General features: G+C 39.6%; 50 protein-coding genes (2 of these 50 running past the window's edge). 5 read left to right on the top strand and 45 right to left on the bottom strand.

Annotated elements, in window-relative coordinates; genetic code table 11:
- Together M028_RS30815 and M028_RS0122385 are read left to right on the top strand one after the other, a co-directional pair.
- Window positions 1-698 carry the 3' portion of a tetratricopeptide repeat-containing glycosyltransferase family 2 protein gene (locus M028_RS30815; RefSeq protein ID WP_197031456.1) on the top strand. The gene continues 415 nt to the left of window position 1, outside the view, so the window shows 698 of its 1,113 coding nt (coding positions 416-1,113); the start codon falls outside the window, past its left edge; it ends in the stop codon at window positions 696-698.
- Window positions 699-770: 72 nt separating this feature from the next.
- Complete coding sequence (locus M028_RS0122385; protein ID WP_026575834.1) at window positions 771-1,895, top strand: glycosyltransferase family 2 protein; 1,125 nt, start codon at window positions 771-773, stop codon at window positions 1,893-1,895.
- Between the two features lie 60 nt (window positions 1,896-1,955).
- On the opposite strand, the gene M028_RS0122380 is transcribed toward M028_RS0122385, so the two are convergent.
- Window positions 1,956-3,518 carry a glycosyltransferase gene (locus M028_RS0122380; RefSeq protein WP_442852801.1) on the bottom strand — a complete coding sequence of 521 codons (1,563 nt, stop codon included), beginning with the start codon at window positions 3,516-3,518 and terminating at the stop codon, window positions 1,956-1,958.
- Window positions 3,519-3,764: 246 nt separating this feature from the next.
- Here M028_RS0122380 and M028_RS0122375 point away from each other — a divergent pair, with 246 nt between their 5' ends.
- Window positions 3,765-4,334 (top strand): class I SAM-dependent methyltransferase, encoded by a 570-nt coding sequence (locus tag M028_RS0122375; RefSeq protein WP_026575832.1) that lies wholly within the window; start codon window positions 3,765-3,767, stop codon window positions 4,332-4,334.
- Between the two features lie 58 nt (window positions 4,335-4,392).
- On the opposite strand, the gene M028_RS0122370 is transcribed toward M028_RS0122375, so the two are convergent.
- The 16 genes from M028_RS0122370 to M028_RS0122290 form a co-directional block, all read right to left on the bottom strand.
- Window positions 4,393-5,106, bottom strand: a complete 714-nt coding sequence (locus tag M028_RS0122370; RefSeq protein WP_442852800.1) for a DUF421 domain-containing protein — start codon at window positions 5,104-5,106, stop codon at window positions 4,393-4,395.
- 285 nt (window positions 5,107-5,391) lie between these two features.
- A complete protein-coding gene (locus M028_RS0122365; RefSeq protein WP_026575830.1) occupies window positions 5,392-6,219 on the bottom strand; it encodes a sugar phosphate isomerase/epimerase family protein in 828 nt (275 codons plus the stop codon).
- A 19-nt stretch (window positions 6,220-6,238) separates the two neighbouring features.
- A complete protein-coding gene (locus tag M028_RS0122360) occupies window positions 6,239-7,210 on the bottom strand; it encodes a sugar ABC transporter substrate-binding protein (protein WP_026575829.1) in 972 nt (323 codons plus the stop codon).
- A 304-nt stretch (window positions 7,211-7,514) separates the two neighbouring features.
- On the bottom strand, window positions 7,515-8,528 hold the full coding sequence (locus M028_RS0122355) for a LacI family DNA-binding transcriptional regulator (RefSeq protein WP_026575828.1): 1,014 nt from the start codon (window positions 8,526-8,528) through the stop codon (window positions 7,515-7,517).
- A gap of 174 nt (window positions 8,529-8,702) precedes the next feature.
- Complete coding sequence (gene iolG / locus M028_RS0122350) at window positions 8,703-9,722, bottom strand: inositol 2-dehydrogenase (protein ID WP_026575827.1); 1,020 nt, start codon at window positions 9,720-9,722, stop codon at window positions 8,703-8,705.
- Window positions 9,723-9,864: 142 nt separating this feature from the next.
- The gene (locus M028_RS0122345; protein WP_026575826.1) at window positions 9,865-10,872 is read right to left on the bottom strand and encodes a LacI family DNA-binding transcriptional regulator; all 1,008 of its coding nucleotides are present in this window, start codon (window positions 10,870-10,872) and stop codon (window positions 9,865-9,867) included.
- Between the two features lie 74 nt (window positions 10,873-10,946).
- Window positions 10,947-11,906: a sugar ABC transporter substrate-binding protein gene (locus tag M028_RS0122340; RefSeq protein ID WP_026575825.1), complete on the bottom strand. Its 960-nt coding sequence runs from the start codon at window positions 11,904-11,906 to the stop codon at window positions 10,947-10,949.
- A 51-nt stretch (window positions 11,907-11,957) separates the two neighbouring features.
- Entirely contained in the window at window positions 11,958-12,953 is a 996-nt protein-coding gene (locus M028_RS0122335) for an ABC transporter permease (RefSeq protein ID WP_026575824.1), read from the bottom strand.
- A gap of 4 nt (window positions 12,954-12,957) precedes the next feature.
- Window positions 12,958-14,457 carry a sugar ABC transporter ATP-binding protein gene (locus M028_RS0122330; protein WP_026575823.1) on the bottom strand — a complete coding sequence of 500 codons (1,500 nt, stop codon included), beginning with the start codon at window positions 14,455-14,457 and terminating at the stop codon, window positions 12,958-12,960.
- A gap of 322 nt (window positions 14,458-14,779) precedes the next feature.
- Window positions 14,780-15,769 carry a Gfo/Idh/MocA family protein gene (locus M028_RS0122325; RefSeq protein ID WP_035424540.1) on the bottom strand — a complete coding sequence of 330 codons (990 nt, stop codon included), beginning with the start codon at window positions 15,767-15,769 and terminating at the stop codon, window positions 14,780-14,782.
- Between the two features lie 114 nt (window positions 15,770-15,883).
- Window positions 15,884-16,828, bottom strand: coding sequence for a LacI family DNA-binding transcriptional regulator (locus tag M028_RS30810; protein WP_051591197.1), 945 nt, complete (start codon window positions 16,826-16,828; stop codon window positions 15,884-15,886).
- A 1-nt stretch (window position 16,829) separates the two neighbouring features.
- Window positions 16,830-17,816, bottom strand: coding sequence for an ABC transporter permease (locus M028_RS0122315; RefSeq protein WP_035424538.1), 987 nt, complete (start codon window positions 17,814-17,816; stop codon window positions 16,830-16,832).
- Between the two features lies 1 nt (window position 17,817).
- Window positions 17,818-19,320, bottom strand: coding sequence for a sugar ABC transporter ATP-binding protein (locus M028_RS0122310; protein WP_026575820.1), 1,503 nt, complete (start codon window positions 19,318-19,320; stop codon window positions 17,818-17,820).
- A gap of 170 nt (window positions 19,321-19,490) precedes the next feature.
- A complete protein-coding gene (locus M028_RS0122305; protein WP_026575819.1) occupies window positions 19,491-20,483 on the bottom strand; it encodes a sugar ABC transporter substrate-binding protein in 993 nt (330 codons plus the stop codon).
- A 228-nt stretch (window positions 20,484-20,711) separates the two neighbouring features.
- The gene (locus M028_RS0122295; RefSeq protein WP_026575818.1) at window positions 20,712-21,593 is read right to left on the bottom strand and encodes a sugar phosphate isomerase/epimerase family protein; all 882 of its coding nucleotides are present in this window, start codon (window positions 21,591-21,593) and stop codon (window positions 20,712-20,714) included.
- 16 nt (window positions 21,594-21,609) lie between these two features.
- The gene (locus tag M028_RS0122290; RefSeq protein WP_026575817.1) at window positions 21,610-22,758 is read right to left on the bottom strand and encodes a Gfo/Idh/MocA family protein; all 1,149 of its coding nucleotides are present in this window, start codon (window positions 22,756-22,758) and stop codon (window positions 21,610-21,612) included.
- 203 nt (window positions 22,759-22,961) lie between these two features.
- Between M028_RS0122290 and M028_RS31615 the strand changes: the two genes are divergently transcribed.
- Entirely contained in the window at window positions 22,962-23,798 is an 837-nt protein-coding gene (locus M028_RS31615; protein WP_026575816.1) for an AraC family transcriptional regulator, read from the top strand.
- 109 nt (window positions 23,799-23,907) lie between these two features.
- On the opposite strand, the gene M028_RS30800 is transcribed toward M028_RS31615, so the two are convergent.
- The 28 genes from M028_RS30800 to M028_RS0122145 all read right to left on the bottom strand — a co-directional run bounded on the left by M028_RS30800 (window position 23,908) and on the right by M028_RS0122145 (window position 57,206).
- A complete protein-coding gene (locus tag M028_RS30800) occupies window positions 23,908-25,326 on the bottom strand; it encodes a sugar porter family MFS transporter (RefSeq protein ID WP_081810851.1) in 1,419 nt (472 codons plus the stop codon).
- A 597-nt stretch (window positions 25,327-25,923) separates the two neighbouring features.
- A complete protein-coding gene (locus M028_RS0122275; protein WP_026575815.1) occupies window positions 25,924-26,976 on the bottom strand; it encodes a Gfo/Idh/MocA family oxidoreductase in 1,053 nt (350 codons plus the stop codon).
- A 310-nt stretch (window positions 26,977-27,286) separates the two neighbouring features.
- A complete protein-coding gene (locus M028_RS0122270; protein ID WP_026575814.1) occupies window positions 27,287-28,483 on the bottom strand; it encodes an MFS transporter in 1,197 nt (398 codons plus the stop codon).
- A 188-nt stretch (window positions 28,484-28,671) separates the two neighbouring features.
- Complete coding sequence (locus M028_RS0122265) at window positions 28,672-29,436, bottom strand: DeoR/GlpR family DNA-binding transcription regulator (RefSeq protein ID WP_026575813.1); 765 nt, start codon at window positions 29,434-29,436, stop codon at window positions 28,672-28,674.
- A gap of 117 nt (window positions 29,437-29,553) precedes the next feature.
- Window positions 29,554-30,432 carry a class II fructose-1,6-bisphosphate aldolase gene (gene fba / locus M028_RS0122260; RefSeq protein ID WP_035424536.1) on the bottom strand — a complete coding sequence of 293 codons (879 nt, stop codon included), beginning with the start codon at window positions 30,430-30,432 and terminating at the stop codon, window positions 29,554-29,556.
- Window positions 30,433-30,664: 232 nt separating this feature from the next.
- Complete coding sequence (gene iolE / locus M028_RS0122255; protein WP_026575811.1) at window positions 30,665-31,570, bottom strand: myo-inosose-2 dehydratase; 906 nt, start codon at window positions 31,568-31,570, stop codon at window positions 30,665-30,667.
- A 15-nt stretch (window positions 31,571-31,585) separates the two neighbouring features.
- Window positions 31,586-33,496 (bottom strand): 3D-(3,5/4)-trihydroxycyclohexane-1,2-dione acylhydrolase (decyclizing), encoded by a 1,911-nt coding sequence (gene iolD, locus M028_RS0122250; RefSeq protein ID WP_026575810.1) that lies wholly within the window; start codon window positions 33,494-33,496, stop codon window positions 31,586-31,588.
- A gap of 3 nt (window positions 33,497-33,499) precedes the next feature.
- Window positions 33,500-34,495, bottom strand: a complete 996-nt coding sequence (gene iolC / locus M028_RS0122245) for a 5-dehydro-2-deoxygluconokinase (RefSeq protein ID WP_026575809.1) — start codon at window positions 34,493-34,495, stop codon at window positions 33,500-33,502.
- A 16-nt stretch (window positions 34,496-34,511) separates the two neighbouring features.
- Window positions 34,512-35,327, bottom strand: coding sequence for a 5-deoxy-glucuronate isomerase (gene iolB / locus M028_RS0122240; RefSeq protein ID WP_026575808.1), 816 nt, complete (start codon window positions 35,325-35,327; stop codon window positions 34,512-34,514).
- 116 nt (window positions 35,328-35,443) lie between these two features.
- A complete protein-coding gene (locus M028_RS0122235) occupies window positions 35,444-36,919 on the bottom strand; it encodes a CoA-acylating methylmalonate-semialdehyde dehydrogenase (RefSeq protein ID WP_026575807.1) in 1,476 nt (491 codons plus the stop codon).
- Between the two features lie 305 nt (window positions 36,920-37,224).
- A complete protein-coding gene (locus M028_RS0122230) occupies window positions 37,225-37,647 on the bottom strand; it encodes a MarR family winged helix-turn-helix transcriptional regulator (protein ID WP_026575806.1) in 423 nt (140 codons plus the stop codon).
- A 68-nt stretch (window positions 37,648-37,715) separates the two neighbouring features.
- Window positions 37,716-38,450 (bottom strand): SDR family NAD(P)-dependent oxidoreductase, encoded by a 735-nt coding sequence (locus tag M028_RS0122225; protein ID WP_026575805.1) that lies wholly within the window; start codon window positions 38,448-38,450, stop codon window positions 37,716-37,718.
- Between the two features lie 60 nt (window positions 38,451-38,510).
- Window positions 38,511-39,317, bottom strand: a complete 807-nt coding sequence (locus tag M028_RS0122220) for an SDR family NAD(P)-dependent oxidoreductase (protein ID WP_026575804.1) — start codon at window positions 39,315-39,317, stop codon at window positions 38,511-38,513.
- Window positions 39,318-39,341: 24 nt separating this feature from the next.
- Window positions 39,342-40,091 (bottom strand): SDR family NAD(P)-dependent oxidoreductase, encoded by a 750-nt coding sequence (locus tag M028_RS0122215; RefSeq protein WP_026575803.1) that lies wholly within the window; start codon window positions 40,089-40,091, stop codon window positions 39,342-39,344.
- Between the two features lie 111 nt (window positions 40,092-40,202).
- Entirely contained in the window at window positions 40,203-41,177 is a 975-nt protein-coding gene (locus M028_RS0122210) for an electron transfer flavoprotein subunit alpha/FixB family protein (protein WP_026575802.1), read from the bottom strand.
- A 60-nt stretch (window positions 41,178-41,237) separates the two neighbouring features.
- Window positions 41,238-42,008 carry an electron transfer flavoprotein subunit beta/FixA family protein gene (locus tag M028_RS0122205; RefSeq protein ID WP_026575801.1) on the bottom strand — a complete coding sequence of 257 codons (771 nt, stop codon included), beginning with the start codon at window positions 42,006-42,008 and terminating at the stop codon, window positions 41,238-41,240.
- A 75-nt stretch (window positions 42,009-42,083) separates the two neighbouring features.
- Window positions 42,084-43,505: an MFS transporter gene (locus M028_RS0122200; RefSeq protein WP_051591196.1), complete on the bottom strand. Its 1,422-nt coding sequence runs from the start codon at window positions 43,503-43,505 to the stop codon at window positions 42,084-42,086.
- A gap of 77 nt (window positions 43,506-43,582) precedes the next feature.
- A complete protein-coding gene (locus M028_RS0122195) occupies window positions 43,583-45,055 on the bottom strand; it encodes an aldehyde dehydrogenase family protein (protein ID WP_026575799.1) in 1,473 nt (490 codons plus the stop codon).
- Between the two features lie 6 nt (window positions 45,056-45,061).
- On the bottom strand, window positions 45,062-46,198 hold the full coding sequence (locus M028_RS0122190) for an acyl-CoA dehydrogenase family protein (RefSeq protein ID WP_026575798.1): 1,137 nt from the start codon (window positions 46,196-46,198) through the stop codon (window positions 45,062-45,064).
- 21 nt (window positions 46,199-46,219) lie between these two features.
- A complete protein-coding gene (locus M028_RS0122185; protein WP_026575797.1) occupies window positions 46,220-47,416 on the bottom strand; it encodes an acyl-CoA dehydrogenase family protein in 1,197 nt (398 codons plus the stop codon).
- A 37-nt stretch (window positions 47,417-47,453) separates the two neighbouring features.
- On the bottom strand, window positions 47,454-47,870 hold the full coding sequence (locus tag M028_RS0122180; RefSeq protein ID WP_026575796.1) for a Zn-ribbon domain-containing OB-fold protein: 417 nt from the start codon (window positions 47,868-47,870) through the stop codon (window positions 47,454-47,456).
- Between the two features lie 11 nt (window positions 47,871-47,881).
- Window positions 47,882-49,045, bottom strand: coding sequence for a thiolase C-terminal domain-containing protein (locus M028_RS0122175; RefSeq protein ID WP_026575795.1), 1,164 nt, complete (start codon window positions 49,043-49,045; stop codon window positions 47,882-47,884).
- Window positions 49,046-49,066: 21 nt separating this feature from the next.
- Window positions 49,067-49,483, bottom strand: coding sequence for a MaoC/PaaZ C-terminal domain-containing protein (locus tag M028_RS0122170; RefSeq protein WP_026575794.1), 417 nt, complete (start codon window positions 49,481-49,483; stop codon window positions 49,067-49,069).
- A gap of 52 nt (window positions 49,484-49,535) precedes the next feature.
- Window positions 49,536-49,976: a MaoC family dehydratase N-terminal domain-containing protein gene (locus M028_RS0122165; protein ID WP_026575793.1), complete on the bottom strand. Its 441-nt coding sequence runs from the start codon at window positions 49,974-49,976 to the stop codon at window positions 49,536-49,538.
- Window position 49,977: 1 nt separating this feature from the next.
- Window positions 49,978-52,167: an acetate--CoA ligase family protein gene (locus M028_RS0122160; protein WP_026575792.1), complete on the bottom strand. Its 2,190-nt coding sequence runs from the start codon at window positions 52,165-52,167 to the stop codon at window positions 49,978-49,980.
- A gap of 284 nt (window positions 52,168-52,451) precedes the next feature.
- Window positions 52,452-54,497, bottom strand: coding sequence for a helix-turn-helix domain-containing protein (locus tag M028_RS31610; protein ID WP_231510876.1), 2,046 nt, complete (start codon window positions 54,495-54,497; stop codon window positions 52,452-52,454).
- Between the two features lie 155 nt (window positions 54,498-54,652).
- A complete protein-coding gene (locus M028_RS0122150) occupies window positions 54,653-56,293 on the bottom strand; it encodes a M20/M25/M40 family metallo-hydrolase (protein WP_026575791.1) in 1,641 nt (546 codons plus the stop codon).
- A 151-nt stretch (window positions 56,294-56,444) separates the two neighbouring features.
- Window positions 56,445-57,206 (bottom strand): dimethylarginine dimethylaminohydrolase family protein, encoded by a 762-nt coding sequence (locus tag M028_RS0122145; RefSeq protein WP_026575790.1) that lies wholly within the window; start codon window positions 57,204-57,206, stop codon window positions 56,445-56,447.
- Window positions 57,207-57,320: 114 nt separating this feature from the next.
- Between M028_RS0122145 and M028_RS0122140 the strand changes: the two genes are divergently transcribed.
- Window positions 57,321-57,671, top strand: the start of a protein-coding gene (locus M028_RS0122140) for an IclR family transcriptional regulator (protein WP_331280331.1). The gene runs 456 nt beyond the window's last position; the window shows 351 of its 807 coding nt (coding positions 1-351); its start codon is at window positions 57,321-57,323; the stop codon falls past the right edge of the window.

Below are 57,671 nucleotides of genomic sequence, written 5' to 3'. Positions count from 1 at the left end.
ACTCTTGGGTAGAACCTGTCCATGAATATGTGGAATTTAACTATAGCCATAACATCCTTCAATCGGATATTTCCATTTCGCACCGGCAAAGAACTAACCGAATAACCGATCGAAATTTAAAAATTATTGAGAGTATCTTAGAAAAAAAAGGTGTTTTGAACTCCAGACAACTGTACTATTATGGCAGGGAGCTTACAGCAAATAAACGGTTTAAGGAAGCAACTATTGCATTTGATGAGTTCCTGCTAAAAGATAATAATCAATCCTCTTCCTTTTACTTAACAACATTTCAGGACCTATACCACTGCTACACCGAATTAAATGATAAAGACAAGGCAATTAAATCCCTTTTACGAAGCTTTGAATATATTCCCCCTCGAGCTGAAATTGTCAGCAAAATTGCCTATTTTTATAAGGAACAAGGAAAGATAACCAATGCCATATCTTGGTTTCAGATTGCCTTAAACCTTACGAAACCAACGGAAGACCTCGGCTATATTGCGAATGATCTATGGGGATTTATACCGGCAACAGAGCTGTCTACTTTGTACTTAACGCAAGGTAACATTAAAGAAGCTGTAGTTTATTTAAAAAAAGCAGCAGAATTTAACCCTTCCCACCCTATCCTTCAAAAATTATTACTTTATATAAAATATAAAATCGGCCAATTTCCAGAAACGAAGACACTTACGAGTTAATAAGATTGAATTATAAGGGGATTTTTGTTCAATTTCCATCCAAACACATTTTTTCAAAGGGGGCGGATAGAGTTGATAAGTGTCATAATGCCCGTATATAACGCTGAAAAATACTTGGCACAATCGATAGAGTCCATTCTCAATCAGTCTGTACAAGACTTTGAGTTCATTATCATCAATGATGGGTCAACAGATACAAGTGAGGATATCATCCGATCCTTTTCCAGCGAAAAAATTAAATACTTCTCCCAAGAAAATGCTGGTGCAGCCTCTGCAAGAAATAAAGGAATTGATTACGCATCCGGAAATTTTATTGTTTTTCAAGACGCGGATGATCTATCCTTACCAAATCGATTCGAGGTCTTACTAAGGCAATTTACCTCTCCCAATATTGGAATTGTTCATTCCGATATGCTAATTATGGATGAAAATAATTCTCCAGAAGCCTATTGGCAAGCGCGAAATATGGAAAAAAAGCGGATGTTAAGATTCTTTCTTAAAGTGGGCACTTATATTAATGGAGCTAGCATGATGCTTCGAAAAGAAGTTTTTAATAAGTTGAGATATGATACAACATTAAAAATTGGGGAAGATACAAATTTAATCTTACATGCACTTAGGACCTGGGATTCCCTACATGTTCCCGAACCATTATATTTCTATCGAAAACATTCTACAAATACCACACTGGAAACAGATGATGATACAGTAATTTTACACATTCAAAAAACAATTAATGAACACTCCATTGAAGATCTAATCCCAGAAATTGATTGGAAAAACCATCAAGTTGATGAAAATCTATCTATAGCCTTTGCGATTCTAGCATTATTGTTATATCGAAGGGAAATCGAAAAAGAAGGATTGAATTGGTACCAAAAATCATTACAACTTGCCAGAGGAACAGCAACTGAAAATTTTGTATGGGCAATCGGAGCGATCATAACAAGAAATCTACCGGTAGCATTACAACTATTAAATTCCTATGAAAAAAAGGATCACATTTTAGAAAATTACATTGGAGAAACACTCGCATTAATGGGGGAAAAGGATTTAGCTTTAATCCATTTTCAAAATTCTTTATTACAAAATCCTGATTATATCGAACCAATCGATAATATTAGGAGTCTAGGAGCTTTAAAATCATATAAATTACTTGACATCACCTGGATGAAATTATATTCAACTAAACAGTGAATATAAAAAAAGGGAATCTAAAGACCTCCAAAACGGTCTTGTAGATTCCCTTTTTATTATTCAGTTTAAATTTTCATCCCATTTGATTAAGTTTGGCTGTTCATCAAGTATGGATAATATTTGTTCCTTTGAACCATATTTAAATTCCGGATCCAACTCTAGATATCGTTCAAATTTAGATGCTCTTTTTGAATAATTTGCCCAGCCATAATGCTTTAATCTCATTGGAGATAAATCATAGGGCTGTAATAAAATATTATGTGGAAACCTGCCACAATGTTGGGCGGTTTCTTTCCATTGGTAAGGAAAATCTTTTTGGTATCTTAACAAAAAAGGACGAAAAGTTTTATGGGCGCACCACAACTCATCATCACGATAATGGTCCATATCCCAAAAATCATACAAACGGAAACAGCAAACATCCGTTTTATTTTGATTTATTAAAGATCTTACATTAAATCGGAACTTCTCCTCAAACATTTCATCTGCATCTAGATTTAGAATCCAGTCAGGATTGGTTTTTAACGTTTCTTCCCATTGCTGCTTCCTAAGCTCGATTTCATTTGAGAATTTTGAAGTAGGATTCCTTATTAGATGGATAGGAATTCCATCAAGAGCCTCCAGGCAGATATCTACAGTATCATCTGTACTGCCATCATCTATAATGACAGCTTCATCAATATATTGTTTATGTTCCGTTAGGACATTTTTCAGATAATTATTCGCTTCATTCTTAACAACCATTGAAAGTGTTAATTTATTATTAGAGCTTTTAAAATATCTTACATATTGATTTCTTCCTAATGGAGTTTCATTTTTACCAATAAAATTAGAAATTCGACCTAAGTCGGATTCTCTATAGATATGAAAGGCAGGATAATGAGTATCGACATAAAGGTTTAATCCTAAGGCAACAGCCCTTATACAAAAATGTCGATCCTCCCCCGCAAAGGAGACATTTTTTATTCTGCTGAAACTCACTCCTTTTTGAAGGGCATGCCTTGAAATCAATGTGCACGCACCTAAGCCTCCAACCTCATAAACACCCGGAGTCTTTAAACTGTTAAGGAATTCGAGCATGGATTTATGGATATCCTCAACTGATTGTTTCTCATTGCCCTTATAATAAAAATTGTATTCATCCTGTAACCACACTTGGGGTAATTCACTTCCATTACCTCCAAAATCTGTCCAAAATATTTCCGAAATAATATCTTTTTTGGTTCCTATTAAATGTTGAATCGTTTTTGGATGAAGTAAAATATCCGAATCAATTAAAAATAAATAATCATAATCATTTTTTAGAGCAAACTCGATTATTTGGTTTTTAAATTCTGCGACCTTCCAAACCAAGCTGCTATTCCATATATGTGTACCCTTTTCATTACTGGTAAACAAATCATTAGAATGAGAGGAAATGAGTGTGACTCCTTCATTTTCTTTAGAAAACTGATTCAATAAGTTTGTAGATTCCACATCGATGTTATCGTCTATAAAAAAGTAATCGATCTGTAAACCTGTTGAATCAATTTTGGGTAAATAAGCAAGAAATTCTTTTAAAATATTTGCTTTACGATGGATTGGACTCCCGATTAAAACACGGTAATCTTCCAAAGGATACACCCCCAGACTTTTTTCCTTTTCCATCTTATTCAATAATTTTTTTTTCGTTGATTGTCTTAGGACTATTTCAGATTAGCCCAACGTAAAATATTTTTCTTAATTATTGGAAATCTTTAATTTGGTATTTAAAACAAATTTAGCCGTTTCACTTTAGGGCTATTTTCAATATCTTATTACATAGAAATTTTTGGGTACTAAACGCATTTTTTTAAGATTCAAGGTATAAAAAAGATTAGGAGGGCTATTATGCCGGTTAGTTTAAATGAAGGTAAGGAATGGATTCAGAGCATTGTTAAAAAGCTGGTCACTCAATGTCAATTTAATTCGATTTTAGATGTAGGTGTTGGAGCAGGAACCTATTCTAACTTACTCAGATCTTCCTTACCGCAAATGGAGTTTATCGGTGTAGAAATTTGGGAGCCGTACATTTCACAATATGACTTAACCAATAAATACCATCATATTATTAAGGAAGATATCCGGAAGTATACTCCCGAAAAACAATACGCCTTTACTTTTTTAGGCGATGTTTTAGAACATATGACAAAGGAAGAAGCAATTGATGTTTATCAAAAATTATTACACAATAGTGAATTTGTAATCATTAGTATTCCAATTGTTCGCTGTCCTCAGGGTCCTTATGCAGGGAATCCTTATGAAACACATGTTAAAGAAGATTGGACCCACCAAGAAGTTCTGTCCACTTTTTCAAATCTATTATTCTCTTACACAGCACACCAAATCGGGGTGTACCTTGGAGTAAATCCTCATTATCATTCTGCTGAAGAAGTAAAAAATTTGCTCACGCAACAGTAAGATAAAAAAATCGGGTGGGTGCCTGTCACCACCCGATTTTTGTCGAACACACTCCACTTTATTCTTTGCCCACTGGTGACTTCAAATGATCCTGACAAAGGTCAATAAAAAAAGAACCATTGGTTCCGACGACCGCATAGTGGATGTCTTTTATTTCTAATCTTCTTGTTTTTAACTGTTGTTCAAGCCATGGTTTGGAATACGGATCATTGAGGTTTTTATCAATAACTACTCCGTCCATGATCAGTTCTACCGGAAGGCTGTTTTCTTGATGAGGCTGATCTAGATTAAGATCCTTTTTGGTGACAGGCTGAAAAGGTGATTTTTTTAATACCGATAAGTTGCCACTCACCTCAAGTAAGGCAAACTCCACCTCAACAATATCAAAGATTCCCTGCTCCCTTAGTTGCAGATTCAAATGATCGAGAGTGTATTTTATTTTCTTCATATTTGAATCCAAAAGCTTGCCATTTTCGATAATGATGGTTGGCTGTCCTGACAGCCAGATGCGAAGACGTCTGCTATTGGCAGAATAAGCAGACATGATTAAGTAGAGAAAAATAAGTGTAAGAAAGGCTGCCAACATCGGATAAAATTTGAGATTGGTATCAAAGCCCATGTTTGCAATAAATGAACCTAACGTTATAGACAATGCAAAATTATAATGGTTTTTATGAGCATTTACCTGTTTGCCAATACAGTAAGTGACCACCATTAGAATAATATAAGAAACAACTGTACGTAAAATTGCTAAAATCACAACATGCTCCAACTCATTCATCCTTTACAACGGTACTCATGAAGTCATTATTTGCTGTTGCTTACGTAATCATGCACAAAAAACACTATGTGGAAATTCCGCATAGTGCTTGTCACCTTTTGTTTTATTTCTTATTCCCCTTCGACTTGAAATGCTTAAATTAAAACCTATTTGAGGTAAACAAACCAAACTTAGGAATCCAAAATACGTACCGAGGTGAGGATTGTTGTCTATATAGAAATGAAACGTTCTCTGCCATCGTTAGTAAACTCCAAGGAAATACCGTAACAAAATTGGTTAGATTTCTATTTTTGGATACTCCAATTCCTTTAATTTGAATAAAGACTTTTTGTAATAATAAATAAGTACCTGGAGATAATTTTCTCCTTTAACTGCAGTAAAAGGATTTGGGCCTTCTGCTGTCATTTCCATAATTATGGGGCCGGTATAATTGATTTCCTGTAATGTTTTGATTTGACCTTTTATATTTGAATGGCCGTTTCCGATGGCCTGGCGATTTGAATCTGCTACATGATAGACACCTAATTTATTTCCAGCTTTTCTTAATGCCTCGCTTGGGTCAGCTTCTTCAATATTCATATGGTAAGCGTCTAATAAAACTAACAAATACGGACTATTTACAGCATCAATCAGTTTTAAAGCTTCATGGCCGGTGACAATTTGATGATTTTCATAACGATTTAATACCTCAAATACAACTTCAATATGTAAAGCTTCTGCTTTCTCTAGTATAGTTTTTGAGCTCTCGATGAGAAGTTTCCAATCCTTTGAAATATCTCCACATCCGGTTATTTTACCAACCTTTCCATGTAAACAAATCCTATTTGCCCCTAATTTTCTAGCCCAATCCAATAAATCTAAAAAGTATTGAACGGCCTTTTGGCGAATATCTCCATTTATACTAGAAATATCCACATTATCGGGTGTAACAGATAATACCTTTAGCCCATATTTAGATACTAAGCTTGCTAGTTCATCGGGATCTTGTGTGAGGTCTCCCTGAACTTCAACACCATCTACCCCAATTTCCTTCGCTACTTTGCACTTTTCTTCCAAAGGGATATCTCCAAAAGTCCATAAACATAAACCATACTCTCTATTCATTTTTTCTACCTCCCATTCATTATTTCTCTATTATTTTATTTATCTTAGAAAGTACCTCATCTGCATTTTCTTTCGTAATGACATTCGCACCGGAATCAATTCGTTTATCGACCGTTTTTCCGTTAAGTGCTTTAACGGCTGCATCTACGGCTAAATAACCAATCTTATAAGGATCTTGCGCAACCTCAGCTTTTAATCCGCCGGATTTAATCGATTTGAGACCTTCTGATGTTCCATCAAAACCAACCACCATTACCTGGCTGTTTTTCGCTTGAACGGCACGTAAAGCACCCAATGCCATGTCCTCACTCGTCACGAATACGGCTTTAATATCTGGATTGGATTGAAGGATATTTTCCATTACATTCATTGCTTTTGACCGGTCACTATCTGCTGGTTGAACGGTAACGACATCAATTCCAGCCGCTTTTATGGCTTTCTCTGCTCCATTGGTTCGGTCATCGTGGGTTTTATCCCCCAAAGCACCACGGATGATTGCAACCTTATCTCCTTTTTGAAGATTATTTGCTATAAAATTCCCGCCGTTTTGACCTGCTACAAAATTCCCTGTACCGACAAAACTAACCTTTTTCGGATAGGCCGCATCTGTATCAGCGAAAATAACAGGCATATCATTGGCTTGTTGAAGAGCGCTAAGCACGGTCGCAGGTTGGCTTGGTGCTATAACCAATGCGTCTGCCCCATTAGTAATTTGATCTTCAATTAACGAAACTTGTTTTTCTACCTCCGTTTCAGCGGCAGGGCCCATTACATCCACAGTAACTCCAGCTTTTTTACCTGCATCCATCGCTCCTTGTTGAACCAATTTCCAATACTCACTATTTAATGCTTTCAGAACAACAGAAACTGTCTTTTTACCACTTGAACCTGACTTAGTGGTAGATTTACTTGCCTCAGAATTACCGCAGCCACATAAAATTAATCCTGCCCCTAAAACACTTGTTAAAAAGACCCCGCTAAGTTTCTTCATCCTTCTCTGCCCCCTTAATTCGGTATGTTTAAGGGTAACCGGTTAACCTAAACAAACCCAAACAACAACTTGTTTTTATAAGATTAAAGCAATAAATACAATCATTAATTTAAGGTAACCGATTACCCTATTAAAAAGAAGTTTATACCATTTTTAAAACGTTTTCAATATTAAATTTGGAAAATATTAAAATTTCAATCTTATTAGTTTCCTATTATTCCTAGGTGATTGCTTATTTCAAAATAAAAAGAAGATGACTTAAATTAAACTTTTAAGTCATCTTCTTTTATACTCATTTTGCAATTCACTTATTTGGATTCCCGACCTGCACAGTTGATTCACGAATAACAAGCTCTGGCAGTAAAACTACCCGTTGTGTGGTTCTGCTGTTTCCTTCAATTTGCTGATTTAATAAATCTACAACGTGGTGACCAATATCTCTAAGGGGTTGCTTTACTGTGGTTAAGGAGGGATATACCACTTCTGATAGGTCGGTATTGTCAAAACCAATCACCGAAAGATCATGTGGAATTGTTAACCCTCGTTCACGTGCAGCTTGCATAACTCCGACTGCTAATAAATCATTACATCCAAAAATAGCGCTTAAATGTTTCTTTTTATCTAGTAATCTTCCAGCGTTCATCCTTGCCCATTCCCTTGTTGACTCATCACACACCACAATGAGATCTTCATCAGGTTTTAATCCTGCATCAATCAACGCTTGTCTGTAACCTTTTATCCGTTCTTTGCTGCTTCTATCTCCTTCAGCAATCACGCCAATTTTTCGATGCCCAAGCGATAGTAAGTAATCCGTTACCTGATAACCGCCTAAAAAGTCATCGACTGTCACACTGTCCATAGGAAGAGCCGGAAGATCTTGTGCAATAGTGGCAAGTGGAAATTTTTCTTTTATTAATTCTTTTAAAAGATCAATGTTTTTAAATCGGGCGGCTACAATAATTCCATCCACTTGCTTTTGTTTTAGAAGCGTAATATATTTTAGCTCCCGTTCCGGATTGGTATCTGTATTGCACATAATAACGCTAAATCCGAGTTCTTGCCCACGTTCCTCAATATACTTTGCATACTCTGCAAAAATGGGATTAGATAGGTCTGGAATCAATAATCCAATCGTTTGTGTACTTTTCCCTTTTAATGCAGATGCAATCATACTTGGCTGGTATTGTAACTCGTCCATTACTTTTTGAACTTTCTGTTTCGTTTTCTCACTTATGGAACCTGTATTATTAATGATTTTTGAAACTGTAGCCGTTGAAACACCAGCTTTTTTTGCAACATCATAAATAGTTACTTTCATTTTATATACACTCTCATTATCAATTTAATTTTTAACTAGCAGAATTTATAAGGTAACCGATTACCTTAATTATATCTATATTCTGAATATAAATAAAGTTTTTTCAATAAAAAAGCTCAAACCCCTGAAACTAAGGATTTGAGCCTGGCTTTAAAATACTTTTATATCTTATATTTATCCTGCGATTGAAGCAGTTTCCTGTAATAGCACAGGTGCCCCAGTTTCAAGTGACTTTTTAGCCGCTTTTGCAATTACTTGTGCCTGCAAACCATCAAAACCCGTGCAGCTTACCTCTTGATTTAATAGAATGGCATTCGCAAACTCTGTTACTTCATCAATGTACGCTTGGTTATAGCGCTCTAAGAAAAAGTACAATGGTTTATCTTTTGAAACATGCTCTGCAGTGGAAACCTCCACATTTGTCGCCCGATTATTATCGGCCTGTGCAGCCCCTTTTTCGCCAAAAATTTCAAGGCGCTGGTCATACCCGTAAACAGCTTGGCGGCTGTTATCAATTACACCAATTGCACCGTTTGCAAACTTCAAGGTAACAATGGCGGTATCAATATCGCCTGCTTCTCCAATTTCAGGTGACACCAGCACTGCGCCGCTGGCATATACTTCTGTCACTTCGCTGCCCATAACGTAACGAGCCATATCAAAGTCATGGATGGTCATATCCATGAACAGCCCGCCTGATGATTTGATGTACTCAACACCTGGCGGCTCAGGGTCTCGAGAAGTAATCCGTAAAATATGCGGCGTGCCAATTCCCCCATCTTGAACAATTTGACGAACTTTACGGAAGTTCGGATCAAAGCGGCGGTTAAAGCCCACTTGCAGTTTAACACCTGCTTTTTTGACAGCCTCAAGCGCTTCTTCCGTTTCTTCTACAGAGAAACTAACTGGTTTCTCACAGAAAATATGTTTTCCGGCAGCTGCAGCTTCTTTGATGATCGTTGCGTGTGTATTAGTCGGAGAACAGATAAATACCGCATCAATTACAGGGTCATTCAAGATATCATGATAATCAGTTGTCAAAACCTCGATTTGCTTTTCCTTAGCCCATGATTCAAGATGATCGATGACTACATCTGATACACTTTTAACTTGAATTTGAGAAATGCCCCTTAAATTATCCACATGTAATTTTCCAATTCTTCCTGCGCCGATAATTCCAATATTTAAAGTCATTGACTATTTCCTCCCCTTTTTTCGATTGAGATCATAAAGTATTTAGGGCAGACTCACCTTCTAATGATCCTTATGCTCAACCCTGAACATTTTTTTATGTAAGGCCGCCGCATCGAAAAATGGACAGCCCTTTTAATTATCATCATTTCTTATTTAAATCTCTTACTGACTCCCGTTCCACTAACGTTGGAGTCAGCATAATCCGACGCCCTTGCATTTCAGGATTTTCAATGGATTCCAGCAGCTGCCCAATGGCATAGTGTGCCAATTCATTGATAGGCTGGGCAATCGTTGTTAAACCAGGGTCAGCTATTTGTGCATGAACCGTGTTATCAAAGCCAATAACAGATATTTCATGCGGAACGGATATATTTGCTTTCCTAGCTTCCTTTAAAAAGACCGCTGCAATTAAGTCCGTAGAAGCAAAAATCGCGGTGGGCTTTTGTTTCATTTGTAAAATCTGTTTGGCCGCTGATTTTGCATCTTCTATTTTTGATTTAGCATGAATCACTAAATGATCGTCCAGTTCAATTCCTTCATCAGAAAGTGCCTGTTTAAAGCCCTCCAAACGCAGGCGACCGCTCGGCCGTTCTATTTCAGTAATCATTGCAATATTTCGATGCCCATGATCTAGTAAGTATCGACCGGCAAGGTATCCACCTCTTAAATCATCAGTAGTAACAACATGTGAAGATAAAGCAAGATGGGCAATGGAAAACATCAGGAGCGGAATATGCCGGTTACGGAGCTTTTGAAAGGCACTCACATCTTTTGGTTCTGTCGCTGTAATAATACCGTCCACTTGCTTTTTTAACAGAAGCTCCATATAATCTTGTTCTCGTTCCTTTTGATAATCCGTACTGCACAAAATAATCGTGTAATCCCTCTCCCGGGCATTATTTTCTAATGCCCGAGCAACCTCGGCAAAAAAGGGATTGGAAATATCAGGTACAAGCACTCCAATGGTAAACGTCTTCTTTCCGGTCAACGCAGCAGCCAAACTACTCGGCTGGTATTCGAGCTCCTCCATGATTTTCATGACCTTTTTTTTCGTTTTGTCACTAATATGTCCTGTATTATTGACCACTTTCGAAACAGTGGCAATGGAGACACCCGCCTTCTCGGCTACATCGTATATGGTAGGTTTCATGTATGTTCAATCTCCTCAAATGATCCTTTTCTACTATTTTAGCACGAAGAAATCAGCGGGTTTAGTTCTGCCCCTTATTTTGAAATCTTTTGTAAAAAGTCTAACTTCTCTTTTGCATTATCTTTTGTGATTACATCTATACCACTGTCAATTCGCACTTTAATCTTTTTCCCTTTAATTGCATTTACAGCATTTTTAACTCCTTCATAGCCCATATTATAAGGACTTTGTGCAACTGTTCCAGCGAGATGTCCATCTAAGATTGACTTAACCGCTTCTTCTGTTCCGTCAGTACCAATAATTTTAACATCAAGCCCTTTTGCCTCAGAAGCACGCACAGCTCCTAGAGCCATATCATCATTGGCAGAAAATACACCTTTAACATCGCCATTGTTCTCAAGAATATTTTCCATTACGGACATTGCCTTTGTCTTATCACTGTCAGCAGGTTGTTGAGCAACGATTTGAAGACCAGCCTTTTCTAGCGCTTCCTTTGCACCTTTGATCCGCTCATCCGTAGCAGGGTTACCGAGTGCTCCCTCAATAAGAGCTACTTTATCACCCTTTTTCAGCATCTTAGCCAGTAATTTCCCGCCTTCTTGACCTGCGGTATAGTTATCCGTTCCAATAAAAGTTGTTTTCCCATCAAACTTTGCATCGGAGTCCACTAATAGAACCGGCACCTTTTGTTTAACAGCATTCTTTAAGGATGGAATCACCGTATCAGGCTGAATCGGAGCAACCACTAGTGCACCTGGTGACTGACTTAATTGATCCTCAATCATATTTACTTCTTGCATAACTTCAGATTCTGAATTTGGTCCTACAACCGTTACGTTTACACCAAGCTCCTTACCAGCAGCCTTTGCTCCCGCTTCAACATACTTCCAATAAGGGCTTGATAATGTTTTTAATACAACCGATACGCTTTCATCCCCACCGCCAGAACTTTTACTCGTACTGCTTGAGCATCCGGCAACAAGTGCCATACAAGATACTGCTACTGCTGCGCTAAATAATTTCATTTTTTTCATTCTCGAATACCCCCATTGTATACTTTTGAATATTACACTTTGAGATCTGAATTATTTCTTTTTACTTTTACGTTGGCGAATGACGTCAACATATACAGCTGCGATAATGACAGCACCAATTACTGTCATTTGGAAATCAGAAGAAACGTTTAACAGGTTTAATCCATTACGGAGAACAGCAATAATCATAGCTCCGATTAAAGTGCCCCAGACAGTTCCTACACCGCCAAGGAAGCTCGCACCGCCAATAATAACTGCGGCAATCGCATCTAGTTCATAAGAAAGTCCTGCAAGAGGGAATGCAGAGTTAACACGTCCCACCATTACAAGCCCGGCAAGTCCTGCCATTAGGCCGCTGATGGTGTATACAATCACTAAAACACGGTCAACTTTAATACCGGATAAGCGGGCAGCTTCAGGATTGCCGCCGATTGCATATATGTAACGCCCTGTTTGTGTTCGAGTTAAGAAAATATGGAAAATGATATATACTGCAATGACAAGGGCAAAGCTAATTGGAATTGGTCCGACAAATTCCTGTCCTAAAAATTGAATCGCATACGGGAAGCCCGCAATTGGTGCAGCAGCGGTGATGATTAAGGCAATACCACGAGCAATATTCATAGTACCTAAAGTAGAAATAAAAGGATGTGGCAAGTGTAACTTGGTTAATAACAATCCGTTGATCCAACCGAATCCGGCTCCGACACCAAGACAGACGAGAATACCAATGACAGGATTCATACCCATATTAACGGTCACAACCCCCATCAGCATGATTGCGATGGCAAGAATCGAACCAACAGATAGGTCAATCCCGGCTGTAAGTATAGGGAGCAGCATCCCAATAGCCAAAAGTGAATTAATTGAAGATTGACGTGCAATATTCATTATATTATTGACTGTTAAAAACTTATCGGATAAAACAGTAAGGACAGCAACCAAAATAATAAGTCCAATGAGGGGACCAAACTTACTTAAGTAACGTTTTAACGAACTCTTTTCTTTGACTGTTTCTTTTTCTGTTTGCACTGCAACTTGACTCATTTTATCAACCTCCTGTAGCCGCTTTCATTATTCGTTCTTGTGTAGCTTCTTTAATTGGCAGATTAGCTGTTATTTTTCCTTCGCTCATGACCAGAACCCTGTCACACATACCGAGAATTTCCGGTAAATCGGATGAAATCATCAGCACAATGGCACCGTTTTCAACCAACTGATTCATTAATCGGTAAACCTCTACTTTAGCACCAACGTCAATTCCACGTGTAGGTTCATCGAAGATAAATACTTTCGCTTGTGTACAAAGCCATTTAGCAATGACAACCTTTTGCTGATTTCCTCCACTTAGATTTCGGGCATGTAGATCGATATTACCTGGGCGGACTTTCAATTCTTTAATAAAATCTTCCGCTGTATTACGCATCCCCTTTAAATCAAGGAGCTTTGTTTTCTTTCGAAAATTCTTCATACTTCCCATTGCAATATTAAAATCCAGCGGCATATCCAGTAATAGACCCTCACTTTTTCGATCCTCTGTAATAAAAGCGATTCCTGCATCAATGGCATCGCGAGGCGATTTAATCTTGACCTTTTTCCCATCAATCGAGATTTTGCCATTTTTACTTGGGTCTGCTCCGAAAATTGCTCGGGCAAGTTCTGTACGGCCCGCTCCAACAAGTCCGGCAATTCCAACAATTTCGCCGTATCTTATTGAAAATTCAACAGGCTCTTCCGTTCCTTCCACCAGCATGTTCTCAACTCGAAATCCTTCTTTACCCAGAGTAAAGGATTGCTTCGGGAACTTCTCATCTAACGAGCGTCCTACCATTAATTCAATCCAATAATCTGTTTCAGTCGTTTTCACCGGCAAGGTGTCAATTTTAAATCCATCCCGAAGGATTGTAATCCGGTCCCCCATCGCTCTTATTTCTTCAAGGCGGTGCGAAATAAACACAATGGCAATCCCTTTTTCTTTTAGCTGTTCTACACATAGATATAACTGCTCCACCTCTTGAGCACTTAAACTGGATGTAGGTTCATCCATAATAATTAGCTTCGCATCTAAAGCAAGCGCTTTTGCAATTTCCACAAGTTGTTGCTGGCCAATCCCTAGATTCCCCAGCCGTTGGTCCGCGAGATCAGGACTTTGGCCAAGCATTCCTAAACAGCGCTTTGCTTCCTCCCGCATCGCTTTGTGGTCAAGTAAGGACATCTTCCCCCCGCGCTTTACCTCTCTTCCCAGAAAGATATTTTCATAGACCTTTAATTCGGGAATCACATTTAGTTCCTGATAAATGGTGGCGATTCCTAATTTCATAGAATCAATAGGTGTATGTAAGTGAACCCGACTGCCTTCCCAATAGATTTCACCCGCATCCATTTGGTAGGCACCTGTTAAAATTTTAATTAACGTTGACTTTCCTGCCCCATTTTCCCCTAGCAGCACATGAACTTCACCAACTTTTACATCTAAATCGATTCCTTTAAGAACGTGGTTTTGATCAAAGTTTTTTTTAATCCCTCTTACTTCGAGGAGGCTTGCACCCATATTCTGACCCCTTTCTAGTAGTCTTTTAACCAAAGTTGAGAAAGCGTTTTCCTAATAATTTAAATTATAATCAGATAACTCGAATAATTCAACAAATTTTTAAAAATTTTCTAGAATTTTTTAAATAAATTTCCCAATTTAACTTAAAAATCTACCAATATCGATAACAACCAATCAAATTCAGTCATAATCAATAAAATATCAATCAGTTCCACTTAGAAATTTTAATGTTAGCAAGGAAAGCCTTTAACTAATACCATTAAAAAAGAGCACTCATTGTGTGCTCTTTTTTTAGCTTAGCGAAATTTGCCTGTTGATTCAATTAAACTTTTGTTAAGACAGAATTATGATGAAGGGATTCATAGGCTTTTTCCAAATAACATGCCATTTCCTGCGAATGGTCTGCATTGTATATGGGTTGTTTATTTTCTATGATGCAGTCATGAAAATGCTCCACCTGGTTTAAATATTGATCATCTTTGAATCTTTCAAAAAGAATGACATTCCCATTATCATCACGAACAGTTATTTTTCCAAATCCGTCATCCGAAACATCAGGGCGAAAAGAAGAGTCAACAGTAACTGCCCCTTTGGGACCAATAATTTCATAGCGGTTAATAAATGGTAACTCCATGGAGGCAGAAACTTCTGCTGTTCGATTTTGCTCATCAATCATTACACAAGTGGAGGTGGTATCAACTGCTAATTCCGGATGGATTTTTCCAGTCATGGAAATTTGCTTAGGGGTAAACCCGACAATTTGTGTAACTGCGTGCAAGCCATAACACCCAACATCACGCATGGCCCCTCCGCCTAGTTCCCGGTTTAAGCGAATGTCTCCATTATCATCAAGCATCCAAGAAAAATGTGCTTTAACATGGCGAAATTCCCCGATCACACCTGATTGAATAATCTCTTTTAACCGTTTATGCTGCCTGTGAAATTGATACATGAATGCTTCCATAAATACAACATGATTTAGTTCAGCTGCTTTTTTCATGTCAGCCATTTCTGCCTCTGTTAAGGCAGCGGGTTTCTCGAGAAGGACATGCTTTCCAAGATTCATAGCCTTTACCGCCCACTCCGCGTGAAGTGCATTTGGAAGTGGTATGTACACAGCATCAATCAATGAGTCATTTAAGAGCTCCTCATAGCTTTCATAAATAACAGGCACCTCAAACCGTTCCGCTTTTCCTCTGCTTTTTGATGCGACTGCCGTTACAACAGCACGCTCCGAACGTCGAAGTGCTGGTACCAGCTGATCATAGGCAATATTGGCAGCACTGATAATTCCCCAACGGATTTTTGACATTATGATTCCTCCTCTTCATCATTTGTAACATTTGGCAGATCTCATTTAAAGTATAAGTTAAGCGTTTTCCTTAAATCAATAATATAATAAAAAAAGACCAAGAAGTATATATTTTCATATATACTTCTTGGTTCCTTCTGATGACTTAGTAATCGGTGGCTTCGTTGAACTTCTGAAAATAATTTCAGGAAATAAGATAATCCGCCTTTTCGATTCATCTTTTCCTTCTATTCTTCGAATTAATAAATTAATCACTTCACGTCCCATTTTTTCGATTGGTTGTTTTACAGAGGTTAAAGGCGGGTCAACACTAGTTGCTAAGAGCGTATTATCGAACCCAACAATCGATAAATCATCAGGAACCTTAATCCCACGTTCCCGTGCTCCTTGGAATATTCCAACTGCTAATAAATCATTACAAGCAAAAATAGCCGTTGGCCGCTTTATCAGACCAAGTATTTGTTTAGCAAGTTGCTTACCACTTTTGACCGTAGAATCGCTAACCAAAACCAAACTCTCATTAAATTCCAATCCAGCATCCTGCAACGCCTTACGATATCCACGTATCCGTTCTTTACTACTCCGTGTTTTCTCCGCAAAAACTGCAATTTTCTCATGACCAATAGATAATAAATGATTCGTAACCTGATAACCACTTAAAAAGTCATCCACGCTTACACTATCTACTAACAAAGAAGGTATGTCTTGGCAAATAAGAACAATGGGCAATCCTTCATCTACTATTTCCTTCAAAATAGTATCATTCTCAAACCCGCCTGCCAAAATCAATCCATCGATACTATTATTTTTTAATAGCGAGGAATATTCTATTTCCATTATTGAATCATTATCTGTACTACACATGACTACCCGATAACCCAATTCATGTCCACTGTGTTGGATATTTCTTGCGATTTCTACAAAGAACGGATTGTCCATATTTGGAATAAGAATACCTATGGTCTTGATCTTCTGAACGCTTAAAGGCGGGGTTTTACTACTCAATTCATCAAAGACTACTTTAGCCTTTTTTCTTGTCATATCCGCTAATCTTTTCATTTTATTTATTCTTTGCTGAACGTTGACGAAGGACATCTACATAAACAGCAGCAATAATGACTAGCCCGATAATGGCCATTTGTAGGTCTGAAGATACATTTAATAGATTCAACCCGTTTCTTAATACTGCAATAATCATAGCACCAATGAGTGTTCCCCACACATTCCCAACGCCGCCGAAAAAGCTTGCCCCACCGATAATAACTGCAGCGATTGCATCTAATTCATACCCTAATCCTGCCAGCGGAAACGCAGAATTGACACGTCCAACCATGACCAAACCTGCTAAACCGGACATTAAACCACTTAATGTATAAACGATTACCAGAATTTTATTGACATTGATGCCAGAAAGACGGGCTGCTTCCTTATTTCCGCCGATGGCATAAATATAACGGCCTGTTGCTGTTCTGGTTAAAAAGAAGTGAAAGGCAACATAAGTCAGAAGAACGAGTATGAAGCTAACGGGAAGCGGACCAAGAGTCTCGCTCCCAACAAATTGAATCACTAAGGGAAACCCTGCAATCGGTGCTGCTCCTGTGATAATGAGCGCGATCCCGCGGGCAACATTCATCGTTCCGAGTGTAGAGATAAATGGGTGGGGAAGACGAAGTTTCGTTAAAATAATTCCGTTTAACCATCCTACGAAGGCACCGACTCCCAAACAAATAAGAATGCCGAAGAAGGGATTCATCTGTCCATTTACGACCGCCACACCCATAACCATAATGGAAATCGCTAATATAGATCCCACAGACAGATCAATTCCTGCTGTTAAAATCGGCAAGAGCATCCCGACACCCAATAAAGCATTAATGGAAGATTGACTTGCAATATTCATGATATTATTAATTGTTAGGAATTGGCTGTTCAATAATGTAAGGATAAGAATTAACAAGATTAAACCAATCAAAGCTCCAAATTTACTTAGAAGACTCTTCGGTAATTTGCTTGCAACCGATTTTTTCTCCACTATTATTTCCGACATCTTATATCCCTCCTGTAGCGGCTTTCATGATTCTCTCTTGATTAGCATCTTCCCTTAGGAAATCGGCCGTGATTTTTCCTTCACTCATAACTAGAATCCGATCACAAATTCCTAAAATCTCGGGTAATTCGGAAGAAATAATGATAACAACCGATCCATTTTTCACTAACGAATTGATCAATCGATACACTTCTACTTTCGCACCAACATCAATGCCTCGGGTAGGTTCATCAAAAATAAACACCTTTGCCTCTGTCGAAAGCCATTTTGCAATAACCACTTTTTGTTGGTTTCCGCCGCTTAGTTTTCTTGCAAGTTTCTCTATGTCATTAGGGCGAACTTTTAACTCTCGAATGTAATCGGACGAGGCTTTTTTCAATTGATCTTGCTGGATAAAAACACCCTTTTTAAATTTTTTCAGGCTGGCAATCGTCATATTGAAATTCAAGGTTTGATCTAAAATCAATCCCTCGCCTTTACGATCTTCGGTAATAAAAGCCAGGCCTGCCTGAATAGCATCTTTTGGTGATTTAATTTTCACTTCTTGTCCAAAGACATAGACCTTTCCTGATTGGATTGGATCAACTCCAAAAACCCCCCTTGCCAATTCCGTTCGACCTGCTCCAACTAATCCAGATATCCCTAAGATTTGACCCTGATAGGCTGTAAAGCTGATCCCTGCGCCAGATCCTTTCAAATAAAGATTTTCTACATGCAAAGCTTCTTTTCCCAATTGAAAGGTTTCTTTCGGGTATTTATCTTCTAGTGTTCTTCCCACCATCAATTGAATCATTTTTTCTGTGCTGGTCTCTTTTACCGGCAGCGTCTCAATCTTGGTACCATCCCGCAAAATGGTTATTCGATCCCCTATTCGCTTAAGTTCCTCTAATTTATGTGATATGTAAACAATCGCAATCCCTTGTTTTCGCAATTCCTCTACGGTTCTTAACAACTGTTCTGCTTCCGATGCACTAAGACTGGACGTGGGCTCATCCATAATAATCAATTTGGCATCAATGGTCAGCGCTTTTGCTATTTCAACTAATTGCTGCTGGCCGATACCTAAGGAGGAGACCTTTACATCTGGTGATATATCTTGACCCAATACCCTTAAATATTTTACGGCTTTCTTTCTCATTTCTTTATGATTTAAAAAAGGAAGCTTGGCACCTGTTTTTAATTCCCGTCCGAGAAACATGTTTTCATATACCGTTAGTTCAGGAATTAAGTTCAACTCCTGATATATCGTTGCAATTCCCAGGTCCATCGCATCGGAGGGCCCGTTTATTTCTACCTTTTTTCCCTCCCAGTATATTTCCCCTACATCTTTCGAGTAGGCCCCCGTCATGATTTTGATTAAGGTTGATTTTCCAGCACCGTTTTCACCCAAAAGTATATGGACTTCCCCAGGTTGAATGTCAAGATTGATATTTTTAAGGACTGGAATGCCCGAAAAACCTTTGCTGATACCCTTAAGCTCCAATAAACTATTATGTTTTTGCATTCACATCCCCCTCGTAATTTTTGAATTTAATAACTTCGCGCTGATTGTTTTAATATGTTAAGCTACTTATTGTAAATCACTAGATGAAGCGGGTGCATGCTTGTCGATGAATATTTTTATTATCCATTTCACTCATGACACCATCGGCTTCATTTGCAACCTACCTTCTATTATTTGCCAAGAATTTGTTTTAAGTTATTTTCAAATTCTACAACATTATCTTTGGTTATTACCTTTGTTCCGGAATCGATTCGTTTATCAACTGCTTCCTTTTTCATTGCTTTAACCGCTGCTTCTACCCCTAAGTAACCAATCTTATAAGGGTCCTGAGCAATTGAGGCTGTCATGTCCCCAGCTTTAATCGAATCCAAGGCATTGGAGGAACCATTAAATCCAACCACAAATGCTTTTGAATGTTCGGATTTTAACGCGCGTAAAGCACCTAGTGCCATTTCATCACTTGTACCATATACCGCTTTTATATCAGGCTGCGTTTGTAAAATATTTTCCATTACGGAAAGTGCTTTATTCCGGTCACTATCTGCGGGCTGCACCGAAGCAATATTTATACCAGCTGCTTTCAAAGCTTCCTCAGCTCCGTTTGTTCGCTCGTCATGGGTGTTATCCCCTAGAGATCCACGAATAATCGCCACTTTATCCCCCTTTTGAAGTTTGCTGGCAATGAATTTTCCTGCTTGCTTCCCCGCCTCGAAATTCCCCGTTCCTACAAAGGAAACCTTGTCTGGAAAACTAGCATCTGAATCGATGAGAACAAGAGGGATATTTGCTTGTTTTGCTTTTTGAAAAGCCGGCAATACGGTCGCAGGTTGACTAGGGGCGACTGCTAAAGCGCTTACTTTTTTGGTAATGTCATCTTCTATCATCGATACCTGCTGAATGACTTGTGTCTCATCGGCTGGGCCGGCTACTTCAACATCAACACCGTATTTTTTCCCAGCGGCTTCTGCACCAGCCTGCATAATTTTCCAATACTCATCATTTAGTGCTTTGAAAACAACCCCCACTTTTGGTTTTCCTTGTGAAGATGAAGTAGCTGAATCCTTTTGGTTCGATGATGCAGATCCGTTCGTTGTACTTCCGCATCCAGATGCTAAAGCACCAAATAAAAGAACCGGAATCATTGCTTTCATATACTTTTTCATGTTTCTTCCCCCTAATATTATGTTTTTCACAAAACTTTATTTTCTTAATTATTGATAGCTTAATTGGAAATAATGAGGAACATAATGTATTTCTTTGAGGACTATTTAACTATGATAAAACTTAGTAGTATTGCACAAAAAATTTATAATATTATGAATTTAATAGGCGTAAAAAAACGATTATTTAAATTTAGATTATAGAGGACCTGTCAATCAGGCCCTCTAGCATCAGCCCAATTCAATTGTTTTTAAGTATTCTCTCGTTCTTTTGGCAATTGGGAATGGCTTCTCTAAAGGAGCAGGATACATATCCTGTTCAACGATCGCCCAACCGGAAAAGTCAATATCTTCTAAAACTTTAACGAAAGCTTTCATATCCACCACACCAAGCTCAGGCTCGCACATGATATCCTCACTCACAGCTTTCGCAAAGGACCAGCCTTCTTCTTGCATCTTTTCTCTGACTTGTAGGTCACAGCTTTTCAAGTGAAGATAAGGAATTCGTTTATAGTGTTTTTTCATAAAGGCAACTGGGTCCCCGTCCGCATACGCATGATGCCCTGTGTCCAGGCAGAGATTAATATCCGTATCATTTAAGAGTCTTTCAATTTGCTCTTCTGTTTCAATATGGCTTTGGGCATGAGGGTGAAACACGACATCCAAACCATAATTTAATTTCGCATGGTCGCGAATTTTGGTAATATTGCTTAAAAACTTGTCCCATTCCTGACCATTTAAGAATTGCGGTCTTACCAATTCACCGGAAAAAAGATCGGTGTAGCAATCATCAATCAAAACTACATACTTTGCATTTTCAAATCGTAATTGAAGCGGTGCCATCTCATCCAGTAAAGCAATCAATTCCTCTGTTCTACTGTCGGATGTAAGATCTCCCACAAGGGTTGTTGCAGTTAACTCTAAATTTCTTTTTTCAAGTTCTTCTTTTAATCTATCGTAATCATTTGGAAGGTATCCCCAAGGACCAAGTTCAATTCCTGCATATCCTGCTTCAGCCATTTCGTCCATACATCTTTCCCAAGGTGTCTGTTTTTCATTTTCCGGAAACCATACTCCCCAAGAATCTGGCGCTGTACCAATTCTGACTTTCATATTCTCTCTCCTCTATTTAAATGACTTCTAGTGCTTTCTCTTCTACTTCTATCCATTTTTTCTCTGCGGCAGATTTCAAGATAGCATCAACAGTTCTGTCAATTTTCCAGCCAAATTCAAAATCACATGCGTATGGTTTAAATTCTGTAATCGCTGAAAGTAGTTCATGCGCCTCTAAAACTTTCATATCATTGTATCCGATTGCAATCCCGGATGCAGGGTAGAAGGCGGAGTAGCCCTTATGATCAGGTCCAAGAAATACATTTCTAAAACCTCTATCTTCACTGTTATCGGATGTAAAGTAGACATTCACTTCATTCATTCTTTCCAGCGAATAGTAGACTGTACCCTCAGTACCCTGAATTTCAAATGTTAGATAGTTTTTACGACCTGTTGCAACACGGCTTGCTCCAATCGTGCCTACTGCCCCATTTTCGTATTCGGCAAGAATCGTGATCAAGTCATCATTTTCTACATTCGCAAGTTCTGATGAACCAGCTTGTTTTGGTCTTTTCGGGATTACAATCTTTGATAAGGCGTTTACACTTGTGATATCACCAAGGATAAACTGGGAAATGCTAAGAAGGTGCGAACCAAGATCACCAAGTGCACCGCTTCCAGAATGTTTATTAATGTGGCGCCATGTGATTGGTAGTGTTGGATCAAGCAGCCCATCCTGATCATAAGTTCCGGAGAACCTCATAATTTTACCTAGTTTACCAGAAGAAACAAGTTCCTTGATATAAGCATTTGCCGGATTCATGACATTGTTATAACCGACATAATTCACGACGCCCTTTAGCTTGGCAAGGTCTGCTAATTCTTTTGACTGCTCTGCTGAAAGAGTTAATGGTTTTTCACAATACACATGTTTTCCGTTTTCTAAAGCTGCTTTTGCCACTTCATAGTGGAAAGCGTTCGGTGTGGCAATATCCACAACATCAACATTTTGATCCGTAACAACCTCTTGCCAACTCTCAACCCATCTGGAAAATCCCAGCTTCTCGCTCGCCACCTTGGCCGCCTCAACATTTACATCTGCGACAACTTCAAAAACAGGTTTTCCAGATTCAGGTCCAAAAAGCATTAAGGCGTTTAAAAATGCGTTGGTATGAGCTTTTCCCATCCATCCAGCCCCTACAAGTCCTATTCTAATCTCTTTCATACATTCCACTCCTTTTTAAATTACTTTTATTTATTGCTTTCTGCTCTTTCATTTTATTATTATTAATATATAAATACATTAAGCGATATTGCTCATCTACTTAAGAATATTGCTTTTTATATTAAATAAGGAAAGCGTTTTCGTTTTTAGGTAAAAAATATGCTAGATTAATAGAATTCTTTAGTCGAGTTGAAGGTGAACCTATGAAGATTATTGAAAAAGGTGTGTTACAACGATCTGAAATTTTTTTCCATATTCCCAGTGAATTTGCGAAGAAGGCCCTCTACTGTTTACACGATTCCGGCCTTTTCTACTGTAACGATAAATATATCGTGGAAAGAGATCATTACAATAACTTTCTAATCATGTTAATTAGAAGAGGTTCCATGACCATCAGGTATAGAGGCCAGGAATTTCATGCTCCAAAAAACACTTTAGTATTTCTCGATTGCCACGAATCTCATACATACCTGGCAAATGAAAATGCCCTCTTTGAATGGTTTCATTTTTCAGGGATTTCTAGTCAGCATTATTTTGATCTGCTGTTTGAAAAAAGCGGCTGCATTTTTTCAGTTGAGAATAATTTCGTTATTCCAGAATGCATGGGGCAAATTCTCCATATGGCAGAGAAGGGGAATATTAATGAGCATTTTATATCTATGAACATTCATAAAATTATGTACGAGTTGAACGAAGTCTCCAATGAATCAACCGATATTCAAGAAAAAATCATCCTGCAAGCCATTGCCTATATTGAAAGTCATTTTAATCAGGAGATCAATCTAAAGGAGTTGGCTTATTATGTCAATTTAACTCCATTCCATTTTTCTCGTGTATTTAAAAAATATACCGGTTACTCACCATATGAATACGTCATTAACTTTCGGATAAACTATGCCAAAAAATTACTTCAGAACACCAATCATTCTATTAAGGAGATTTCTATTTCATCAGGATTCAATAGTGATACCCACTTTATAACAACATTTAAAAAGCATACGAACCTAACACCAAAACAGTTTAGGGAAATTCAATTCTAGAAAACAACTTTATTCTGAAAAGTTGTTAAATAGTTATAAAAAAAAATCACTTCATATTCGAAGTGATTTTTAAGCTTGACTATTCAGATAATTTAATCCAGTTTAGCTCCTATACGGTCTTAAAATTTTCCTCTATTTGTTCTAATGACAGCCCTCTTGTTTCAGGTAGGTATTTTGCTATAAAAACTATACCCAAAATTCCAAACACAGCGAATATGAAAAATGTTCCTGATAGTCCAATTCCATTTAAAAGAACAGGAAAGAATAGCCCTACTAAAAAATTGCAAAGCCATAAAAACAAAACAGCCATCCCCATACCCATTCCACGTAAACGGGCAGGAAATATTTCGGATAATGTAAGCCAAGTCATAGGGCCGATCGCTCCTTGGAAGAAAGCTAAATATAGTACTGTCATGGAAAGCACTACATATGGTAACAATGGAGATCCGGAAAGTTTTAAAGTTGCTATTCCAATCGTAATAAGTGCAATGGTTGCACCCATTAGACCTGTAAGAAACATTGTGCGTCTATTTACTTTGTGCATAATAGACATACCGAAAATCACGGCAATAACAGATATTACTCCGTTTGCTACATTTCCAATCAATGCTGTTTTTGTTCCAAAACCAGAATTTTGTAGTATTTGTGTCCCATAGTACATGATAGAGTTTATACCTACTAATTGCGATATGGCTCCAATCCCTATTCCAAGAATCATAATACGTCGGATCCAAGGAATTCCTAAATCTTTAAATTTTACTTTTTGGATTTTTTTCTGTTCTGAAATATGTGCTTTTATTTCACGTAATTCTTGTTCAGCAATATCTTCATTACGAATTTGTTTTAGTATTCTTAGTGCGTCACCCATTCTTCCTTTGGATGCTAACCAACGAGGGCTTTCAGGTAAAATAAGGACTCCAAGCCACAGTGCCACAGCTGGTAATGTCGCAACTACTAACATATAACGCCACACATGTCCCGCATCTCCATATACACTTCCAATAATTGCATTGAATACGTAAGCAAGAAACTGTCCAGTAACAATCATTAATTCATTTTGAGTAACCAGCCTGCCACGGCGTTCCGAAGGTGACATTTCAGCAAGATAAGATGGAACAATTACAGAGGCACCGCCGACAGCAAGTCCTAATAGAAAACGGAAAAATACTATTATTGTCGTATTTGGAGATATGACACAACCACATGTTGAAAAGAAAAATAAAATCGCAAGATACATAATGGCTTTCCGATGCCCTTTATTATCCGATAGGCGTCCACCAAATATGGAACCAAAAGCAGCACCTAATACTAAAGAACTTGCAACTAAACCTTCAGTAAAAGGAGTAAGGTTTAATTGATCAGGCTTAGCCATAAATGGAAGTGCGCCATTAATTACCCCTGTATCATAACCGAATAACAACCCCCCAAAAGTTGAAACAGTAGTAACTATCTTCAAAAACTTTTTGGGGTCCTTTTTATTAGCCTGTTCCAGTTCAACTGCATTACTAGCAACCCTAACATTTTCCATATATATTTTCCCCTTTGTATTAATAACTTAGTTATAAGCAAAGCGGTCTTCCTATTATGGCTGTTATCAAATATGATTGTATCTTCTAGTAGGATGGACCAGTAGGAGTTCCTCTTTAAAGATTTCTTATTTTGCATTTTAAGCGGTTACATTTCCTCGCTGCCAAATACACTTTCATGCAACCGCTTTACTTTTTTGATAATCTTACTCACACAATCCTCTCCTTTTTGTCATAACTATTATTTTTTGCTTTCTACTATTTCATTTTAATACAATAAAAACACAAATTCATTAAGTGATATTGCTTATTTACTTAACAATATTGCTTTAGGGAAAGCATCTTCTATGAAACAAATTAGAAGTACATATTCAAAAATCTGAATAAAAAATAAGACCGTTACTTTTTAAGGTAATGGTCTTTTGAAACATTATTATTAGTCCACTTATTTTAATTGGCTACGAAATCATGAAAATCATCTCCACCTAAATCTTGCATGGATCTGCAAAAAATAATCTTACTTACAGGATACTAGAAAAATAGGCAGTATCGCCATAGCGAACTGCCTATCAAGATTCCAATTCTAAATTCAATATATATTAATTAGATAAGGTTACCTTTTCAGATGGTGATTGAACCGTAATCAACTCACCGGTTTCAAACGATTCTTTGCAAGCATACCCCAAAGCTGTTGATAATACTCCATCCTCCACCGTTACACTTGGCTTTCTGTTTTCCCGGATACATGCGATAAACTCTTCTGCCTCACTTAAATAAGCTTGTTCGAAACGCTCCAAAAACCCATCAGAACATTCCTTTACAGCGCCTGTTTCGTCAAAAACGGTTACCTGATTCTTTTCCGGAACAGTTCCAATTCTTAACGTACCTTTTGTACCAATAATCTCTGTTTCAATATGGTAGCCATGCGCACAATTACGGCTGGCTACAAAAATCCCCATCTTATTATTTCCAAACTTCACCAACGCTGCACCTGTTTCTGCATCATTTAACTCTGCAATTTCAGGATAAGCATAGGCTCCGCCAATGGCCCACACTTGCTTAGCTTCAGAGTTTAGGTACCATCTAGCAAGGTCTAAATCATGAATAGCCATATCCAAGAACAACCCGCCGCTGTAATTATTCTTCGCAAATTGCATGAACCCATCGATCGCCTTTGCAGGATCAAGACCATAACAGCGAATGAGCAAGGGCTCGCCAATCTTGCCTTCTTCGATTTTCTTCTTCGCATAGGCATAGGACTTATCATATCTGCGCATGAAGCCTAGCATAAACACTTGATCCTTATGGTTATTTACAACCTCCTGTACACGCATTGCTTCATCTAAATATAATCCAAGTGGTTTTTCACTGAATACATGAAATCCAGCTTTTAAAGCTTTCTCAATTTGCTCACAATGGAAGCCCGATGGAGAGGCAATAAAGATTGCATCCAACTCTTTATTATTTAACATTTCATCGTAATTCGTATAGGCATAAGGAATATTCCATTCCTTTTGAACCTGTTCAACTTCCTCAGGGATCACACTACAAACTGCAGATAATTCACAATTTGGAATCCGAAATGCCAAATTCTCCGCATGTTGTCTCCCCAATCTTCCTAGACCGACAATCCCAACTTTAACCTTATCCATATTCTATCTCCACCTTTATTTAACTTTTTAGGAAAACGCTTACCTTAATTTCGATTATAAATACAAACAGACAGAAAAGTCAATATATTTAAAGTGCCATCATATGAGGAAAATACTGATAAGTAGAGGGATTTCTTCCTCGAAAAATTTCTTAATAAAAAATTGTTTAGGTAAACGTTTTCCTACTATTCAAGTTATAGTAACCCCTTACCCCCTCAATGGAAATTTAACCTCTCAAAAAAGCCTCCCGCTCCATAAACGTCCCTTTTTATAAAAAAAACCAAAGAAAACATTTCCTTTGGTTTAACTATTATATTTCTATTCCATTATCTATAGCTGCTTTGAAGGCACTCTTTCTTCTCCAGAAACTAATAAAAATAACCGCCACTAGTCCGATTACTGCAGCAAAATAAAACCCTGCTGCAAGCCCTAAATGAGAATTCAATATTCCTGCAAAGAAAGGCCCCGCAAAGATTCCAATAGCGTAAATGGCTTGATATGAACCCATCGCTGTAGCTCTTTTAGCATGGGGTATCGTTTCAATCGACATACCTAAAAGCAGCGGAAAAATAATCCCTAACGAAAACCCATTAAAGGCCTGTACAGCATAAAATAAGCCCTTTATATGAATAAACGGAACCACAAACGTGAAAATGGCCGCCAGCAAATAGGAAATTCTTAGCGTCTCCCATTTTCCAATCATTGGAACCAATAGATTTCCCATATAAAGAGTGGCCACAGCATGAGGAATCATAAACGATAGAATAACAAAGATTAAATCACTCGCTTTGAATCCAATATGTAGGGCATAAGCCGGGATAAACCCAAACATCGTTGAAAAAATAATGCTGTGGGCCAAGATCGATAAGGATGATGTCTTTAAAAGCATGGAATCCTTTAAAACAGAGGTCAAATCTTTCATTTGAATCGGCTCTCTTGCGATGCATTCCTTTGGTTCAAACACAAAAAAGGAAAGAATCACACCTATTACCGCAATTCCCGTACCCATCCAAAACGGTGCATACCAGCCCCGCTGAACAACAATATAACCGCTCAGCCCCATACCAAGAAGTTGGGCAAACACGACAATAAAGGAAATCATGCTCATCGCACGATGAACCTCTTTATCCGAAAAATAACTGGAATACAAGACGGTAAAAACAACCCACGATGCCGCAGCAATACCGGCAAGGCTACGGCCGATAAGGATCCAAACTAAATGATCGGTTACAGCAAAAATCAAACAACTTAAAGCACTAACTATCATCCCAAAAATAAGAAATAGTTTTCTTCTCTTTATAACATCCGAAAAGATTCCAATCGGTAACCGAAACAATAATTGCATCAAACCATAGCTGCCCAATACAATTCCAATAAACGTATATTTCCCCCCAATCGATTCCATATAGGGAGACAAAATCGGAACATAAATAAAATGAGAAAACCATAAAATAAACGAGACTGTTAAAAAAATGGTTTTATCTTTAATAGGATTAAAAGTTCGCAATTAACCACTTCCTGCCTTTTCAGTAAGATCCCCATTAATTGGCATGGCATAAATAAGAAAAGCTCAGTGCGAATTGAATAAGGACAAGGCACCCTCAAGGGCCTAGGCACTGGGGCTAGACAATCAACAATAAACCATGGACAAATGTTCATGGTTTCCGCATTTCGACTGAAATTTAATGTTTAAAACTATTCTTGTTCATCTGCAACCACAAGCTGAATTTTATTCATCGAGAAATATTCCTGATAATTCTCTCGCGGTAATTCATCGGTTACAACATAATCGATTTGGTCCAAGCGGCAATATGTCATTAGACCATATTTATCAAATTTATCTCGGTCCACTAATAAAAAGACCTGTGAGCTTCTCTCTATTGCAATGGTTTTCGTTTCACTTTCCAGTGGTGAGGCATTTGTGACTCCATTTGTTAACGATATACCAGTCGATGCCATGAATGCTTTATTGATATTATAGGATTGCAGTAAATTAAATGGTTTTAGGCTAATAAAAGAATTCGTTTTTCGTTCCAATGCGCCGCCGGTGGAAATTACATTTAAATTTTCATATGGAAGAGCATTAATCATAAAATCAAGATTGTTCGTTACAATTGTTAAATTTTTCGTTTTGATATACTCAATCATTTCTAATGTGGTTGTTCCGGAATCAATAAAAAGGACATCTCCATCTTCCACAAAGTCCGCTGCAGCTTTGGCAATCAACTCTTTTGACCCTTGATTGCGTGTTTTCCGATCATTAAATGAGACAAGTGCTTCCGCATTTACAGCTACTCCGCCATAAACCTTTTTAATTTCTCCAAGTTCAACTAATTCCTGAATATCACGTCGAATCGTATTTTTTGAAACATTAAATACACTGCATAATTCATCAAGAGAAGCATTTTGGTGTTCAAATATATAATCTTGGATCTGTTTAATTCGTTTTGTTTTAATCAATTCTTCCCACCTCCTCTTCCTTCTGTTTCCGTTCACGTAGTTAATTTTCACTATATATAAAAGGACGAATTCTATCAATATGGATGCCAAGCCGAGTAGACATGACATCCCCATTCGTTAAGCCTTTTGGTTTGATTTAAATAATCTAATCTTATCCTTGATAGTCTCCACTATCGCATCTTTACCTGGCGTTAGAATGGTCTTCGGATCATAAACCTTGCTGTCATTCTCCAAAAAGACACGGACTGCGTTCGTCCAAGCTTGGATGCATTCTGTATTTACATTAATTTTTGCATGACCAAGGGCAATCGCTTTCTCTATTTGATAATCAGGGATACCGGAACCCCCGTGCAACACAAGCGGAATACCAGTCATGTCAGAAATTTGCTCCATCTCGGCAAAACCTAGCTTTGGCTCTCCTTGATACGGACCATGAACAGAACCCAGTGCAGCTGCTAAAGCATCAATTTCCGCCTCTTTTACGATTCGCAGGCATTCATTTGGATCCGCATATTGGATTCCGCCAATTAAGCCGTCTTCATTCCCGCCGACAGTACCAACCTCTGCTTCCACCGTAACATTATGACGCTTTGCATACTCTACTACTTGCTTTGTCATTGCAATATTCTTATCAATTGGGAAGTGTGAACCATCAATCATGACAGAGGTAAATCCGGCATCAATCGCCTGTTTACAACTTTCCACACTTCTTCCATGATCCAAATGTAGGGCAACAGGAACTGTAATGTTCATTTGCATCATTTGCTCTTTCACCATTGCTGCAACCATCCGAAACCCGCCTAAATAATCGATAAGGCGATCGGATGCTGCTAAAATAACCGCTGACCGTTCTTCTTCCGCAGCTTGCAGTGTTGCCTGGATCCAGTGTAAGCCATTAATGTTAAATTGCCCAATAGCATATCCGCCTTCTCTAGCTTTAAAAAGCATCTCTTTCATCGGAACGAGAGAATGTTCTTTTACAGATACAGTTGTCATCAATCGTGCACCTCCCCTATTAAAAGTTCTTTTCACTTATTGTTCGAAGTTAAATTCTTTCAAAACCAATTTATCTGCAATATCCTTAGAAGCAGCGTAATGGTCGTAAAACCGATTAAATATATAATCCCTCTTCAATGGATCTTAGTGTTACATCATTTGACCACTCTGGTTTATCAGGGTAATCGAATACAGAATTTGTTACAATTCCATCAAATGGCAGGCATCCAAACTAAACGAATGATTTGGCAGGAGCGAGCAATTTTTCATCTATATAATTACGAGCAATAAGTGCATATTCTAATGGATGTGCAATAGATGGGTCTTGTTCCGCTTCTACGACAATCCACCCTTGATAGTTGTGACCTACCAACGTCTCGTATACTTTCTTAAAATCAATGAAGCCATCACCAGGTACGGTAAACATGCCGCTTAAAAATGATTGCATGAATGATTTTCCTTCTTCTTTACATTGATTAAGCACTTCTAGGCGAACATCTTTAAAATGAACATGCTTAATCCGGTCAAGATGTTTATTTAATAGTGTTAGATAATCGCCATCAGAGACGAAGATGTGGCCTGTATCATAAAGTAAATGAACATGGTTGGGATCCGTATTTTCCATGAGCCGATCAATTTCCTCTAGGGTTTGAACACCGGTTCCCATATGATGATGGAAGACGAGTTTTAAGTCATATTGTTGTGCTATTTTCCCAAGTTCATTTAGTCCTGCACACAATGTGTTCCATTCAACATCGGTAAAGTAAGGCTTTTCCGTGAAAACAATTTTTCCGGTCCCCTGGATACTGTAAGTTTGCTCTGAAACAACCGCAACGCTGGCTTGAACTTCTTTTAAATACTGACAATGCTTGTGAAAGCCTTTGGCTGCTTCTTCTACACCATCCCGAACAATGAAACTACTAAACCATTGTCCAGCAATTTTTAAATTTCGTAACTTCAGCTCTTTATTCAATACTTCAGCTTCCGGAAAAAATCCGCCGACTTCTGTTCCTTGAAAGCCTGCTACAACAATATCACTTAATAAATGAGATAAGGTGTTCCCTGCTCCAATTTCCGGAATATCATCATTCCGCCAGCCAATTGGTGCGATTCCCCATAGAATAGTTTGTTCCCCCATAAGATCCTTCTCCTCTTAATATTGTTTTGCTGTTTCTAGTTTCTGTTTTCGGGATTCATACGCTTGCTGAATACTTTCCTTATTAGAAACTTCGGCAACGCCCACATTCCACCAGCTGTCATAACCATCTGTCATCGTCTTTGGCAGCACTTTCAATTCGATCAAAGTAGAGCCATCTTGCTTCTTCGCATCTTCCACGGCCGCTTTCAATTCTTCCACTGTATTGGCACGATAAACTTTTGCACCATAACCTTCCGCTACTTTTGCATAATCAATATTTAAAATTTTGTTATCATGTGTTCTAAACTCACAGTTAAAGCTACCCATTCCATTACCCATTTGCAGATTATTAATACATCCCCATCCGGAATTATCAAATAGAAGAACATTAATTTTTTGATTATATTGGATGGCTGTGATAAGCTCCGAATGCATCATGAGAAAGCTTCCGTCCCCTACAAGGGAATAAACTTCTTTCGTTGGTTGTGCTAATTTAACCCCTAATGCACCCGAAACTTCATATCCCATACAAGAGTAACCGTATTCAAGATGATAGGTTTCCGGCACAGTTGGATTCCAGACTCGCTCAAGGTCTCCAGGAAGAGATCCGGCTGAACCAATAACAATACTATCCGAATCAACCGTGTCATTAATGGCGATTAAAGCTGTTGTTTGGGCAAGTTCCGTATTTAGTGCATCAGCATATTCATTTAACACTTCTTGTGTAAAATGATTTCTAATTTCAGGCTCAAAATTCTCACGATTGAAGGTCACTTTACTTAATCGCTCACGCTCCAATAACCATTCCTCTTTTAACTCTCCAATGATTGGACCAAATTCACTTTCATATCCATCTAACAATGGTGCCAATTGTTCTAATGTTGTTTTTGCGTCGGCCACTACCTGGAAGGCATCCAGTTTATAAGCCTGCAGGCGGCTAACGTTAATGTTTAAAAACTTGGCATTCTCAAAATCAAATGCGGTTTTAGATGAAGTAGCAAAATCTGTATATCTAGTACCAATTCCGATAACTAGATCTGCTTGACGTGCTGCTTTATTAGCTGCTAAGTTTCCTGTCACGCCCACGCCGCCTAAATTATTTTTAAACGTAAACTCGACCGTTGATTTACCGGCTTGGGTTTCGACTAAAGGAATATGGTGCTTTTCGGAAATCTTCATTAAAATCTCGCGTGCACCTGAATATCTTGCACCGCCGCCGACTAAAATTAGCGGCTTTTTGCTCGCCTTAATCAGTTCCGCTGCACCCGTTAATTCACGGTCTACAGGAGCTTTCCGGTCAAGGTAGTGAACACGTTTTTCGAAAAATTTCTCATCATAATCAAACGCTTCGCCTTCCACATCCTGTGAAATACAGATTGTTGCAGGACCTGCTTTACCTGGATCTGTCATGACTTCAAATGCACGAAGCAAGCTGGACATTAATTGTTCTGGACGTGTCACGCGATCCCAATATCTTGAAACGGGTTTAAGAGCATCATTGGTGGTCACGGCTGCACTATATTCTTGTTCGAATTGCTGCAGGACCGGATCCGGTTGTCTCGTTGCGAACGTATCTCCAGGGATGAGCAGCATCGGAATATTATTTGCAAGAGCAGTTGCTGCTGCTGTTACAAGGTTCGCGGAACCAGGACCTACGGAGGTGGTCACAGCATATATTTTTCGGCGGAGCATTTGTTTACCGTAAGCCATCGCGGCAAGGGCCATCCCTTGCTCATTTTTTCCTTGGATGACTTTTAAGTGTCCAGGATCTTGTTCAAGTGCCTGTCCCATGCCGAGGACATTTCCATGACCAAAAACAGCGAAAACACCCTCCACAAATGGATACTCTTGACCGTCTACATGTATATACTGTTGGTTTAAAAATTTGATTAAAGCTTGAGCGGTTGTTAATCTAATTTTCCCCACGGCTTATTTCACCTCAACCTTTTCCGTTCTTTCAGCAATTAATTGTTCGATTTCTGCTACGGTTGGCATCGCTTCAGATGAACTGTGCTTGCTGACAACAATCGCAGCCGATGCACTTCCATATTTCAAGGCCGTTTCAATTTCCTTGCCTGTTAGTAAGGCAAAAAGGAAAGCAGAGGCATAGGAATCACCAGCGCCAAATGTTTTTAACACTTTGGTCAGATAAGCTTGACCTTTAAAGGTTTCCCCTGATTTTGTATAGGCGTAAGATCCTTCGACACCATGCTTGATGACGATTAGTTCCGGAGAATGTTGGAATAAATAGTTGATCGTTTCTTCGTTGTTACCTTCTAGCTTGTTTTCAAGGACATCGTATTCATCACGGGTACCGATTACAATATCGGATTGCTCGGCGACAAATTGATAATAGACAGATGTCTCTTCAACGGATTCCCATGAATAAGGACGGTAATCTAACTCAAAAACAACCTTCACATCATTCTTTTTGGCAAGGCCTACTGCTTTTAATACTGCTTCACGCGACGGGCTTTTACATAGCGCTGTCCCGGAAACAAGCAGGATTTTTGCCTTTTTTATGTAATCTTCATTGACTTCGGAAGCTTTTAAATAAAGGTCCGCAACATTTTCGCGGTACATTAAAATGCTGCACTCTTCTGGACTTTTAATCTCTGTAAAAGCCAAACCGGTTTTATGACCTTCTTGGTCAACAACCATATTGGAGGTATCGATGCCGACACCGCGCATATAGCTTTCTATGAATCGGCCATGTTGATCATCGGCAAGCTTCCCGATGAAACCGGCTTTTAGGCCCAGTTTGGATGAACCAATCGCGATATTAGCAGGTGAACCGCCAACATATTTTGAAAACGTCATCGTTTCTTCCATTGGACGGTTGTATTCAACCGCGTTTAAATCGATGCAGGCGCGACCGATGGCAATGAGGTCGTACTCTTTTTCTTCATTAAATTGATATTTCATGTTCGAAAACAGCTCCTTACCGGTTTAAGATCCATTCGTGATCGGGGTCGTTGTGGAATTTCCAAATACGGGTTGGTCCAGCCATGACATTTAAATAGTAGGAAGTGTAGCCATCAGGAACACCTACTGGATGATAGCCTGCTGGTACAAGAACAACATCGCCATGTTCGACTGCCATGGTTTCATCTAGGGAACGGTCATCCGTATAAACTCGTTGGAAGACGAAACCTTGCTGCGGATTCATTTCATGGTAGTAGGTTTCTTCCAAAAATGATTCGAGAGGCAAGTTGTCCTGGTCATGTTTATGCGGCGGATAGCTCGACCAGTTTCCTGCTTCGGTATAAACCTCTACAACTAGTAAACTATTAGCAGATGGGTCGGAATCAGGTAAAATATTATGAACTAGGCGCTGATTGCTGAATTTGCCTCTATGTTCAATACCGTTATCTGAAGCTTTGATTAGCTTGGTTGGTAATTGTTTTTCTGATGGGGAATAACAGAGAACCACTCTAGCATCTGTCACTGCTTTTACCTCAAAGTTGCGATGGTTGGAGACGTAAACGCTGTCAGTCGGTTTCTTTTCAAAAACACTTTCGCGTGTGCCAAGGTTTTCAAATAATAGTTCGCCGTCCGTCACATCAATTTTTCCAGTTAGGGCAACAATACAGCATTCCTTATTTGCTAACTCTTCAGAATATTTAGCACCCGGAACGAGATCGACTACCTTAAATCCAACATATTCTAATGAAGAATTTTGTTCTGTCACATCGTGAACAATCGTAACTCCTGGTGCGGCTACATTTTTAATTGGTTTGCGAAGTAATTTGCTCATTTTGAGTACCTCTCATTTTCCTCATTCTAATCCAAACGTGATTGCGATTACATTATGAAAAGGATGGGAATGAACAGAACTCATACTGTTCATTCCATTTTAAAAGCCTACTTTTATTATTCGAATGTTGGTGCTTTATAGCGTGCAGTGACCACTTTTTTACGAGTAAAGAAGTCGACACTGTCTTTTCCGTTTGCATGTAATGTTCCAAAGAAAGAAGATTTCCATCCAGAGAATGGGAAGAACGCCATTGGTGCTGGTACACCTAAGTTCACACCAAGCATACCTGCGTCGATATTCTCACGGAAGTAGCGGATAGATGAAGCATTGGTTGAGAATATGCAAGCACCGTTCGCGAATTCTGATTGGTTCGCAATTTCCACTGCTTCTTTTAAGTTTTTCACGCGGACAAGAGATAATACTGGTGCAAAAATTTCATCCTTCCAGATGGTCATTTCAGTTGTTACATCTTCAAAAATAGTTGGTCCAACGAAGTAGCCTTCTTCTAGGACACGCTCACGTCCATCAAGTGCTAGTTTCGCTCCTTCTTCGACACCTTTTTCAATATAACCAATTGTACGTTTTTGGTTTTCTTCACGGATCACTGGTCCTAAGAAGATTCCATCATCTAAGCCATTACCCATTGTAAGTTCTTTTGATTTTTCAACTAGTTTTGCTACGAATGCATCGTAAATGCCATCTTCTACAGTTACAACAGAAGTTGCCATGCAGCGCTCGCCTGCTGACCCGAATGCTGAGCCGATAATATTCGTTACCGCATCATTAAGATCAGCATCATTTAGGACCGTAACATGGTTTTTCGCACCGGCTAAAACCTGAACACGTTTTAAGTTTTCGCTTGCACGCTTGTACACGTATTCACCGACAGGTTTAGAACCAACAAAGGAAATCGCTTTTACTTCTTTATTGTCCAGGATTTCGTTTACTACATCATGCGCGCCGTAAACTACGTTGAACACGCCTTTTGGAAGTCCTGCTTTTTCAAATAACTCAACGAACTTTTCTACTAAAAGCGGTGTTTTTTCAGATGGTTTTAAAATGAAGGCATTCCCCACTGCAATGGCCATTGGGAACATCCAGCATGGTACCATCATTGGGAAGTTGAATGGCGCGATTCCACCAACAACACCGATTGGGTAACGATAGTTAGTTGCTTCAATATCAGTTGCAATGTTTGTGAGCGAATCACCCATCATAAGCGTTGGAGCACCTGCAGCAAATTCAACATTTTCGATCCCGCGAAGAACTTCTCCTCTTGCTTCTGTTAGGGCTTTACCATTTTCGATTGTGATTAGACGCGCTAATTCTTCTGCGTTTTCTTGTAATAATTGATGGAAGTTAAATAAAACTCTTGCACGTTTTTGAACCGGAACGTCTTTCCATTGTTCGAATGCCTTTTTCGCAGCTTCGACAGCTAGTTCGACATCTTCCTTTGTGGAATGTGGTACTTGAGCCATTACTTCTTTTGTTGCTGGATTATAGACGTCTTCATATTTGGTTGTATTGCTTTCAACCCACTCACCGTTTATGTAGTTTTTAATGGTTCTTACTTTTGTAGCTACTTCAGTCATGATTTTTTCCTCCTCAAAAATTTCATTTAGTATCTATTAGTTAATGATTTAACCAATTTGGCAATCTCTTAATAACTTACCAACACAATCGAAGATGGTGACTCTTTTGTCTAGTTGTTGTAATGTTTTGGTTAAGTGTTGGTTATGTTTGATTCAATAATAAGCCTAAAAGCGTTTTCAGTCAATAATTATCTTTCATTATTTTTAATTATTTAAATTTGTCTGAATGTTAACTTAATCAAAAATAAAAAAGCGGCCGGCACGATACGAAAACTTCGCAAAGTGCCAGCCGCTTTAAAATGGATTTAGTTTTTTTCTGAACTGAGTTTTGCATATATTTCTAATAATTGCTGCCTATCCTGTTCGGTTAATCTTTCAAAAAGGTTTTTTCGCAGTATTTCCCCTTCTTTATTTGCCTTTTTTAGCATATCAATTCCTTTATCCGTAATTCCCAAATAAACAATCCTCCGATCGGACTCATCATTCAGTCGAATGGCCAAATTTTTTTGCACGATTTTTTCAGTTAAATGCGTCAGCGTCGGAGGGGTCAATCCCAATGCTTTAGCAATATCGGATGGACGACTTTTTCCATATTTCTTCAAGTGACCAAGTACAAGAATATGGGAGACACCGAGGTCTTCGTTAAACGTTTTATTCCATTGAATTATTAAATTATTTGTCACTTTATCCATTAAGTGAATTAACTCAAAAATAGTCTGTTCTGCCATTATGTATAACAACTTCCTTCTAATTTAAAGGTAAGAGCCCCTACTATCAACAGGGGCTCTCCATTATATTATTGTGCAGAAAATCCGCCGTCAATCACCAATTCTGCACCTGTAATATATGATGATTCATCAGAAGCTAAAAACAAAGCTGCATTTGCAATATCTTTTGGCTGCCCTAACCTTCTAAGCGGCGTTGCTTGAATGAGACGGCCAAGAAGTTCTTTTGAGGTACTTAAAGCTTGGGTCATCGGTGTTTCAATTATACCTGGAAATAGTGTATTAACACGGACTCCCTGGCTGCCAAAGGTTGTTGCCGCAGCTTTCGAAATCGCACGTACTGCCCCTTTTGAAGCTGAATAATGATTAAAACCCTGTCCAATTTGGGCTGTATAGGAAGAAATGTTTACAATGGAACCTTTTTTCTGTGCAGCCATGTAAGGTGCCACATGCTTCATTCCGGCAAATGGACCAAAGCCATTAATGGATAGCATTTTTTGCCAATCCTCAAAATTAATTTCCTGGTATGGTTTTTCTGAAGAAATCCCAGCATTGTTGACCAGAATATCAATTCTGCCAAAACGGTCGTTCACTTCTTTTGCCAATGCTTCCCAGTCGTCATCAGAAGCAACATTTAATTTCATCCCATATACGTTCTCTTTTTGGCTCGCTTTTTCAAGTGCTGCCTCATTAATATCCGCAGCGATGACAATGGCCCCTTCTTGGCTGAACAAGTCAACCATCTGTTCACCAATCCCGGAGGCTCCCCCTGTAATAATGGCCACTTTTTGATCTAATCTTCCCATTTTCAATTCTCCCCTAAGTTAAATTTTATGAAGCCAGCAAATCCAAATTGCCCATTTAGATTAGCCTTGGTTTTTTTTCATAAACTCTTCAAAATCCGAAATTGTTGGGTTGGCAATATAATGTCCGCCCTCTACTTGAATTGTCTGCCCAGTAATAAATTTAGATTCTTCTGATGCCAAGAATAAAACTGTATTTCCGATATCATCCGGTTCACCATGATAGGGTAGGGCATTATATTTCGCAAAAATATCCAATACAGCAGGTGGCATATTATTTTGGGCAGCAGGTGTTAATATTAAACCTGGTGCCACGGCATTACAGCGAATATGATGTTTTCCGTATTGTGCTGCAATATATCTTGTCAGATTGACAACACCAGCTTTTGATGCCCCATATGCTGCACGGATTGAATCGCCGAAAAAGCCTGCCATGGATGCTGTGTTAATAATCGAGCCGCCACCGGCTTTGATCATATGCGGAATGGCAAATCTGCTTCCAAGCAGCACACTTTTTAAATTCAGATTCATTAGTCGGTCCCATTCATCAAGATCCATGTTTACAACATCTAAATCCTTTTTCAAATTGGTTGCACCAACATTATTAAATAGAACAGATATCTTACCGTAGTGCTCAACCGTAAATTCAACTGCTTCTTTAATGGAAGTTTCATCACCGGCATCAAGAAAAATACATGCCGCCTCTCCGCCTTGGGCTTTGATCTTGTTTGCAGCTTCCTTTGCCCCATCAACATTGAAATCAGCAATGACAACTCTGGCCCCTTCCTTGGCCAATAATGTCGCTGAAGATAAACCTATTCCTGAGGCGCCGCCGGTTACCAGTGCCACCTTATCTTGTACTCTTCCCATTTTGGAAGCTCCTTTCACAAGTGTTTAGCGTAATTTTATTGAACCGCCGTCAACCATAAAGGTTTGACCGGTAATATAATCAGAATCACTGCTTGACAAGAAAACTGCTACTCTACCAATATCTTGTTCAGGATCTCCAAGCCGGCGGAGCGGAACTTTCTTAATCATCTCATCGTATAATTGTGGAGCACTCTCTCGCCATTGTTCAACACCTGGTGTAAGGGCGATAGGCGAAATCATGTTGACATTGATTCCTTCTGGGCCCCATTCATTTGCTGCCACGCGGGAAATAGCCCGAATGGCTTCTTTTGCCGCCGCATAGGACGTTTGGGTGACCTGTCCTTCAAGACCAGCACCAGATGCAAAGTTAATCACCTTCCCCCTTGATTTTTTCAATTCAGGGTAAGCTGCCTGCATGAAATGGAATGTCGGATAAAAGCCCGTTCCAAAAGACAAGTCTATAAGCTCCTGTGTGGTTTCAATAAATGGCGCCTGTCTCGATACATGCGCATTATTAACGATAATATCTAGCTTTCCAAATCTCTTAACCACTTCTTCTACGATTGTATATACGGTTTCTTTGACTGAAATATCCTTAATAAAAAGCATACCCTCTGTATATTGGTTTATCTCTTCAAGAGTTTGTTTTCCTTTTTCTTCATTCACATCGACAATGGCGATATGTGCCCCTTCCTTGGCCATAGCAAGAGCAATACCTCTTCCAATTCCTGAGGCGCTTCCGGTAACAATTGCAATTTTCCCTAGTAATCTCATTCGTATGACCTCTTTCCCTGAAAATATATTTAGATATCTAAATATTAGACATCTAAATTCTAGCAATATTTTTACTATCTTGCAACTATAATCCTTCGTAACAAAAAATGGCTAATATTGTTTCACTGCAGCAAATTCTTCGATTAACATAGGAACCACTTCAAATAAATCTCCCACAATCCCATAATCGGCTACTTGAAAAATATTTGCTTCCGGATCTTTATTAATCGCCACGATTATTTTTGAATTGGACATTCCCGCAAGATGCTGAATGGCACCAGAAATTCCGCAGGCAATATATAAATCGGGTGTTACCACCTTACCCGTTTGCCCGATTTGCAGGGAATAATCACAAAAATCAGCATCACATGCTCCGCGCGAGGCACCGACAGCCCCACCAAGAACTTGGGCCAATTCTTTTAAAGGTTCAAACCCCTCCTTACTTTTCACACCGCGTCCTCCAGCTACCACCACCTTGGCTTCGGAAAGATCTACACCTTTACTTGTTTTCCGGACTACCTCTTTAATTATCGTCCGTAAATCTTTTATTTGAGTGGATAAGATGGAAACCTCACCAGAGCGAGATTCATCCTTCAGTAACGGCTGAATATTATTAGGACGGATAGTTGCAAACACAAGGCCATCCGTAATCATTTTCTTTTCAAACGCTTTACCGGAATAAATTGGCCGGGTAAAGATAAGGTTTCCAGCTATTTCTTCTACCGCAGTGGCATCTGAGATGAGACCGGATTTTAACTTGCTTGCAATCCTTGGAGACAAGTCTTTACCTAGTGCGGTATGGCCGAAAAGAATGACGTCTGGATTTTCTTGTTCAATGACAGCAAATAAGGCTTGTGAAAAACCATCTGATGTATATTGTTTTAATTTTCCATCCTCTACCACCACGACCCGATCTGCTCCATATAGAATGAGCTCATTTGCTAGCGGCTGTACATTCTCACCCAGTAATACTCCAATTACCTCTCCGCCTTGAGAAGCAAGTTTTGCAGCCCCAATTGCCTCAAATGAAACATTTCTAAGTGTTCCGTCACGCACTTCTCCTAATACGAGAACCTTCCTGCTCATAAAAACAACCTCCTATTACCCTATTAAAATATTTTCTACTTTGAATGCTTTGGCATAAATTTAAATAACCTTTGCCTCGTTACGAAGTAATTGAAGTAACTCACTTACTTGCTCGTTCAATTCACCGGTTAACACTTTTCCGGCCTCTTTTTTTGCGGGCAAAAAGATCTCAATGGTTTTCGTTTTCGCCTCTACCTCATCTTCTTCTAGATCCAGGTCATCTAACTCCAGTTCCTCTAAGGGTTTTTTCTTTGCTTTCATGATTCCCGGCAAGGATGGGTAACGTGGTTCATTTAACCCTTGTTGAGCGGTCACCAATAAGGGCATTGTAGACTGAATGGTTTCAGAGTCCCCTTCGACATCTCTTATAACGGTGACCTGGTCACCGCTGATTTCCAGATTTGTAATCGTTGTGATATAAGGAATATTTAAGATTTCAGCTACGCGGGGACCAACCTGACCAGAACCGCCATCAATGGTTACATTTCCTGCAAAGATCAAATCTGCTTCCTTATCCTTCAGATATTCACTAATAATTTTTGCAGTTTTATAGGGATCCCCGTCTTCAAGATCCTCTACGTTAATTAAAATGGCTTGATCTGCCCCCATGGCCAGTGCCGTCCGAAGTTGTTTTTCTGCCTCTTCATTCCCAACGGTCACTACCGTCACTTCACCACCATGTGTTTCACGAACTTTTAGCGCTTCGTCAACCGCATATTCGTCATAGGGATTAATGATAAATTCTGCTCCCTCTTCATTGATTTTCCGCTTCAAGAGTGAAATTTTTTCCTCTGTATCAAACGTCCTTTTTAATAGCACATAAATATTCACAATCATTCCACCTTTATTGAATTTGCTTACTAAATCTATTAAATTACAAAATTCCTTTTTGTTTTAGATCCATTATCAACCTATAGTTGTGGTTTCGGAATCTTGATTGAGATCTATAACTTCCACGCTTTCCTCTCCGTTTGCCTCATTCTTTTTGGGAATGAACATAAGAAATAGGAACGACACTGCCGTAAAAATGGTTAATAAAAGAGCTGTAGTTGAAAGGGCGCTTGAGGCATTTCCTCCGGCCGAGAACAAAGCAAATGCGACAAGGGCAAATGAGGCTCCGACACGGGAAGCAACATTCTCAATCGTAATATAAGTAAACGAAACAACACCTAGACGGGTTGGACTCGCTTTTGATACAATCACCGATTTCACTACCGGACCAACCGTTCCAATTGCCGATCCAATTAAACTCATAGAAATAAATAAATAGGTAAAGGAGGTATCGGTTCTTGCCATCGATAACATTCCGACTCCTGCCACTAATAATGCGATGGCTACACCAATTAACCTGCGCGGGGAGTATTTCCCCATTAATCTTCCGCTTATGATATTCGCTACTGCCATTGTCAAAAATAGCGGGAACTGTAATAATCCAACAACGGTTGAAGATTTCCCTTGTACACTTTGGACAAAGAATGTTAAAACGTACATGACACTACTAAACGACATATACATAATCACTGCAATGATCGAAGGGCCCCAGAAGGTTCTTGTTTTTGCATATTTGATATCTAACAGTGGCTTCTTCTGTTTTTTTTCGACAGCCAATAGCAATAGGAAGGAAAGAATGGAAACCACTAGAGCTGGAACCCACATCCAAGAGGAAATTCCATAATTGTTTATAAAGGTTGGAACGGTCAGGAGTCCTCCGAGCAATAAGAATACAAAGATTACACCTAAGAAATCGAAGGATTCTGACCTTTTACCTTTTACATTTGGAACACCTAAAGCAAATAACAGGAAGGAAAGAACACCAAAGAAACTACAGAGGAAAAAGATAGAGTTCCACCCGAAACGATCTATAAGGATTCCGCTTAAAATCGGCCCAGCAAGTCCTCCAATCACCGTATAAAACCCATAAATCCCCATCGTTTTACCACGTTGCTGATGGGTAAAGTATTTTCCAACGAAGGAAACTCCTGCAGGAATAACAGCCGCACCGGAAAAGCCTTTTAAGAAAAGACCTACTACCAAGACCCAAAACGCAGGAGCTGTAGCAATTAAAATGGAACCAATGGCCAGAAATCCTGCGCCAAAAAGCACCACTATTTTTTGTCCAAAAGAATCGGATAGCCATCCCATTAAGGGCTGGAATCCTGTTAGTCCTAGTGCAAACCCCAATTGCATATAGACTGCATACCCTGCACCTAAATGAAAGTGCTCTAGCATTTTGGGATAGGCTGGTATATGTGTTGCCTCTGCAAAAACGACAAGTAGAATCCCAAGACATAAGAAGTGAAAAGATCTTCTAATATATTTCTCCTCCAATAATTTCCCCTCCAATTTGAATGATCCAATCCATCTTTATCGGTATAAATAGGGAAACTAAAAAGTTTCCCTATCTCTTACCCCATTTCGATAATGCACGTCTTTTCCCGTGTGTTCTCTAGAATCGAATCCGTTCCATAGCCACTTTCCTTTACACCACCAAACGGCAGCTCTGGTCCCACTCTTCGATACGTATTTACCCACACATTACCGGATTCCAATTTTCTGATCATTCGATGAGCACGATCTAAGTTTGTCGTCCAAACCCCTGCTCCAAGACCATAAGCCGTTTCATTTGCGATTTTTAGAGCTTCTTCTTCGGTATCAAAGGCAATAACAACTGCAACAGGTCCAAAAATCTCTTCTTGGCAGATCCGTAGGGAATTGCTACCAACAAGAATCAAGGTCGGTTCAATCCAATATCCTTCAGCAAATGAAGGGTGGTTTGGCAGCAGAGCAGCTCCCCCATAACGGCCACCGACAATAATCTCTCCGCCTTCCTCTTTACCTAACTCAATATAGTTACATACTTTTTTATATTGAACACTATTGGCAATCGGTCCCATAGTCGTTTCCAGGTCCATCGGATTTCCCAACTTAATATTTTTCTCGATTTGTTCTTTCATTAAGGAAAGCATTTTCTCGAATACTGGCCTTTGAATCAGGATTCTTGAACCGCCTACACAAATTTGCCCTGCGTTTCCTGTAAAAATGCCATTAAGCGTTACGCCTTCAGCCGCTTTTTCAAGGTTTGCGTCGGCGAATACAATATTAGGCGACTTTCCACCTAACTCAAAAGTCAGTGGCTTCGGTGCCTGTGCAGAGGAACGGACAATTGCTTTCGCTGTATTCACTGATCCTGTCAGGCTAACCCGATTCACATCCCGATGACGAACCAATGCATCGCCAATCTCCCCATCACCGGAGACAACATTTAAGACTCCAGGGGGAAGAATGGTATTCAAAATTTCGCCATATCGTAAGCTTGACACAGAGGCCAATTCAGAGGGCTTAATAATCACCGTATTTCCTGCAGCAAGTGCATAGGCAGCCTTAATCGTAAAGGTAAAGAGTGGTGCATTCCACGGAAGAATGCCAACCACCACCCCTAATGGCTCTCGCAGCGTATATCCAAAACTCTTTGAATCGAGCTGAACCGTTTCTCCCCGGCTTGCCACGGCTGCAGCACCAGCAGCATCATGCCAAATACTCGTCAATACCGGAATCAATCCATAGCTTGTTTCCCGGATGACCCAGCCAATGTCTTTTGTTTCTAATGCGGCCAGCTCTTCGGCATGCAGGACTAATTGATCGCCAATTTTTCTTAGATAAGCCGCACGTTCCATCGCTGATAAGGCGGCCCAATCGTTAAAAGCCCGCTTTGAAGAAGAAATTGCTTCTTCGGCATCCTGTATAGAACTGCCGGGCACCTTTGCCCACACTTTACCTGTTGCCGGGTCAATACTATCAATGGTTTTGCCGGATGATGCCGGCACAGCTTTTCCATTCATTTGATTTTGGTATTTCTTGATTTCACTTACGATTTCCATCTACTATCACCACCCCAATGAAGCTGCTGTTTTTTCATAATAGCTTTGCGTGCTTCCCAGGTAATTTTCATAAAAGCGTGCCCGTTTCACAAATAAATGGCAGTCGATTTCTTCTGTAAACCCAATGCCGCCGTGAATTTGAATATTATGTGCCGAGACACGGTTAAAGGCTTCACTGGCAAAAATTCGGGCGCTGAAAATCGCCTGTACACGATCCTCTGCCCTGCTTTCTAATGCCCAGTTCGCATAGTAGGCTAAGGATCTTGCTGTTTCAAGATCGAGCTTCATATCGACAATCCTATGCTTGATTGCCTGGAAACGGCCAATTGGCTGGCCAAACTGTTCCCGAATCTTTGCATATTCGGCCGCCATTTCGACGACCTTGTCCATTCCGCCAACCATCACGGATGCAAGTGCCGCATTGATCGAAAGCAATCCATCCTGCAGAACCTCCCAGCCTTTATGGATAGGCCCAATCAATTGCTCGTTTGAGATGGAAACACTTTCTAAAGTAATTTCAGCTAACTGACGTGTTTCATCTATATTTGCTAGTCTCTTAATCCTTATTTTGGTATCAGATTGATCAAGGATTACAAGTGACACCCCTTCAGTTCCATCTCCCTCCCTCGTACGAACAAGCAGGATCAAACTATTCGCCATCTCGGCATCTGGAACAAGTGTCTTTGTTCCATTTAGAATGATTCGATCACCCGTTAAGGAAGCAGTCATTCTTATATCTGATGGGTTGTAACTCCCTCCCGGTTCAAGCCAAGCAAGGGAAAAAGTTTGTGTTCCATCGGCAACCGCAGGCAGGTACTTTTCCTTTTGCTCGGTTGTTCCAAATCTCTCCAGCAAAGGTACTGCAAATGCGTTGGTTTCTAAATACAGACCAGGGAGTACGTTGCTGCCTAACTCTTCCAGAATCGGAACTAAATCCAGTGCTCCAAGTCCCATTCCACCGTAATCTTCCGAAATATTGATGCCGGTACAGCCTAACTCCACCAGTCCTAAAAAGGCAGATTGATAGAATTCTCTTTCACCCTTAATAAACTCTCGGGCAATTTTCGTTTGCCCCTTATCATTTAAATACTTGTGAACATAATTGCGGAACATCTCTTGTTCTTCACTTAATGAAAAATCCATAACTTGTCACCCCCGTTTTCACTATCTTCCCATATCTTTAGGAAGTCCTAAAATCCGCTCCGCGATCGTGTTTTTCTGAACTTCGCTCGTTCCGCCCCCAATGGTCATACCGAATGAATAAAGAAAACCTTCTTGCCAATACGAATCTCCGATTAGGGAATCCTCTTTCCATAGCACACCTTGATGCCCCTGTATGGACATAGATTGAGCAAATAATTCCTTGGTTAATTCACTAACCAATAATTTATCCATGGAACCTTCTGCACCTGGATGCCCATTTTTTAATGTCTTGGTCAGATTTCGATAATAGTTTAGAAGAGAACCCCTCGACCGTGTGTATAAATCAACCATTGTTTTGCGAACAAACGGATTTTTAATTAGTGGTTGGCCATCTTCTCGCAATTCTTTTGTTAAAACGACTAAATCTTGAAATTGCTGTTCCAAAGTAAAGACTTGTGCTCCGATTCCAGTTCTTTCGTGCATTAAGAGGGCAATCATTACCTTCCAGCCTTCATCTACCTCACCGACAATGTCGGCATCGTAAGCAATAGCATCTTCTAGATACACTTCATTAAAATCATGTTTGCCATCCATCTGAATGATAGGCCGTGTTTCTACTCCAGGCTGTTTCATATCTAATAGGAAAACGGTAATTCCTTTATGCTTTTTCTCTCCCTTGCTTGTTCTTGCAAGAAGAAAACAGCGGTCTGCTAAATGTCCAAAACTCGTCCACACTTTTTGTCCATTAATTTTCCAACGATCCCCATCCCGCACTGCAGAGGTCTGGATGGCCGTTAAGTCAGATCCTGCGTTCGGCTCCGAATATCCCTGGCACCAAACTTCTTCACCTGTTAATATTTTCTGAATATAGGCAGCTTGTTGTTCTTCTGTCCCGATTTGCATCAATGTAGGCGCGACCATATGAATCCCAACATAATTTACCAATGGCGGAGCTTTTACTCGGACCATTTCCTGCTGATAAATAATCTCCTCTATTAAACTGGCGTTCCGGCCTCCATATTTTTCCGGCCAGGCAATTGCAGCGTATCCACCCTCATATAATTTTTTTTGCCAGTTTCTTAAGAATTGAGAGTACTCATTTCGCTCTTTTGGAAGCTCTCTTTTTCCTGCAAGCCACCCATCCGGTAAATTATTTTCCAGCCATGTTCGTAATTCTTGGCGGAAGGCCTCTTCCCTTTCTGTAAAAGAAAAATCCATTTGCTTCATTTCCTCCTTTCAAAAATAAATCTCTATACTATACCTGGATCCATTGCGGAAGTGCGCGTTCTTCGTTGATATCCTGCCATGTCATTTTTACGTTCATTCCAATTTGAACATCCTCCGGACTACAATTTAGAATGTTCCCAATCAACTTTATGTCTGGAGCCTTTTCAAGCTCGACGATTGCAATTACAAGCGGCAGATCATCTTGAAATCCTGGAAGAAAAGGGCGATAAGAGATCACATAGGAATAAACCGTCCCTGTTACATCACTGCCAAAGTTTTCCCAGCTAAGTTCTGTACTGCCGCATTTTGCACAAGCAGGGCCAGGCGGATGCAGGTATCGATGACAACTTTCACATTTTTGGATCATAAGTTCATGACGATCCGCGGCGTCCCAAAAGGGATGATTATCCTGATTTTTTAATGGTATTGGTTTTTGATATCCCATTCTTACCCCTCCTAGTTTCTAAGAATCATAGCCCCTGCAATATCTGGCCCCGCCCAGCCAGTACATAAGCCGACCTCACAATTTTCTACTTGACGGTCTGTTCCTTTATAATCGTGGCGGATCTGACGAACAATTTCGAGAACGTTATTCATTCCATGTGTATAGCCTTCGGAAAGCATGCCACCTGCCGTATTACTCGGCAATCTCCCGCCCATTCGTAAATTTCCATCAGCAACAAAATCGCCTACTTGACCACGAGGAGCAATTCCATAAGCCTCAAGCTGGCGTAACACCACCCAACTGTAGCAATCATAGATGGATGCCACATGAAGGTCTTCCGGTTTGACCCCCGCCATTTTAAATACTTCAGGGGCAACATAATCAGCAGCAACTTCGGAAAGATCTGACCAGTAATGGGAATGGGATACACATTGTCTTGCCGCAATCCCCATAATGTACACGGGTCTTGATTTACCATTCTTGGCCCTTTCAGCTGAAGTAACAATCAGTGCATTGGCTTCATCTGATTCCAGACAGAAATCATGCTTATTAAACGGATAACTTAAGTACGGTGTGTTTTTATATTCCTCCATGGTTAGCGGTTTTCCGTAAAAAAATGCTTTTGGATTCCGCTGGGCATGTTCATAAAAGCTTACACATACATGCCCCAAATGTTCTTGCGTAAGCCCGGTTTCATACATGTGCCTTGTTGCAAAAAGTCCAAACCACTGACTTGGTCCTCCTGCACCATAAGGGATGATAAAGCTTCCTCCATCAATGGCAGATTGAAGCATATTTACATCCCATCCGCCGCCGCCCATCCTGACACCGGATCGTCCATTCATCGAACGGTAAATTAAAACGGTATTGACCTGACCTGTTTCAATTAATCCAATCGCATCAGCAATCAGCATCTCTGTACTGCTGCCTCCGCCCATGATATCTTTTACATATTTAGGACGAACCCCTAAATAGGTGGCTAATTGATGGGAGGTACAAGAATCATTTTCACTATAGCTCATAAACCCATCGATCTCTTTCGCTTCAATACCCGCATCTTGAATGGCAGCTCTTGCTGCATCTAAGGCTAAATGCAGCGGAGTTGTTCCTGAATTTTTTGAACGCTCACTTTCCCCTACACCAACAATCGCATAGCGGTCTTTAATCAATCCCACGAGAAAACCTCCCTTTTTATTTTAGAAAAAACGTAAAATCGCTTCTCCGGACCCGACAACTTTTTCCGGCGCCTTCTCCGCTTTAAGTTCTAACCTGACAAACCGTTTGCCATCTTCCTCATAGAATTTTTGGACGATGGCAGAACAGGTAATTTGATCTACCGGCCTGGTCATAGCGCCGAATCTCATTCGAAAGTTCGTTATTTCTGCTGTTTTGCCGGCCAGCCCCATTACGTATTCCCCTAAAAAACCCATCACCAGCATTCCATGGGCAATGACACCCGGCATTCCAATGCTTTGGGCAAACGCATCATCGGTATGCAGCGGATTATAATCACCAGAAGCTCCCGCATATTTTACTAATTGCACCTTTGTAACAGGTGGTTTACCCAATGGCTGTAAAACCTGCCCTTCTTGTAAATCTTCATATACCAGCATTTATCATCCCTCCTTCGTATGAACCGCAGATTAAAAGAATAAAAGGTTGATTCTATTGTTTTGGCCGGTAAATAATATTCGTGCGGCTGATGACGACCAGATTTCCCTTCTCATCTTTCATCTCTGTATCTAACACCAAAAACTGCATTTTCCCGCTTTTTCCCTCCCGTTCATATAAATCGGTCACCTTCATTTGACACACCAACCTGTCCCCGGATCTAATCGGACGGTTATAGATAAATTCCTGTTCACCATGAAGCATTCTCTTTGGGTCAAGGCCTAGGTCAATCCCTTCACCTTCCGCACCAATGGCAATCGGAAAAGTGGGCGGGGCAATGATTTCCAAGTAAGGAGTAAGGGCTGCATACTCCTCATCTACATAAAGCGGATTGGGGTCTCCAATTGCTTGAGCAAATTGGCGTATATGTCGTTTTTCTACTTCAAAAGTAAATTCTGGACCCATTAATCCAATAATGCTGCTGTCCAACTCCATCTTATCTCCTCCCTGCTTCCGCTTTTTCAAGTGAAGAATGACTCGTAATGATTAAGGCATCCGCCGCTTTTAAGCCATTCTCATAAACAATGAGTGGATTAATATCGATTTCCTCAATCCCACCATCTGCGTCAGAAATTAAATCAGAAACTTTTAATAAAACATCGATAATTGCGTCAAGGTCAGCTGGAGCCTGCCCTCTTACCCCTTTCAGAATCGCCTTTCCTTTAATTTCTTCCATCATCTCTGCTGCATCTTGACGGGTTAGAGGGGCGACACGGAAAGAAATGTCTTTGAATGTCTCAACAAAAATTCCCCCGAGACCAAACATGATGACCGGTCCAAAAACTGGGTCCTTTGTTACCCCTACAATTACCTCTGTACCTTTCGGCAGCATCTCTTGAACAGATACACCATTGATGACGGCATCAGGATTGTACATTTTAGCGGAACTTAAAATATCCGCATAGGCATCCACTACATCCTGTTCGTTTTGTAAATTCAATCGAATGGCATTTGCTTCTGTTTTATGAGGAATATCCTTGGAGTCTATTTTCATTACAACTGGAAAACCGATACTTTTGGCGTGCAAAACAGCATCTTTTACTGTTTGTGCTAATGCTTTTTGGGAAGTTGGAATATGGTATAGTTCCAATATTTCACTTGATTCAAATTCACTTAGCGTTACACCAGGCTTTAACACCTGCTGTAAATTTGGATTTGAGCCTGTTAGGACGGGATGCTTTTGTTCAGCTTTAGCCTCGTTCATTTGATTTTTACGATATTTTTCACTGTACTCTACCAATTTTGCCAGTGCGCCAATTGGATTTAAGTTACCTGGGATAACAGGGATTCCGTTTTTCTCCATTTCAGCGGCCCCTTTAGGGATTGACATTCCTTGTAATGGGAAGGTTGTAACCAGAACAAATTTATCCGATTCCTTACACTTTTGAATAAACTCTTGTAATAGTGGGTGATCGTCTCCCCAAAACATTGGAAACTCAGTAAATATTAAATTATCAATCTCTGGGTCTTCCAAAAGTGCCTTCAGCGGTGCGATAAACAACTCAGGATTCGTAACCGCGGCTGCAGCGGTTAAGTCAACTGGGTTGGCAGCACTTGCAAAGGAGGGTAAAGCTTCTTTTATCTTTTCCTTTGTCTCATTCCTTAGGGGTGTAATCTTTAGCCCGCTTGCCTCACAGCGGTCAGCTTCATTAATCCCCCTTCCTCCGGAACTTGTAATAATCACTGTATTCCGTCCAGTCGGAAGCTTGCCAGATAGAAATAGTTTGGAAAAGGCAATAATTTCCTCATAATCATTTGCTCTTACGATTCCTGTTTGCTTAAAAAATGCGTCATAGATTTGGTCTGATCCCGCTAAGGAGCCTGTATGGGAAGCTGCTGCCCGGCTTCCGGCTGAACTGCGTCCTGTTTTCATTAATACAATTGGTTTATTTTTGTTCAATGCTTCCTTTGCCAGCTGCCTCAGTTTAGCAGGATTTTTAGCTCCCTCGAGATAACCGCTGATAACTTTCGTTTTTGGGTCATGAATCATATATTCCACAACGTCAGCAAACTCTGTATCCATTTCATTTCCAACACTGACAAAATAATTAAAGGTAAGTCCGTTCTGAGCTGCCGCCATATAAGTAAGAATCCCGAAGGCACCACTTTGGGAAACATATCCTACAGCCCGCTGATCGTTTAATGGATGGCTCATTACAGCCGGTGAGAAGGTTCCTACCAATCCATTCAAAGTATTGACGAGACCAACACAGTTAGGGCCGATTAATCTAATTCCATACTTTCTAGCTGTATCTGCAATCATTTCCTGCTGTCTCGCCCCCTCTACTCCTGTTTCTGAATATCCTGAGGCAAAAATAATGGCGGCTTTCACATTTTTCTTTCCACAATCCTCGATGCTTTGTAAAACTTGACTGGCACTCACACAAAATATTGCTAAATCAATGGGTCCAGGGACATCTGATAATGTGGAATAGCATTTTAACCCAGCAATTTCGGTTTCCTTTGGGTTAATCGGCAGGATCGCTCCATCATAGTTCCCATCCAATAATGCTTTCACCTGAATGTAACCCAGCTTATTAGGATTTTTTGACGCCCCTAATACTGCAACGGAACGAGGATAAAATAAGGGGTCCAAACCTTTAAAGGAAACGTTTTCATTTTTCATCTTCTCCACCCCAATCTTTACTATTGTTTTCATAGTTGAATCATACACAATTGATTTTTAATATTCAGAAAACAAAACAGCTTATATTATTTAATTATTAGGGAGAAAAAAAAGAAAAAATGGGGAAAAACCTTTGTCTATCAACAGCAAAATAAACTAGTAAATTTTTTACGTACAACATCATCCCGACATTTGTACAAGACAACCTCGACAAATGTATAAGATAAACCGTTTTTACGAAAAAAAGAACCTCATGCACACTTTCATGTACATAAGGTTCTTTTTTATTCAAAGCGCTTCAGCCATTTCATCAGCTTGAACTGAATTTTTTTAGATGGGATTTTAATACCTCTTTCAATATTGCTTAAATAAGAGGTGGAGATTTCCAATTCTTCTGAAACATGTGCTAAAGCCAAGTCGAACGTTTCCCTAATCTCCCTTACACGAACTCCAATCATTTCTGCCTCTTCACCTAATACTTCTTTCTGGGGTTGTCTGATATTCTGACCTTGATGGCTTCTCTTAATCGGATGATATTGTTCCCTTATAAATTCCGGCGGCTGAATGGTAATCATAGAATTCAGCCAAATACGCCCCCATCCTTTTTGGTCGGCGATTGATTCTTCCCATTTCTCATAGTGCCATGCCCCGATCACCCCATCTTGTTGCAAGGTATCAAGTGCTTTTTCCAATCTTTCTCTCGTGCGTGACGGGGTTCGTTCATTTATTTTGACACCGATCGCATCAAGTAACGTGTTAATTTTATTCGGTTGTAAATAATCCCCTTTTTTTGCTTGTATCCGCCACCGCCAGCTAAGGTATCTTGTCAATCGCTTCTCCCATGATTTACGATAAGGATCATAATGTAACACTTTCAAAGGAAGAAGAGCCACCTGTCTTCCTGATCCAAATAAGTATCTGGAAAAAACTTGATCTACTTTATAGCTTATTTTTTTCACACTTGTTTCTTCCGTAATGGGATACTCGACTCGATTCTGGTCAACGAAAAGAAAGGCCCTGCCTTGGAGCTCAGTCTCGGCTGGCTTCCCTTTTTCATAGACAATCGTTTTTTCCAAGTCAATCCATAGTTTTTGAATGATTGAGAGCGATTTCATAACTTGGCGTCGCTGTTTCTCTTCATAACCTCCCCGGCGGCCCTCCCCACCCATTTTTGGCTTTAAGCCCCGAATGGCTAACAAGTCATCCAACTGGATTTCTACGACATCTTCAGGATGTTTGGCATTTGATAAAAAGAAGGTACAAAGTGCATCAAATATATCTGCTTCTAAATCCGATAAAACCTTAACCTCCTCCCAGGTTTCCTTAACAATGGGATGATCTTTATGTAATGGGTAATAGTCCTTTTTAAAGGGTTTGATTTGCAAGATCCCCTCAACACTGCTCTTCATAATAGGGGAGGTGGGCCAAATAAATTCTTCTTTTTGTGTAAAACTCATTTTATATAATGCTTCACGAACAGATTGATACGGTGCATTATTCATGACAAATATACAGTCATTTACCGCTGAATTAAACGTGAACTCATTTACAGGAGAAGATGATGGATGTTCAGAAATGGAGATATCTTTACAAAGCAATGATTCGATTTGCTGAATAGAATAATTTTCTAAATTTAAAAAGGTAATAATCTTTTCAACCCACTCTAAGCTATAGTTATTTACAATACTTGTAAACCTCGTAATAAAATTTTTATTTTGCGAAAAATTCATGGAGATAAATTGATAGAATTGCTCGTTTAATTCCTTTTTATCCAGCTGGACTAATCGATCCTCGCCAAGGGTTTGGGCCATTTCTTCCAGTACCCATTCAGTTAAACAGATACGGAACCAATCACAAAAGTTATCCCAGACATCTTCATTAACTAAAAAAGTGTCTCTTTTTAACATCTCCTCAAAATAGTGAATCGACCGGCTTTTCATTTCTGCATTATTAAGAATCGTGGAGAATATCGGAGAAAACTTTTTATACTTCGTTAAAAGATAGTTCACAATATTATTGGAGATATGCCTAATTAACCGATTCCTAGCCGCAAGACGCAAACTATTAAACACGTGGGTGCTCTCCTGATAGACTCGATCCCAAATAATAAAAGTATTAGATCCCTTTGAGTCCGCGGATAACGGCATCGCTGCTAGTAAATTCTTGGATTGCTCCCATTCTAAACCAGCGTGATCTTGAAATTTATAATCCTGTTCATAGACGCATAGTATCAGATAATTATCTATTTTTGCTGATAACTGTTTTGAAATTGGGTTCATCCCATCAGCATCTATTGGATTGTGACCGGCAGCATTGAAATTTAACATCATTACCTCCTTGAAAATGTGCGATTTGTAGAAAAAGTCACGTTGTTTAGAAGATAAGATTATCTTTATATAGTTTACCACTCGCTATTACAGTATTCAATATTTTCAGAAAACAGCAAAAAGGGACAACACGGTGTTGTCCTTTTTCTTCATTAATCTTATTTACAAGGGACTTGTCCCTTCATCTTCGTGTTGTTCCTGCAAATCGATTTAATCAGCTCCTCCACCAGCACTGGAACTTCTTCAAATGCACTCTTCATATGGAGGCGTTCGGTGCGTTTGTGGGCGTCTTTTCCAAACGGCCCTACGTTCAGTACGGGTGCTTGGAGTTGTTTCATTTCCTCAAATGGGATGCTGTAGCTGTCCCCCCAGACCGGTGTGTTGGCGATAAAGGAATTCCATCCCTCATTCGTATCGTTGTAATTCACATAGCTCAAGTCGCAAATGCCATTAAAATAGTGGATTTGCCCCACCGGCAGTCCAAACTTCTCCATGCCCTGCGCTTGAATATGGCTCACACATTCACGAATAAATTCATTATCAGATGAATTGACGGCCGGATAATATGGCGGTGCATAGAGCAAAATCATCGCCGGCGCCAGTTCTTGGCACTCAATCATTAAGGTATCGGCAATTTGGAAGGACTTATCACGATCATCCCACTCGTTGTTCGCAAGAACCTCCGCTTTCACCGCATCAACAAACTCCTGACCGAGTTTCTTAGTAGCATGCTCGAGCAATTGTTCATAACGGAGAACACGGACTTCCCCTACCGGTTTTACGCCCTGAGCCGTACAAATTTTTTGATAGGCCGTATTGCTGGCCTTTGCAGCATCTCCAGCAATCTCTTCAAAAATATCCATAATTTCCGCTGCATTCCGCTTCATTAAAAATACATTATACAAGGCGGCCGCACGAAATGGTGTTTGTGCCGAGTACTCCATTTTTAAATCCTTTTGCTGGAGCGTAACCGGTAGTGGTGTCTTTTCTCCCATCACCGTCTCCTCGAGTTTGACGTTCCACTCCATCTCCTGCGTCATGAACGAAGCCATATAGCTTGCAGTAATCCCGCTCAGCGGTTCGCCGACATGGGTTTCGCGCCCGTAAAAAAGCACGGAAGGCATAATTTTACCGATTGTGCCGGAGTAAATATAATAATTGCGGTCACCCGGCTGCTGCGTAAATACCGGCTCTCCATTTAGAAATAATTTATAGGTGAGACCGTGTTGTTCACGCATTTCAACTAATTTCACCACGGCGGCCCTCATACCTGCCGAATTGACTTCTTCATCCGGAACCGTTAGTAAAATAAGATTAATTGGCCATTTTTCTGCGGAAGCCTTTTCAATTAATCCCATATGCATAACAAGGCCCATTTTCATATCCATCGTGCCACGACCAAACAGATATTCACCAGAAAGGAGATCTTCTCTTGCATCCTCCGGCAGGCTGTCCATTCGGCTATAAAGTAATTGCGTTAATTCCTCAGGCTTGAAGGCGAATTCTTCGATATCCCCGTATTCCGCTGTAAAAACCGTATCAAAATGACTAATGAGAACAATGGTGTCCTGGGCTTCTGGATGTTTGTATAGAGCGGTGACGAATCTTCTTCCCAAATCCGCATCATGAAGACCTAAGTGACTAGGATTCTCTTGAAAATAAGGCAAACTCTGTAGTTTCGCTTCCAGCTTTTTAGGGAATTCCCGTTCTCCCGGCGTCAGTGTCCGGCTTTCCCAGCTCACCACCTCGCATAACAAACGGCGAAGCCCTTCTTTTGTTGCCCATTGATATTCTGTCATGATCTTCTATCCCCTTTTAAGGTAATACACTTTGTTTAAAAAAGCGGAACTCATTTTAAATATACTGCTATAACAATCTATTTACTATCATTAATAGACTGGCATTTCATGTCAAGAGCGGCATAACTAAGCAGCTTTTTCTATGAAGATATTAGAAACGTAAGGACAGGCAGCTTAGTCCACCGTCTAATTTACGGAATTCGGTTGTATCGACTTCAATGGTTTTGAAACCTGCATCCTCAATATTTTTCTTGGTTTCCGGGAATCCAGCTGGGACGATCACATAATCGTTAACGCGGATACAGTTGGCTGCGTACTCTTCTTCCGGTGGCACAATAATTTTTTTGTAAGAATTGAAGTCAGCATGATCGATGAATTCACCTGCGGCCAAGATGATTCCTTCTCCAATGTAGTTAACTCCGGTTTTTAAGTGGAAGAATTTCTCTAATTCAACAATGGTAGCTTTGTAGTTTTCCGATTCAAGGATTTGCTTTAATTGTTTGGCACCTTCATGGTTGGTTCTTGCTGAAATTCCGATATAGAAATGATCTTCAATTTGTAAAATATCCCCGCCGTCAAGAGTTCCTGGTGCTTCAATATGATAGATTTTGTCATAAAACTTCTTTAATACCGGTTCCATTTCAATAATTTCGCCATTTCGCGTGGTTGCTCCAGGATTAGTGACTACGGCGAATCCTGGGGTGAGAACGGCAGTATCCTCAACAAAAGTGGAATCAGGGTAGTTTTCGTTTGCAGGAAGCTCGGTTACCTCTACGCCGCACTGTTTAAGGGCCGCTATGTAAAATGCATGTTGCTCTTGCGCTTTTTCTAAAATGGGTGTTCCTAGATCAGATGTGGTTAATCCGTTTACATATGTTTTCCCTGGGGTTTTAACGATAACATTTTTAAACATGTAATTGACCTCCGTTTTTTCACATAGTGGAATTTTATTTCATCAAATGAAATTTATAATTTGATAGTATAGCAGTTCGATAATCATGTCAATATTTTTAATTTTAAAAAATTAATGTATAGTAAGGATAATGTTCCACATTACGGAATTTTGAATCATTATTTAGAAAGGGGAACTGAAGAAATGCAAACGATTGATCGTGCGATGGAAATCATCGAGATTATTTCCGGCAGTGATGCGGCAAAGTGGTTGTCGATTACGGACATATCGAAGGAGTGCGAACTTCCTGTTAGTACCATCCACCGCTTATTGAATTCAATGAAAGATCATGGACTGATTCAGCAGGATCCGGCCTCGAAGCTTTACACGCTGGGAAATAAATGGCTGGAATATGGTTTGCAGTTATATGACAGCTTCGATTTTGTCGGCCAGATTCGCCCTGAAATGGAGCGATTAATGAACGAG

Origin of the sequence: Bacillus sp. UNC438CL73TsuS30, from assembly GCF_000482325.1 — a bacterium.
Taxonomy (GTDB): Bacteria; Bacillota; Bacilli; order Bacillales; family Cytobacillaceae; genus Neobacillus.
Note: the sequence above shows the minus strand (reverse complement) of the source record. Positions and strands in the feature narration are given on the sequence as shown.

Excerpts from the sequence above, each read along its gene's own strand:
- iolE (WP_026575811.1), bottom strand. The coding sequence starts at position 31,570 with ATGGGGGAACAAACTATTCTATGGGGAATCGCACCAATTGGCTGGCGG.
- M028_RS0122145 (WP_026575790.1), bottom strand. The coding sequence starts at position 57,206 with ATGTTTAAAAATGTTATCGTTAAAACCCCAGGGAAAACATATGTAAAC.
- M028_RS0122185 (WP_026575797.1), bottom strand. The coding sequence starts at position 47,416 with ATGGATTTTTCTTTTACAGAAAGGGAAGAGGCCTTCCGCCAAGAATTA.
- M028_RS0122275 (WP_026575815.1), bottom strand. The coding sequence starts at position 26,976 with ATGGATAAGGTTAAAGTTGGGATTGTCGGTCTAGGAAGATTGGGGAGA.
- M028_RS0122310 (WP_026575820.1), bottom strand. The coding sequence starts at position 19,320 with ATGCAAAAACATAATAGTTTATTGGAGCTTAAGGGTATCAGCAAAGGT.
- M028_RS0122235 (WP_026575807.1), bottom strand. The coding sequence starts at position 36,919 with ATGACTGAAGTAGCTACAAAAGTAAGAACCATTAAAAACTACATAAAC.
- iolB (WP_026575808.1), bottom strand. The coding sequence starts at position 35,327 with ATGAGCAAATTACTTCGCAAACCAATTAAAAATGTAGCCGCACCAGGA.
- M028_RS0122165 (WP_026575793.1), bottom strand. The coding sequence starts at position 49,976 with ATGGAGTTGGACAGCAGCATTATTGGATTAATGGGTCCAGAATTTACT.
- M028_RS0122345 (WP_026575826.1), bottom strand. The coding sequence starts at position 10,872 with ATGAAACCTACCATATACGATGTAGCCGAGAAGGCGGGTGTCTCCATT.
- M028_RS0122170 (WP_026575794.1), bottom strand. The coding sequence starts at position 49,483 with ATGCTGGTATATGAAGATTTACAAGAAGGGCAGGTTTTACAGCCATTG.
- fba (WP_035424536.1), bottom strand. The coding sequence starts at position 30,432 with ATGACAACTGTATCTGTAAAAGAACATTCTCTCGTTCCGATGAAAGAG.
- M028_RS0122330 (WP_026575823.1), bottom strand. The coding sequence starts at position 14,457 with ATGGGTGCAAGCCTCCTCGAAGTAAGAGGGATTAAAAAAAACTTTGAT.
- M028_RS0122210 (WP_026575802.1), bottom strand. The coding sequence starts at position 41,177 with ATGAGCAGGAAGGTTCTCGTATTAGGAGAAGTGCGTGACGGAACACTT.
- M028_RS0122360 (WP_026575829.1), bottom strand. The coding sequence starts at position 7,210 with ATGAAGAAACTTAGCGGGGTCTTTTTAACAAGTGTTTTAGGGGCAGGA.
- M028_RS0122230 (WP_026575806.1), bottom strand. The coding sequence starts at position 37,647 with ATGGCAGAACAGACTATTTTTGAGTTAATTCACTTAATGGATAAAGTG.
- M028_RS0122375 (WP_026575832.1), top strand. The coding sequence starts at position 3,765 with ATGCCGGTTAGTTTAAATGAAGGTAAGGAATGGATTCAGAGCATTGTT.
- iolC (WP_026575809.1), bottom strand. The coding sequence starts at position 34,495 with ATGAAATATCAATTTAATGAAGAAAAAGAGTACGACCTCATTGCCATC.
- M028_RS0122290 (WP_026575817.1), bottom strand. The coding sequence starts at position 22,758 with ATGAAAGAGATTAGAATAGGACTTGTAGGGGCTGGATGGATGGGAAAA.
- M028_RS0122325 (WP_035424540.1), bottom strand. The coding sequence starts at position 15,769 with ATGTCAAAAATCCGTTGGGGAATTATCAGTGCTGCCAATATTGCCTAT.
- M028_RS0122295 (WP_026575818.1), bottom strand. The coding sequence starts at position 21,593 with ATGAAAGTCAGAATTGGTACAGCGCCAGATTCTTGGGGAGTATGGTTT.
- M028_RS31615 (WP_026575816.1), top strand. The coding sequence starts at position 22,962 with ATGAAGATTATTGAAAAAGGTGTGTTACAACGATCTGAAATTTTTTTC.
- M028_RS0122355 (WP_026575828.1), bottom strand. The coding sequence starts at position 8,528 with ATGAAAGTAACTATTTATGATGTTGCAAAAAAAGCTGGTGTTTCAACG.
- M028_RS30800 (WP_081810851.1), bottom strand. The coding sequence starts at position 25,326 with ATGGAAAATGTTAGGGTTGCTAGTAATGCAGTTGAACTGGAACAGGCT.
- M028_RS0122195 (WP_026575799.1), bottom strand. The coding sequence starts at position 45,055 with ATGGAAATCGTAAGTGAAATCAAGAAATACCAAAATCAAATGAATGGA.
- M028_RS0122150 (WP_026575791.1), bottom strand. The coding sequence starts at position 56,293 with ATGACAGAATATCAATGGGCAACAAAAGAAGGGCTTCGCCGTTTGTTA.
- M028_RS0122190 (WP_026575798.1), bottom strand. The coding sequence starts at position 46,198 with ATGGATTTTTCATTAAGTGAAGAACAAGAGATGTTCCGCAATTATGTT.
- M028_RS0122335 (WP_026575824.1), bottom strand. The coding sequence starts at position 12,953 with ATGAGTCAAGTTGCAGTGCAAACAGAAAAAGAAACAGTCAAAGAAAAG.
- M028_RS0122180 (WP_026575796.1), bottom strand. The coding sequence starts at position 47,870 with ATGGGATATCAAAAACCAATACCATTAAAAAATCAGGATAATCATCCC.
- M028_RS0122225 (WP_026575805.1), bottom strand. The coding sequence starts at position 38,450 with ATGGGAAGATTAGATCAAAAAGTGGCCATTATTACAGGGGGAGCCTCC.
- M028_RS0122160 (WP_026575792.1), bottom strand. The coding sequence starts at position 52,167 with ATGAAAAATGAAAACGTTTCCTTTAAAGGTTTGGACCCCTTATTTTAT.
- M028_RS0122220 (WP_026575804.1), bottom strand. The coding sequence starts at position 39,317 with ATGGGAAGAGTACAAGATAAGGTGGCACTGGTAACCGGCGGCGCCTCA.
- M028_RS0122340 (WP_026575825.1), bottom strand. The coding sequence starts at position 11,906 with ATGAAAAAAATGAAATTATTTAGCGCAGCAGTAGCAGTATCTTGTATG.
- M028_RS0122215 (WP_026575803.1), bottom strand. The coding sequence starts at position 40,091 with ATGAGATTACTAGGGAAAATTGCAATTGTTACCGGAAGCGCCTCAGGA.
- M028_RS0122305 (WP_026575819.1), bottom strand. The coding sequence starts at position 20,483 with ATGAAAAAGTATATGAAAGCAATGATTCCGGTTCTTTTATTTGGTGCT.
- iolG (WP_026575827.1), bottom strand. The coding sequence starts at position 9,722 with ATGACTTTAAATATTGGAATTATCGGCGCAGGAAGAATTGGAAAATTA.
- M028_RS30810 (WP_051591197.1), bottom strand. The coding sequence starts at position 16,828 with ATGAAAAGATTAGCGGATATGACAAGAAAAAAGGCTAAAGTAGTCTTT.
- M028_RS31610 (WP_231510876.1), bottom strand. The coding sequence starts at position 54,497 with ATGATGTTAAATTTCAATGCTGCCGGTCACAATCCAATAGATGCTGAT.
- M028_RS0122315 (WP_035424538.1), bottom strand. The coding sequence starts at position 17,816 with ATGTCGGAAATAATAGTGGAGAAAAAATCGGTTGCAAGCAAATTACCG.
- M028_RS0122365 (WP_026575830.1), bottom strand. The coding sequence starts at position 6,219 with ATGAATAGAGAGTATGGTTTATGTTTATGGACTTTTGGAGATATCCCT.